This is a genomic window from Pelagicoccus mobilis, from assembly GCF_016595505.1.
Classification (GTDB): Bacteria; Verrucomicrobiota; Verrucomicrobiia; order Opitutales; family Opitutaceae; genus Pelagicoccus; species Pelagicoccus mobilis.
The window spans coordinates 1-57,671 of sequence record NZ_JAENIL010000044.1 but is presented as its reverse complement, the minus strand read 5'-3'; the positions used below and the strand labels follow the sequence as shown (position 1 = coordinate 57,671).

The 57,671-nt window shown below is 54.7% G+C and carries 47 protein-coding genes (1 of these 47 running past the window's edge); 15 read left to right on the top strand and 32 right to left on the bottom strand.

The annotated features are described in order from the left end of the window. The 3 genes in view from JIN87_RS20610 to JIN87_RS20600 are tightly spaced (at most 30 nt apart) and all read left to right on the top strand, a layout consistent with a single transcriptional unit that may run on beyond the window. On the top strand, positions 1–84 hold the final stretch of the coding sequence (locus JIN87_RS20610; RefSeq protein WP_200357511.1) for an efflux transporter outer membrane subunit. The gene continues 1,311 nt to the left of window position 1, outside the view; the window shows 84 of its 1,395 coding nt (coding positions 1,312–1,395); the start codon falls outside the window, past its left edge; the stop codon is at positions 82–84. Positions 85–114: 30 nt separating this feature from the next. Next, positions 115–474 carry a DUF3302 domain-containing protein gene (locus JIN87_RS20605; protein ID WP_200357510.1) on the top strand — a complete coding sequence of 120 codons (360 nt, stop codon included), beginning with the start codon at positions 115–117 and terminating at the stop codon, positions 472–474. Positions 475–477: 3 nt separating this feature from the next. After that, positions 478–1,431, top strand: a complete 954-nt coding sequence (locus tag JIN87_RS20600) for an HlyD family secretion protein (RefSeq protein ID WP_200357509.1) — start codon at positions 478–480, stop codon at positions 1,429–1,431. A gap of 106 nt (positions 1,432–1,537) precedes the next feature. Here the strand turns inward: JIN87_RS20600 and JIN87_RS20595 are convergent, their stop codons facing one another. Further along, positions 1,538–1,699 (bottom strand): hypothetical protein, encoded by a 162-nt coding sequence (locus tag JIN87_RS20595; protein ID WP_200357508.1) that lies wholly within the window; start codon positions 1,697–1,699, stop codon positions 1,538–1,540. A 445-nt stretch (positions 1,700–2,144) separates the two neighbouring features. Between JIN87_RS20595 and JIN87_RS20590 the strand changes: the two genes are divergently transcribed. Next, the gene (locus JIN87_RS20590; protein WP_200357507.1) at positions 2,145–5,447 is read left to right on the top strand and encodes a mechanosensitive ion channel domain-containing protein; all 3,303 of its coding nucleotides are present in this window, start codon (positions 2,145–2,147) and stop codon (positions 5,445–5,447) included. Between the two features lie 1,288 nt (positions 5,448–6,735). Here JIN87_RS20590 and JIN87_RS20585 read toward each other — a convergent pair. Both JIN87_RS20585 and JIN87_RS20580 read right to left on the bottom strand, forming a co-directional pair. Continuing rightward, the gene (locus JIN87_RS20585; RefSeq protein ID WP_200357506.1) at positions 6,736–7,869 is read right to left on the bottom strand and encodes a right-handed parallel beta-helix repeat-containing protein; all 1,134 of its coding nucleotides are present in this window, start codon (positions 7,867–7,869) and stop codon (positions 6,736–6,738) included. Between the two features lie 169 nt (positions 7,870–8,038). Then, a complete protein-coding gene (locus tag JIN87_RS20580; RefSeq protein ID WP_325176401.1) occupies positions 8,039–11,473 on the bottom strand; it encodes a pyruvate carboxylase in 3,435 nt (1,144 codons plus the stop codon). 412 nt (positions 11,474–11,885) lie between these two features. Here JIN87_RS20580 and JIN87_RS20575 point away from each other — a divergent pair, with 412 nt between their 5' ends. After that, on the top strand, positions 11,886–12,398 hold the full coding sequence (locus JIN87_RS20575; protein WP_200357505.1) for a hypothetical protein: 513 nt from the start codon (positions 11,886–11,888) through the stop codon (positions 12,396–12,398). A gap of 2 nt (positions 12,399–12,400) precedes the next feature. On the opposite strand, the gene JIN87_RS20570 is transcribed toward JIN87_RS20575, so the two are convergent. Continuing rightward, a complete protein-coding gene (locus JIN87_RS20570; protein ID WP_200357504.1) occupies positions 12,401–13,090 on the bottom strand; it encodes a nucleoside/nucleotide kinase family protein in 690 nt (229 codons plus the stop codon). 118 nt (positions 13,091–13,208) lie between these two features. Here JIN87_RS20570 and JIN87_RS20565 point away from each other — a divergent pair, with 118 nt between their 5' ends. Both JIN87_RS20565 and JIN87_RS20560 read left to right on the top strand, forming a co-directional pair. Beyond that, positions 13,209–14,186 (top strand): homocysteine S-methyltransferase family protein, encoded by a 978-nt coding sequence (locus JIN87_RS20565; RefSeq protein WP_200357503.1) that lies wholly within the window; start codon positions 13,209–13,211, stop codon positions 14,184–14,186. Between the two features lie 106 nt (positions 14,187–14,292). Next, the gene (locus JIN87_RS20560) at positions 14,293–14,562 is read left to right on the top strand and encodes a hypothetical protein (RefSeq protein ID WP_200357502.1); all 270 of its coding nucleotides are present in this window, start codon (positions 14,293–14,295) and stop codon (positions 14,560–14,562) included. Positions 14,563–14,571: 9 nt separating this feature from the next. Here JIN87_RS20560 and JIN87_RS20555 read toward each other — a convergent pair whose 3' ends face one another. The 14 genes from JIN87_RS20555 to prfA form a co-directional block, all read right to left on the bottom strand. Then, the gene (locus JIN87_RS20555) at positions 14,572–15,162 is read right to left on the bottom strand and encodes a rhomboid family intramembrane serine protease (protein WP_200357501.1); all 591 of its coding nucleotides are present in this window, start codon (positions 15,160–15,162) and stop codon (positions 14,572–14,574) included. Positions 15,163–15,278: 116 nt separating this feature from the next. Beyond that, positions 15,279–15,713, bottom strand: coding sequence for an RrF2 family transcriptional regulator (locus tag JIN87_RS20550; protein WP_234033530.1), 435 nt, complete (start codon positions 15,711–15,713; stop codon positions 15,279–15,281). An 862-nt stretch (positions 15,714–16,575) separates the two neighbouring features. Further along, positions 16,576–18,900 carry a heavy metal translocating P-type ATPase metal-binding domain-containing protein gene (locus JIN87_RS20545; RefSeq protein WP_200357499.1) on the bottom strand — a complete coding sequence of 775 codons (2,325 nt, stop codon included), beginning with the start codon at positions 18,898–18,900 and terminating at the stop codon, positions 16,576–16,578. A 38-nt stretch (positions 18,901–18,938) separates the two neighbouring features. Continuing rightward, positions 18,939–19,643: a sulfite exporter TauE/SafE family protein gene (locus JIN87_RS20540; protein ID WP_200357498.1), complete on the bottom strand. Its 705-nt coding sequence runs from the start codon at positions 19,641–19,643 to the stop codon at positions 18,939–18,941. Further along, entirely contained in the window at positions 19,640–19,798 is a 159-nt protein-coding gene (locus JIN87_RS20535) for a hypothetical protein (RefSeq protein ID WP_200357497.1), read from the bottom strand. The genes JIN87_RS20540 and JIN87_RS20535 overlap by 4 nt, the downstream gene beginning before the upstream one ends. 7 nt (positions 19,799–19,805) lie before the next feature. Next, positions 19,806–21,221 carry a cytochrome c oxidase accessory protein CcoG gene (ccoG, locus tag JIN87_RS20530; protein ID WP_200357496.1) on the bottom strand — a complete coding sequence of 472 codons (1,416 nt, stop codon included), beginning with the start codon at positions 21,219–21,221 and terminating at the stop codon, positions 19,806–19,808. A gap of 128 nt (positions 21,222–21,349) precedes the next feature. Then, positions 21,350–21,877 (bottom strand): cbb3-type cytochrome c oxidase N-terminal domain-containing protein, encoded by a 528-nt coding sequence (locus JIN87_RS20525; RefSeq protein ID WP_200357495.1) that lies wholly within the window; start codon positions 21,875–21,877, stop codon positions 21,350–21,352. A gap of 38 nt (positions 21,878–21,915) precedes the next feature. Then, positions 21,916–22,071: a hypothetical protein gene (locus tag JIN87_RS20520; RefSeq protein ID WP_200357494.1), complete on the bottom strand. Its 156-nt coding sequence runs from the start codon at positions 22,069–22,071 to the stop codon at positions 21,916–21,918. Positions 22,072–22,088: 17 nt separating this feature from the next. Continuing rightward, positions 22,089–24,389, bottom strand: coding sequence for a cytochrome-c oxidase, cbb3-type subunit I (ccoN, locus tag JIN87_RS20515; RefSeq protein WP_200357493.1), 2,301 nt, complete (start codon positions 24,387–24,389; stop codon positions 22,089–22,091). Between the two features lie 59 nt (positions 24,390–24,448). Then, positions 24,449–24,613 carry a hypothetical protein gene (locus JIN87_RS20510; RefSeq protein WP_200357492.1) on the bottom strand — a complete coding sequence of 55 codons (165 nt, stop codon included), beginning with the start codon at positions 24,611–24,613 and terminating at the stop codon, positions 24,449–24,451. 222 nt (positions 24,614–24,835) lie between these two features. Beyond that, positions 24,836–25,564: a hypothetical protein gene (locus tag JIN87_RS20505; RefSeq protein ID WP_200357491.1), complete on the bottom strand. Its 729-nt coding sequence runs from the start codon at positions 25,562–25,564 to the stop codon at positions 24,836–24,838. Between the two features lie 369 nt (positions 25,565–25,933). Further along, the gene (locus JIN87_RS28365) at positions 25,934–26,077 is read right to left on the bottom strand and encodes a hypothetical protein (RefSeq protein ID WP_234033526.1); all 144 of its coding nucleotides are present in this window, start codon (positions 26,075–26,077) and stop codon (positions 25,934–25,936) included. 13 nt (positions 26,078–26,090) lie between these two features. Beyond that, positions 26,091–26,951, bottom strand: a complete 861-nt coding sequence (gene prmC, locus JIN87_RS20500; RefSeq protein ID WP_200357490.1) for a peptide chain release factor N(5)-glutamine methyltransferase — start codon at positions 26,949–26,951, stop codon at positions 26,091–26,093. Between the two features lie 24 nt (positions 26,952–26,975). Beyond that, positions 26,976–28,070, bottom strand: coding sequence for a peptide chain release factor 1 (gene prfA / locus JIN87_RS20495; protein ID WP_200357489.1), 1,095 nt, complete (start codon positions 28,068–28,070; stop codon positions 26,976–26,978). A 154-nt stretch (positions 28,071–28,224) separates the two neighbouring features. Here prfA and JIN87_RS20490 point away from each other — a divergent pair, with 154 nt between their 5' ends. Continuing rightward, the gene (locus JIN87_RS20490; RefSeq protein ID WP_200357488.1) at positions 28,225–29,250 is read left to right on the top strand and encodes an HAD family hydrolase; all 1,026 of its coding nucleotides are present in this window, start codon (positions 28,225–28,227) and stop codon (positions 29,248–29,250) included. 30 nt (positions 29,251–29,280) lie between these two features. Here JIN87_RS20490 and JIN87_RS20485 read toward each other — a convergent pair whose 3' ends face one another. Then, entirely contained in the window at positions 29,281–29,841 is a 561-nt protein-coding gene (locus JIN87_RS20485) for a hypothetical protein (RefSeq protein ID WP_200357487.1), read from the bottom strand. 137 nt (positions 29,842–29,978) lie between these two features. Between JIN87_RS20485 and JIN87_RS20480 the strand changes: the two genes are divergently transcribed. Beyond that, positions 29,979–31,127, top strand: a complete 1,149-nt coding sequence (locus JIN87_RS20480; protein ID WP_200357486.1) for an isochorismatase family protein — start codon at positions 29,979–29,981, stop codon at positions 31,125–31,127. A 190-nt stretch (positions 31,128–31,317) separates the two neighbouring features. On the opposite strand, the gene tsaD is transcribed toward JIN87_RS20480, so the two are convergent. Further along, entirely contained in the window at positions 31,318–32,352 is a 1,035-nt protein-coding gene (gene tsaD / locus JIN87_RS20475; protein ID WP_200357485.1) for a tRNA (adenosine(37)-N6)-threonylcarbamoyltransferase complex transferase subunit TsaD, read from the bottom strand. Positions 32,353–32,445: 93 nt separating this feature from the next. Between tsaD and JIN87_RS20470 the strand changes: the two genes are divergently transcribed. Together JIN87_RS20470 and rpmB are read left to right on the top strand one after the other, a co-directional pair. Beyond that, positions 32,446–33,468 (top strand): SAM-dependent methyltransferase, encoded by a 1,023-nt coding sequence (locus JIN87_RS20470; protein WP_200357484.1) that lies wholly within the window; start codon positions 32,446–32,448, stop codon positions 33,466–33,468. 93 nt (positions 33,469–33,561) lie between these two features. Beyond that, a complete protein-coding gene (gene rpmB, locus JIN87_RS20465) occupies positions 33,562–33,792 on the top strand; it encodes a 50S ribosomal protein L28 (protein ID WP_200357483.1) in 231 nt (76 codons plus the stop codon). Between the two features lie 259 nt (positions 33,793–34,051). Here rpmB and JIN87_RS20460 read toward each other — a convergent pair whose 3' ends face one another. After that, entirely contained in the window at positions 34,052–34,771 is a 720-nt protein-coding gene (locus JIN87_RS20460) for a phosphoadenylyl-sulfate reductase (protein ID WP_200357482.1), read from the bottom strand. 296 nt (positions 34,772–35,067) lie between these two features. Here JIN87_RS20460 and JIN87_RS20455 point away from each other — a divergent pair, with 296 nt between their 5' ends. Next, entirely contained in the window at positions 35,068–36,255 is a 1,188-nt protein-coding gene (locus tag JIN87_RS20455) for a methyl-accepting chemotaxis protein (RefSeq protein WP_200357481.1), read from the top strand. Positions 36,256–36,322: 67 nt separating this feature from the next. Here JIN87_RS20455 and JIN87_RS20450 read toward each other — a convergent pair whose 3' ends face one another. Then, complete coding sequence (locus tag JIN87_RS20450; protein ID WP_200357480.1) at positions 36,323–37,615, bottom strand: ADP-ribosylglycohydrolase family protein; 1,293 nt, start codon at positions 37,613–37,615, stop codon at positions 36,323–36,325. Positions 37,616–37,899: 284 nt separating this feature from the next. Here JIN87_RS20450 and JIN87_RS20445 point away from each other — a divergent pair, with 284 nt between their 5' ends. Then, complete coding sequence (locus tag JIN87_RS20445; protein ID WP_200357479.1) at positions 37,900–38,868, top strand: D-2-hydroxyacid dehydrogenase; 969 nt, start codon at positions 37,900–37,902, stop codon at positions 38,866–38,868. Here JIN87_RS20445 and JIN87_RS20440 read toward each other — a convergent pair. Both JIN87_RS20440 and JIN87_RS20435 read right to left on the bottom strand, forming a co-directional pair. After that, positions 38,865–42,641: a hybrid sensor histidine kinase/response regulator gene (locus JIN87_RS20440; RefSeq protein ID WP_200357478.1), complete on the bottom strand. Its 3,777-nt coding sequence runs from the start codon at positions 42,639–42,641 to the stop codon at positions 38,865–38,867. The two genes, JIN87_RS20445 and JIN87_RS20440, sit on opposite strands and share 4 nt — an antisense overlap. 136 nt (positions 42,642–42,777) lie before the next feature. After that, the gene (locus JIN87_RS20435) at positions 42,778–44,694 is read right to left on the bottom strand and encodes a RecQ family ATP-dependent DNA helicase (protein ID WP_200357477.1); all 1,917 of its coding nucleotides are present in this window, start codon (positions 44,692–44,694) and stop codon (positions 42,778–42,780) included. A 108-nt stretch (positions 44,695–44,802) separates the two neighbouring features. Here JIN87_RS20435 and JIN87_RS20430 point away from each other — a divergent pair, with 108 nt between their 5' ends. Then, positions 44,803–45,852 (top strand): aldo/keto reductase, encoded by a 1,050-nt coding sequence (locus JIN87_RS20430; protein ID WP_200357476.1) that lies wholly within the window; start codon positions 44,803–44,805, stop codon positions 45,850–45,852. Here JIN87_RS20430 and JIN87_RS20425 read toward each other — a convergent pair. Beyond that, positions 45,846–46,850, bottom strand: coding sequence for a nucleoside hydrolase (locus tag JIN87_RS20425; RefSeq protein ID WP_200357475.1), 1,005 nt, complete (start codon positions 46,848–46,850; stop codon positions 45,846–45,848). The genes JIN87_RS20430 and JIN87_RS20425 overlap by 7 nt on opposite strands. A gap of 124 nt (positions 46,851–46,974) precedes the next feature. Between JIN87_RS20425 and JIN87_RS20420 the strand changes: the two genes are divergently transcribed. Then, positions 46,975–48,144: a hypothetical protein gene (locus tag JIN87_RS20420; RefSeq protein WP_200357474.1), complete on the top strand. Its 1,170-nt coding sequence runs from the start codon at positions 46,975–46,977 to the stop codon at positions 48,142–48,144. A gap of 63 nt (positions 48,145–48,207) precedes the next feature. Here JIN87_RS20420 and JIN87_RS20415 read toward each other — a convergent pair whose 3' ends face one another. From JIN87_RS20415 to ilvC, 7 genes are all read right to left on the bottom strand, one after another. After that, positions 48,208–49,782: a sulfatase family protein gene (locus tag JIN87_RS20415; protein ID WP_234033525.1), complete on the bottom strand. Its 1,575-nt coding sequence runs from the start codon at positions 49,780–49,782 to the stop codon at positions 48,208–48,210. A gap of 92 nt (positions 49,783–49,874) precedes the next feature. Beyond that, positions 49,875–50,864, bottom strand: coding sequence for an oxygen-dependent tRNA uridine(34) hydroxylase TrhO (gene trhO / locus JIN87_RS20410; RefSeq protein WP_200357473.1), 990 nt, complete (start codon positions 50,862–50,864; stop codon positions 49,875–49,877). 52 nt (positions 50,865–50,916) lie between these two features. After that, the gene (locus tag JIN87_RS20405; protein ID WP_200357472.1) at positions 50,917–51,771 is read right to left on the bottom strand and encodes a VOC family protein; all 855 of its coding nucleotides are present in this window, start codon (positions 51,769–51,771) and stop codon (positions 50,917–50,919) included. Positions 51,772–51,890: 119 nt separating this feature from the next. Beyond that, complete coding sequence (locus JIN87_RS20400; protein WP_200357471.1) at positions 51,891–52,331, bottom strand: cytochrome b562; 441 nt, start codon at positions 52,329–52,331, stop codon at positions 51,891–51,893. A gap of 140 nt (positions 52,332–52,471) precedes the next feature. Next, positions 52,472–53,434 carry a helix-turn-helix transcriptional regulator gene (locus tag JIN87_RS20395; RefSeq protein ID WP_200357470.1) on the bottom strand — a complete coding sequence of 321 codons (963 nt, stop codon included), beginning with the start codon at positions 53,432–53,434 and terminating at the stop codon, positions 52,472–52,474. Between the two features lie 66 nt (positions 53,435–53,500). Then, positions 53,501–55,870, bottom strand: coding sequence for a S8 family peptidase (locus JIN87_RS20390; RefSeq protein WP_200357469.1), 2,370 nt, complete (start codon positions 55,868–55,870; stop codon positions 53,501–53,503). A 228-nt stretch (positions 55,871–56,098) separates the two neighbouring features. Then, positions 56,099–57,583: a ketol-acid reductoisomerase gene (ilvC, locus tag JIN87_RS20385; RefSeq protein ID WP_200357468.1), complete on the bottom strand. Its 1,485-nt coding sequence runs from the start codon at positions 57,581–57,583 to the stop codon at positions 56,099–56,101. Positions 57,584–57,671 lie beyond the last annotated feature (88 nt).

Genomic DNA, 57,671 nt, shown 5'->3' with positions numbered 1-57,671 from the left:
GTAAGCTTACTACGCATCCGCGACAAACGTCTCCAGCAACGTATCGATCTGCACCTCGCGCTCGGAGGAAATTTCGAGGGTTAAACCGGTATCAATTAAAAACCTACAAAAGTCATGTTAAACATATTCGCGCTCATACTCGTCCTCTTCGTAGTCTTGTTCTTCTTCTACGCGATCATCGTGATCCACGACATCCCGTACGAAATGGCCAAGAAACGAAACCATCCGCACGCGGAAGCCATTCACTACGGAGGCTGGGTCAGCCTCTTCACGCTGCACGCCATCTGGCCCTTCCTCTGGATTTGGGCCACCCTCTACAACAAAGAAACAGGATGGGGTAGCAAAAAATCGAATACGAGCTCTTCACCGTCACCAAACCAAGAGCTGCTAGCGAAAATCGACGCCCTCGTGGAAAAGGTAGACCACCTCGAGAGCCAACTCGCCACCGTCAAAGAATCTAACAAGGAGAGCTAAGTCATGGATCTGTTACTATTACTACTTTACACCGCATTCTGCGTCACCTGCTTCAAGGTATTCAAAATTCCACTCAACAAGTGGACCGTGCCCACCGCCATTCTCGGCGGGGTAGCCTTCGTCGGCACCATCGTCTTCGTGATGAACTTCTCCCACCCCTACGGCAAATACGCCAAAGAGGTGTACGCCAGCGTTCCCATCGTACCCGCAGTCCGCGGTATCGTGACCGAAGTGCACGCCGAACCGAACCAGGAAGTAGAAAAAGGAGCCATCCTCTTCCAGATCGACCCGACGCCCTTCCAAGCGCAGGTAGACGAGCTGCACGCGAAACTCGAGTTCGCCAAAGTACGCGTCGAGCAATCCCGAGCGCTCGAGGAGATGGAAGCCGGCTCGCTCTACGAACTTCAAGCCTTCGAAGCCCAAGTAGCGGAACTCGAAGCGAAAGTTCGCGAAGCCCAGTTCAACCTCGACAGCACCACCGTGCGAGCGCCCAGCCGCGGCGTCGTCACCCAGATGGGCCTCCGTCCCGGAGTCCTGACCGCGAATCTGCCATTCCGTCCAGCCATGGTCTTCGTCCCAACCGAGAAGCGACAAATCATCGCCAGCTTCTGGCAAAACGCCCTCTCGAACCTCCACGAAGGCGACATCGCAGAAGTCGTTTTCGACGCCTTGCCCGGCCGAGTGTTCACAGGCGAGGTCAAGACCATCCTTCCCTACATAGCGGAAGCCGAGTATCAGTTCAGCGGCAGCCTGACCTCCTCCGACATGCTCAAGCACGCCGACCGTCCCATCGCCATCATCGAGCTCACAGACGATCTAGACCAGTACGAGCTTCCCATCGGGCTCCAAGGCAAAGTCGCGGTCATCCAGTCCCACGACCCGCTACACGTCGGCATGGTCCGCCGCGTCCTCCTGCGCATGGCAGGCTGGCTCAACTACGTGTATCCAGTAAAATAGATACAGGTAGCGGCCGTTGTCCCAACGGCCACCAAAACGATCTTCCACCCAAGCGCGTCTCGCCTCCGCAAGACGCGCTTTTTCACATCCCCCAAAAAAACAAATTTCACCATTCACCCACTCCCGAATCCCACAACCCACAATCCAGCACCCATAACCCAGAACCCAGAACCCAGAACCAGGCGACGAGCCCCCCAACATAAGACCAAAGTCCCATATTCAATCGAGCCTCCGCCTGATAAAGTACATCCAGTTTCAAGGTATTCATAGTAGTTTATTAGGGTAGTTAAACGGCGGTCTCAAAAAAGACCGCCGTTTGTATTTTCAGGTAGCGGCACTCGCTCGCCTCGCCGAAGCTTAACGCGAAGGCGGGTCCCCAACGGCCACAAACGCACCCCTTGTAGGGCCGCCGCTCGCCGGCGTGCCGCAGAGCCCACACACCCGGAATCCGAAACCCGGCCCCCAAACAACCACCAAGGGCACCGATGTTCACCGACAATACCTAAAAACCAGCCTGAACCCCACACACATCAGTGCAGATCGGTCCCATCAGTTATCTTCAAAAACACTGCAGGATCACTTCGCGACCTTCGTGCACTTCGTGGTTAAAAAAAAAACAGCCCCACCACCCATTCACCCTTCCCATCCCCTCTACCCCACATAAGCCCAAAGTCCCATAGCGCTAAGCAGCCAAATAGAGTATCCTTACCGCGATGCTACTATTCAGAGAGAGATCACTGCTCGCTGCGATCCTCTGGGCCCTCTTCGCCTGGGGAGCGCTAGCGCCAACCTACGGGCAAAACCTAGCCGAGCCCGCGAACGATCGCGCCCAGATAACGGTCACCGATCTCACCCAACTCCAAAACGCCATGGAGGCGGACCCAGGGCTGGATGAAATCACCAAGGAAACCCTACGCATTTCCTACCAGGAGGCTCGCTCCGCACTCGACGACGCCAGCGAACTCAGAGCCCAAACCGCTCGCCTCGGGCACATCATCGAAACCGGACGCGACGATACCGAGGAGCTAAAGCGTCAGCTCGAAAACTTGCCCGCAGTCTCCCCCGATACCGACGGAAGCGCCCTGAAAAGCATCGATGAGCTCCAGGCCGAACTCGAAAGCATCCGCCTCGGAATCAATTCCCAAGACAACAATCTGAGCGAAGTCAGCGCCGAACTCGAAGAGCTGAAGCGACAACCCATCTCCATCAGCTCGCGCCTCCCGAACGCGCGCGAAGAGCTAGCCGACATCCGCAAAGATCTCGAGACCAGCCGAAACGTAGAGCAAAATCAGAACAACCTCGCCAAGCTCACCCTCCTGCAAGCCCAAGAAAGCCGCCTGCTCGCCGAACTCGATCTCCTCTCCCAGCAGCAGCAAAGCCACGCCATACACGAGGACCTCGTGCGAGCCCGCCGCAACCTCATGCGCGGCTGGCTGGACAACGAGATCGCCAAATCAGAACAGCTCGCCGCCACCATCAACGAACGCCGCTCTCTCGAAGCCCAGCAGCTCACCTACGAAGCGCGACGCAACAACGAAGGCTTCAATACCGAAAACGAGGAAATCCTCGCCCTGCTCGAAGAAGTCAAATCGCTCGCCGCCGACCTCGAAGGCGTGGTCGAAGAGCTGCGAATCTTCTCCATCAACGAAAGCAAACTGCGCGAACGGATCGAACGACTCGATCGCGACTACGAATTTGTCCGGCAACAAATCGAGTTCGGAGGAAACACCACCCTCTCCCTACTCGACATCCAAAGCCGCCTGCCCACCCAATCCAGCCTCAACCGGGAATCCTCCTCGCTAACGAACCGGATTCTGGAAACACGTCTTGCCGCTCTGAATACAGAGTCGAAACTACAAGCCCACGACGAGTTCGCGGAGAGCTACGAATCGGTCATGAGCGCAAGCGTCGACCAAGCGCTCGACTCGCGTAAAGAGCTGCTCGAGCAGCTCGAAGAAAACTACCGCACCCTCACCCGCTCGCTCGGGACCTTAAGATTCGAAACACTCGAATACGCCAGCCGCACCAAAGAGGTGCGCCAGTTCATGTTCGAACAAACCTTCTGGATGAAGAGCTCCGCGCCCATAGGGGGCAAAACACTCTCCGAGCTTCCAAAATCCTTCAACTGGTTCTTTTCCGCGTCCCATATCGACGAACTTACCGGATCAATCACCAAAGCGCTCAAAGAAGAGACCCTCCTCTTCGGACTCTACCTTCTCTCACTTCTCATCCTCATCAGCCGCCGACGCCACTATGCAAAAGTCTTACTGGAAACGCGACAAAAGGTCAGACACATCTCCACCGACAACTACAAGCACACCCTGCGAGCTGTCTGGGTCTCCTTTCTCTTCGCCCTTCCCGCCCTCATCGCCACGCACTTTATCATCTGGGTCATTGGGCTAAACCCAGACGCCTCAAGCTGGCTTCAAGCTGTCGCACAAAGCCTAAAAGATCTCATCGGCATAATCTTCAGCCTCTCCTTCCTCATCGCTCTCTGCCATAAGGACGGCATCATAGTGGGGCACTTCAGGTGGCAAGAAAGCTTCACCTCCCAAATCACAAACATCAGCCTTCTTTCCGGACTGACCGTGCTTCCACTCGCCTTCATCGCCCTGGTCACACGCTACGCAGGGGAGAGCGAAGTCTTCGACAGCCTAGGCCGACTCAGCTTCATGGGGATGGAAATACTCGCCGCCCTCTTCACCTGGGTGCTGCTCAAGCCTTCCAACATCGTAACCGCAAAAGCGAAGCGCCCCACCAGTCCCCTACTCGAGGCCGCCCTTAAGACGCTCGTCACAGTTGCCATCTGTACCCACATCATCCTTACACTTTTCGCCTGCACCGGACGCCTCTCCACCGGTATCCATCTCGGACTCGAAATCATTGCCACATTCTTCGTAGTGGTAGGAAGCATACTCGTCTACTACCTGCTCCTCCGCTGGTTCCAAGTAAACGAACGCAAGATCGCCCTCAAAGAAGCCATCGAAAAAAGACGGGCCAAACTCGCCGACCAAGAAGAGGAAACCTCAAATCCCGACGAAATCCCGCTAAACATCGAAGAGCCCGAGGAAGCCGATCTCGATTCCATCAGCGAACAAACGCGCCACCTGCTCGGCACACTCTTTGTCCTCCTAACTGCCATCTCACTAGGCTATCTATGGGCCGAAACCGCCCCCGTCGTCGAAACGCTCGAAAAGATAAACATCACTTCCGGCCTCAGCTTGATGAAAATCTTTAACGCCGCGATCATAGGCGTTTTTGGATACATCGCCTTCCGCGACCTGCCAGCCCTTTTGGAACTGGGAATCCTCCGCTCCACCAAACTCGAATTCGGTACCCGCTCAGCCATCACCACGCTCTGCCAGTATTTTGTGATTGCCGGTACCCTTCTTGGAATATTCCACATCATCGAGATCGACTGGTCCCGCTTCGGTTGGATCGCCGCCGCGCTCAGTGTTGGCATCGGCTTCGGACTGCAAGAAATCGTAGCCAACTTCGTCTGCGGACTCATCCTCCTCTTCGAATTGCCCGTCAAGGTCGGCGACGTTGTAACCGTCGACGGTCAAACCGGAACCGTCGTCCGTATCCGCATGCGCGCTACAACCATCATCAACTGGGATCGCAAAGAACTCGTTGTTCCCAACAAAGCATTCATAACCGGCGCCCTCCTAAACTGGACGCTTACCAGCTCCTTGAACCGCCTCATCATCACCGTGGGAGTCGCCTACGGATCCGACACCGAAAAAGCGCGTCGCATCATGATCGAAGCAGCCAAAGAAAACCCAATCATTCTCGACGATCCCTCGCCATTCGCCACCTTCGAGGAATTCTCCGACAGCTGCCTCACTCTTCGTCTGAGAGTCTACCTGCCAAACATGGACAACCGACTCAGCGTCCTCAGCGACATGCATTCCGAGATCGATCGACGCTTCAAAGAAGAAGGCCTAGAAATCGCCTTCCCACAACGCGACCTCAACATCCGTTCCTGGCCCAGCCTCAAAGACTTCTCCCGCTAACAAAAAATTTCAGTTAGCCCCCATCGTCCCCGATGGTCACAAACGCACCCCCTGTAGGGCCGCCGCTCGCCGGCGAGCCGCAGAGCCCACCAGCCCCCCGAAACCCGAAACCTTGCACTCCCAACACAGATTCGAGAATCACCCACTGCAAGATCCCTCCGCGTTCTCCGTGCACTCCGTGGTCAAAAAGAACACAACCCATCATCTCGCCCCCTGCCACCCAACGTAAGCCCAAAGTCCTATATCCAAATTCCCCACCTCGTGATACAGTGTATCCAGATTCAAAAACACACAGACTCACAAAACTAATTTCCAAAACAAACAGTTTCTAGGTACATAGTTTAGAGTAACATCTCATAGGTAATCAAAACGGCGGTCTCACAAAGACCGCCGTTTGCATTTCAGGTAGCGACCATTGCTCGCCTCGCCGAAGCTTATCGCAAAGGCGGGTCCCCGATGGCCACATACGTCCTCCTGTAGGGCCGCCGCTCGCCGGCGTGCCGCAGAGCCCCAATCTCCACCCATCATCCACAACACCAGTATCCAACCACCGATTACACCGATACTCACCGATACCCACACACACACATCAGTGCAGATCGGCACCATCAGTGCCCCTCAAAAACACTACAGGATCACTTCGCGTCCTTCGTGCACTTCGTGGTTAAAAAAACAGAAATTAATAACACCACAAGCGCTTGACCAATCGTCCCTGAATACCATCGGTGCAAATCAGTGGCATCGGTGGTTCACCCCCCCAACAACGTATTCTCCCTCCAACTACACTCAAAAACAACCAATCTTCCCGTTCCCTCAAAAAAGGAAAAGGCGCAGGCCGATAACGACCCGCGCCCTCAAAGCAAAGAGATTCGTAAATTCTCTATTGGAATAAGCTAGCGATGATAATTCCCGCTACTGCAACCATCAGAGCCGCCCAAAGGACCAGCTCGTTTCGGTACCATTTTTCAACGATTCTTGCCATAGTATTGTGTTTGATAGGTACTCAGACATCCGTCCGAGTGCACAAACTATAGAACGAGATTTACAAAAAGTTCAAGCTCGCGTTACCCAACCGACACCACTCCGTAACCCGTCCGTCACCCTAACCTCTTGAAGAAGAACGAAAAAACGTATCCAAAACATCGATTCCAAATCACAACAAATCAGAGGTTTTCTACTGATTTTACACCCTTTCCAGTTAGAACCACACCTAGGCAGCTCTACGCTAGCTCGCTCCATAAGAGTGACTAGAGCCATTTTTTACAAAACATCAACTCAGTGTAAGACCTTATTTTACTAGCCTAAAACCACCACCTGCTTGCATTTCGAGCACTGGTTTCACGTAAGCGTTTTGAGCGATCACCGACTCTTGGTGGCCCCCATCGTCGCGCACGCCTTCCTTGCTGGAGCTGTGATACATCGCATTCGAGGAGATAACGCAGCCCTTGAGGTTTTTAGCGACGATTCCAAAATATGGATACGGCGTACCAAAGTCCCACTCCTTGCGATCGTACCACCCCCAAATCGTATTGCCAGTGATCGCCGTTCCGACACTGTCCTGAACAATAATCTGCACACTATCGTCCCCTTCACGATCCACGCCATTGCTACGCACCTTGCACCCCGTAATAGTATTCGACGTACAATTACGCAAAGCGATTCCAGGACCAAAGTTGTGATCGATGGAACACCCGGTTATCTGCATAGAGTTTGACCCCTTCAGCAAAATGCCACCTTCCCGGTTCCATTCAACTCGGTTCGCAGTCACCATGATAGACGCTGTACCGAAAAACTTGAGATCCTTGACCTCTTCCTCGCTCATCCCATCGGCAGGTTCGCCCCGGGCAAACAATCCTGCCCCCTTATTGGCCGTCAACTGGCAATCAATAATCCAGCCGTCATAACCGCCTGTCGCATCCACCCCATGCTCGCCGTTGAACATGATCAGACAGCGACGCACCGCGAACACCCACGAACGCTCAAAGCGAATGCCCGAACCGGAAAAGTGGTTGATACGACAATCCTCAATCACGTTGTGCTGCTCGCAATCGCTATGCCGCGCATAGAGTCCGTGCAAGCCAGTCCCTTGATTCCGACCATCGAGCGTCAGCCCAATCACCCGAATACCTCGCTCATTCCCAAGATCCAACAAGGCTCGTCCAGCTCCGGAAAGGGCAGCCAGCGTCGTGCGCCCCTCAAACTCAGGATCACGCCCATCCTTATTCTCGTAGGACCAACACGAATCGCCACGCAGCATGATGTGGCTCGGCACCTTGACCGGATGGATCATGTACTCACCTGGAGGGAAGTAGACCACGCCCACTCCTTCGCGAGCCGCCTTCATCGCTTCGATCAAAGCCGGCGTATCATCATGCCGACCATTCCCCTTCGCGCCAAAATCCTTAATGTTGAGATGATCCATACAGGATACAATCTCGCGACCGGCCCCGCTTGTCGAAGACGAAGCTCAAAAGAAAGATGGATATGCTTCCACATCCATCGACATTCTTAAACAGGTAGCGGCCGTCGTCCCCGACGGCCATTCTCAGAACAGGGCCACGAGTGCACGCGACGCAACCTGCCCCAGTCCGCTACCTCAACACCACCATCAATTCCTTAACATCCACGCTGTCACCAACGCCTACGGGGATCCGGTCAACCGTTCCGTCCGTCGGAGCATAGACCGTGGTCTGCATCTTCATCGCCTCGATGATCAATAGCTTATCACCTTTCTTCACCTTGGTCCCAACCGAAGTCGCGATACTGCAAACCATGCCCGGAATCGGAGCTCCGACCTGCATGTCGTTTCCAGCTTCCGCCAATTCTCTCGGCGTGGAATCGGCCTGGATCGACTGGTCGAGGATCGAAATGTCGCGAGCGCGCCCGTTGAGTTCGAAGGTGATGTGGCGGTAGCCATCCTCGTTCGGCTCGCCCACATTGATGAGCTTGATGTATAGAACCTTCCCCTTCTCGATCTGCACCGCGACTTCCTCGTTCGGCTTCAGCCCATAGAAGAATGCGGGTGTCGGCAAAACGGATACATCCCCATACTGAGCGTGGAACGACAGATACTGCTTGAAGACATCCGGGTACATCAAGTGGCGGAAGAGATCGTCCTCGGTCGCAAGACGTCCCAACATCTTGGAAAGCGACTTTCTCTGCTCGGAAAGATCAATCTTCTTCGCGTACGATCCCGGGCGACCACGCCGCGGCTTGACATCCCCCAGCACGATCTTCTGCAGCTTCTTCGGCCAACCGCCCTTAGGCTGCCCCAAGCCTCCCGATAGCATGTCCACGATCGACGCGGGGAAAGAAGAGCCCGGCTCCAGGTTGAAAATATCCGCCGGCTTGATACCACGCGTCACCAAGAAGATTGCGAGATCGCCAACACACTTGGAAGAAGGCGTCACCTTCACGATATCGCCGAGAAGCAAATTCACTTCCTCATAAGTTTTCACGACTTCCGGCCAATGACTACCCAGCCCAAGCGAAAAAGCCTGCTCACGTAAATTAGTGTACTGCCCCCCCGGCATCTCGTGCTCGTAAACCTCCGCCGATCCAAACTTCGGACCGGTATCAAACGGCTCGTAGAATTGGCGAATCGCTTCCCAATAAATGGAGAGCTCGTTCAAGGCCTTCAGGTCCAGCTTCGTATCACGTGGTGAGTCACGCAAAGCCGCCACAATCGAATTCAAATTGGCTTGCGAAGTCAGACCCGACATCGACGAAACAGCCAGATCAACCACATCCACTCCCGCTTCCGCCGCCTTGATGATCGACGCCGAGGCGATTCCAGAAGAATCGTGCGTGTGGAAGTGGATAGGGATCCCTATCTCCGCCTTGAGCGCCTTCACGAGCTTGGTCACCGCAAACGGCTTGCACAGTCCCGCCATGTCCTTGATCGCAAGAATATGGGCTCCCATCTTTTCGATTTCCTTGGCGAGATCAACGTAGTACTTCAGCGAATACTTGTCGCGTTTCGGATCATTGATGTCGCCCGTATAGCAAATCGTACCCTCGCAAAGTGCATGCGTTTTACGCACCGCCTCCATCGCCACCTTCAGGTTCGGAAGATAGTTCAACGAATCGAATACACGGAACAAGTCCATACCCGCTTCCGCCGCATGCTTAACGAATCCAGACACCACGTTGTCTGGGTAGTTCGAATACCCGACCGCATTCGCCCCGCGCAACAGCATCTGAAAGAGTACATTCGGCGTCTTCTCACGAAACGCTCTTAGCCGCTCGTACGGACACTCTTTCAAGAACCGCATCGAAGTATCGTAAGTCGCCCCGCCCCACATCTCTAGCGAGAACATGTTTGGCAGTCGCTGAGCCACCGCTTCCGCGCAGGTCAACATGTCGTAACTCCGCATACGGGCAGCGAACAAGGACTGGTGGGCATCACGAAACGTCGTATCCGTCACCAGAAGACGCTTCTGCTTTAGCATCCACTTGGAGAACGCATCCGCCCCGTCCTTCAACAAACGATCACGCGTCCCAGCAGGGACCTTGCCCCCTGGCTCGAACTCCGGAACCAACACCGGCAGCTGCATGCTCGGCACCGGACGCCCCTTCACTTGCTCGTTTCCATTTACGATCGTTTCCCCCAAATAGGATAGCAGCTTGTTGGCACGATCCCGCCTTGGCTTAAAAATGAAAAGCTCAGGAGAGGTGTCGATCATCGTCGTCGTCGCCTGCCCTGCCTGGAAAGCATCATGGTGAATGACGTTTTCGATAAACGGAATATTCGTCTTAACTCCGCGGATACGGAATTCCCGCAACGCGCGATCCATACGGTTGATCGCGCTCGAAAAGCTCGAACCAAAAGTGGTCACCTTCACGAGAAGCGAATCGAAATATGGAGTGATGACCGCTCCCGTATCGCCCATTGCTCCGTCCAGACGCACACCAAAGCCCGCAGCCGAACGATAATTTACGATGCGACCGTAGTCCGGCGTAAACCCGTTCGCCGGATCCTCAGTGGTAATACGGCTTTGAATGGCAAAGCCGTTACGCGGCACCTCGTCCTGAGCAGGGATGTGAATATCCTTCCCGTGCAGCGTTTTTCCCTGAGCCACCAAGATCTGCGAACGTACGATGTCGATATTAGTAATAAGCTCCGTAACAGTATGCTCCACCTGGATACGTGGGTTCATCTCGATAAAGAACCAATCGTCCGTATCGCAATCGTAGAGATACTCGACAGTGCCCGCGTTGTTGTAACCGATCTCCTTAGCCAAGCGGGCAGCCGATTCGCAAAGCTCCACCCGCATCTCTTCCTTTAGCCCGACAGAAGGAGCAATCTCTACAACCTTTTGGTGACGACGTTGCACCGAGCAATCCCGCTCATGCAGGTGCACGACATTTCCATGGCGATCGCCCAGTATCTGCACTTCGATATGTTTCGCCCGCTCGATATAACGCTCCAGGAAAACAGCGTTGTTGCCAAAAGCGATCTGAGCCTCGTTTTGCGCCTCCTCCAGAAGCGGCACCAAATTCTTCTCCTGCTTGACCACCCGCATCCCACGGCCGCCGCCGCCAAAGGCCGCCTTGATGATCAGCGGGAAGCCAATCTTCTTCGCCAACTTAACCGCTTGCTTCGGATCCGATATCGCGTCCTGCGTACCCGGCAACGTCGGCACCTTCGCTGCATCCGCCGCCTGGCGAGCCGCCACCTTGTCTCCCATCTTGTCGATCAGTTCCGCGTCGGGACCGATGAAGATGATCCCCGCATCGCGACAGGCCCGGGCAAAAGTCGGGTTTTCGGAAAGGAAACCGTAGCCCGGATGAATCGCATCTACGCCTGCGTCCTTGGCGACCGCAATGATCGATTCGATATCGAGGTAAGCCGCCACCGGACCTTTCCCCTTCCCCACTTGATAGGCCTCGTCCGCCTTAAAACGATGGACCCCAAATCGGTCCTCCTGGGAATAGATGGCGACGGTGCGAAGACCAAGTTCAGTTGCAGATCGAAAGATACGGACCGCAATCTCACTGCGGTTGGCGACGAGGATTTTTTTCACAATATATTTGTAGGGGGGTTGTAGCTCACAGGAATCCCATGGGGGCGCTAGGAAACCTATTCGGAAACCAGCAAAACTAATGACTGCTATTCCTCAACTTTTTAGTGCAAACAGTTTGATCTATTCATATCGAACCCAGATCTCCAATACACGCCGCTGAGCGAAGCATTACGTGTTGATCTCTCCAAGAGACTGTCCAATAAATTGCTTCCGAGTGTACGAAGTACAATTCGAGTTCCATATTTCGGCTTTCGATTTGAGGTATACCCGGAGGGTATATCGAAATGAGGAAATGAAATCTGGAGCCGAAAGGTGCGAGTACGCGAAGAAACGGGAGGTATTGGACAGTCTCATGAATATTCGATATCCCCAGAACATCCTCTTGTTTTAAGCCCTCAAAAAATCCCACCCTATGCCTCAACCGACCGCCGATGAACTCGAGCTCGCCGGAGCTCAAACAGCTATCAACAAATCCGCGTCCTGGTTCTATTGGATCGCCGCCCTTTCCGTCATCAACTCCCTCGTCATCGCCTTTGGCGGCGAGTTCAGTTTCGTCGTCGGTCTAGGCGTCACGCTCATCATCGACGGCTTCGCCTACGGCGCCGTAGCCGAAGGCGCCCCCGAGTTCGTGAGGTATATAGCCCTCGGCATGAGCCTTGCCATAGCCGGCGGATTCGCCCTCCTCGCCATCGCAGGTAGAAAGCGGATCCTCTCCCTCTATATCTTCGGCATGATTCTATATGCGATCGACGCCCTCATCTTTCTGGCGTTCCAAGATTGGGTCCCCGTGGGATTCCACATGTTCGCCCTCTTCGGCCTTTCAAGAGTGATTTCCGCCACCAAAGACTACCGCCGTATCGAAAACAAGATACTGAAGAGCGCAGAAGCTCCCGCCGAATCCGAAGAACCGAGTCCGGCTTTGTAGACTCAATCCCGGCCCGGCTGCACTATCGGGTGGTTACGCTGCAAGACCAACGGAGCTTCGAAATCACGGTTGTCGATCACCAGATGCGATTTGGCCTTTGGCTGATACAGCTCGAAATAGCGCCGCTGTCCTGGCAGGTAACGACCATGGTATTTGCGTTTCAACGTATCCAAACCGCCAAGACGATCGATATCCCGCGCCGCCGCGCGTTCGAGAATAGTCTCCTCGTCCACGTCCACGAAAATTCGGAAATCGAAAAAGTCGCCTAGCTGGTCGCAAAACAGCATCACCCCTTCAAAGATTAGAATCGAATCGGGCTGGGCCTGCTCAAACGCCGCCTCGGTCGCGCTGCTGCTCACGAAATCATAGAGCGACTCCTTGTACTCGCGATTCCCGGACGGCCCCAAAGGGCCGAGCACCTGCTCGATCACGGCCTCCTTGTTGAAGGAGTCTTCCAAATACCCTTGCACCGAATCCTCACCTTGGCGGTACCGCACCTCCGGCGGGTGATGAAAACCGTCGATCGAAGCCCGGATCACGTGCCTGCCAAGAGCTTCAAGCGGCTCCACGAGAGCGTCAGCGAATCGAGTCTTACCCGAAGCGCTCGCCCCATCGATTCCTACCCGGACCGGATGGGGCAGCTCCAACGAAGCGATCGCTTCCACAACTTCCTCAATCAGTTTCGCTCTCACAAGCGGCGGGTATGGAGACAACCGCCTTCCTGCGCAAGGCCTAGCAATTTGACAGTTTTCTCTTGGTGGATACTCTATTGGCTTCCAACAAGCCCTCCAACCCTCGACCACTGCGACCATGGAATCCACTCGCTCCGACCTCGCCTCTCAACTCCTAACCGACCGGCGATTCCTTACCTTCGCCGGCACCGAAACCTACCTGCTATTCCAACAAGGCTTCAACCTGCGCGACTTCTGCGCTTTCGAAGTCCTCGAGGACGAATCTGCCTGGAAGCAACTCGAGCAAGAGATGCTCATCCCCATCCTCGATGCCGCTGCCCAAGCCGGTCACGGCGTCCTCACAGATTCACTCTGTTGGCGAGCCGCGCCCGACTTCGTATCCAGCCTTGGATACTCTCCCGAGCACATTGCACATTTCAACAAACTGGGTAGCGAACGCATCAAGTCCACCATCGACACTTGGCGCGCAAGCTCCGGCAAAACGGAAGTGGACTGCCCCGTCATCCTCTCGACCGAAATCGGCCCCCGAGGCGATGGATATGCCGTTCCGGAAGCAGCCATTACAATCCAAGCGGCCCGCGACTACCATCGCACGCAGCTCAGCGCGATCGCCCAAAGCCACGCGCACCTCGCCGCCGCCCTTACCATGACCAACATCAACGAGTCCTGCGGCCTGGCAATCGCTGCAAAAGAACTCGACCTCCCCATCGTCATCTCCCCGACCATCGAGACCGACGGACGTCTGCCCGACGGAATCACCTTGAGCGACTTTATCCGAACCGTCGATGCGATCACCAAAGCCGCTCCCCTCTTCTACATGGTCAACTGCGCCCACCCGACTCACCTCGAGCCCGTCCTAGCAGAAGCGAAAGCAAACCAGGAGCCTTGGCTGGACCGGCTACGCGGCTTCCGCGCAAACGCATCCTGCAAAAGCCATGAAGAACTCGACAACGCCACCGAACTTGACCGAGGCGACCACCAGGATCTCGCCCAGCGCATGGCAGAGATGTCTAGCAACTACGGCATCAACGTCATTGGCGGCTGTTGCGGCACCGACGCCGAACACATTCGGTCCATGATCAAGTCGATAGGCTGACACCTTCTCCTCGTAATTGCAGCCCCACTACAAACGCTTTTTACGAGAGCAGTTGCAAATTGCCTCAACTTAGACCTTTCTAAGGTAGAACAACCCAGACTCGCCTATGCCTCTCGACCTTCCCCAGGAAGCCCTTGCCCAACTGATGGACGCCCTCGAAAAAGGACGTACCATCGACGCCATCAAACACTACCGCGCCGCGACCGGCCACGGACTCAAAGAGTCAAAAGAGGCGGTCGAGCAGCTTTACGCCGAATTGCACCAGCAGGACCCGGAGCGCTTCCCTGAACGCAAAAAGACCGCCGGCTGCTCCAGCTCCGCCGCCATCCTCGCCGTGCTCTTCTGCGTCGTATTCTACTTCGCAAACCAAGCTTAGATCCGCCCTTCAAGCGTAGCGTCGACGCCGCTTGGGCTTGTGGCGAACTGCCAGCACCACCCCTGCCAGGAAGCCAAACAGATGACCCTCCCACGACACCCGAGCATCCGTCGGCAGGATTCCCCAGATCATCCCGCCAAAAAGCAGCATCACCACAGTCGAGATGAGCACCGAACTGATGCGTCCATCGTAGATGCCCCGTGTCATGATGTAGCCGAAGTAGCCAAACACGAGCCCGCTCGCCCCCACATGCAGATACGGCCTCCCCATCAGCCAGACGCCCAATCCCGCATAAAGCGTGATCATAAAACTCAGAAGCAGAAACTCCGAACTGGAGCTTCGCAGCGAGATGATCGCCCCGAAAACGAGCAGAGTCAGCGTGTTGTTTCCCAAATGCGTGAGATCCGCGTGCAGAAACGGCCAGGCCAGAACCCCGCTTATATTGCCCCAATCCCGCGGCAAGATCCCATACTGCAATAGGTCCTTCGACAACAGGACGCCTGCCAGATAAGTCCCCCAAATAAGCAGCACCAGAAACAGCAAACCGCTGAGCTTCCGTCTATCCGGAACCAGACCTAATCTCCGAAACACTGAGGGCATCCTTTCATGGACCGCGGACACTAGGAGGAGCTCCACACGCGTCAACTAAACGAAAACACGCGATGCAAGTCGTCCGCCGACCTGATCGCGTGTCAGAAAAAACAATTGGCTTCGGCCTAGCTCGCCGCCGTGTCGCACCAGCCCTTCTCAGGCTTGATCGGATGCTTGGTAAACACCTCCAAGTTCGTTTCCTCCAGCCACTTCATCATCTCGTCCCGCTTGTCTTCGAGCTCGTAGTGGAAGGGGCAAGGATCTCCGTTGCCACACCAACCTGGACCGAACGGGCACATCAGCGCCTCCTCGACCTTCTCGAACAAACGCACGATCTCCAGCAAAGTGATATCGCTCGGAGGACGGGAAAGAAAGAAGCCGCCGCCCGGCCCCGGAGTGCCATTCACCAAACCGGCCGTAGACATCTGGGACATCAGCTTGCCCACCAAAGGGCGTGAGAGATTTCGTGCAGTCGCGATCGTCTGGGAGTTCGCCTTGAATCCCTCCTTGTCGTAATTCGCAGCCAGATAGCTCAGGCTGGCGATCGCGTAATTGGCCATTTTTCCGTAACCGAACATAAGTGATACTAATTGGGGGCCTTATGGATGCAGCAACGTCTTCAATAAAGACTTTTTCGTATTTTTATCCGAATTACCATAGATTTAAAGGTTTATCCGGTACCCTTATACAAAAAGACCTGCAGGCAATGACCGAGGCCTTACCTGCAGGCGCGATTGAACAACGCTTTTACACCAAGAAATTTTTCAGTTTTAGAATCGGGTTGTGGTTCTCTTCTCTTTTTAAATTCGATCCGCACTCTTGAATCTCTGTCAGCTAAGGAAGCCCCCATCAATAAGGGCTTCCCTGCTTGTGCCTAATCCAACTTGGCTCGTATATTGCCTGACAGAAATTCAACGGCTAGATCGCCTTGGTTTCGCCCGCTTCCGCTAGAAACTTCCCTCAACTTTGGAGTAACTCTGTGTGTGCCTTTTTTGCTCCGTTGAGCATGAGTTGTGTTGAGTTTAGTTGTCTAGCGGAGCGCTTGAAACTGGAGATAAACCTAGGTCAGAAATTCCAGTACGCAAGCTTATTTGATGATAAAATTGTATTTTTTTATCTTATTCTTCTTTAGTAAGGAGCGCAGCTTACGCAAAGCCCTGAAGCCCCGTAGATTAGGGCCTGCCTCTAAATGAGCTCAAAGCTAGCAGGAACCCATTTGGAGGGAGGCGATTGTATAAAGCGTTTGCGCAGTTTCATGTCGAACGTTCGACATGAAACTGCGCATGTGGAGGGTTGGGGCTTTTTTTCTGTTGAACAAGGCGGAAACGATTCGGCCCAAAACGAAGTTCGCGGCGTCCGCCAAAGCCTTGCGCTGCTTCGATTTAGGCTCGAACCAGCAAAGAGCTAGTTTAAAGACAGGCCCTAACGGCTCAAACGCTTCCCCAAGGCTCCCCAAACAATAGCGAGACTCACGATCGAACTAAGCGGCATCAGGATCGCCGCGATCAAAGGAGTCACCCATCCGACCAACGACAGGCCAATGGCGAAGAGGTTGTAGGCGACCGCGAAGGCCATCAGCCCTTGCACTGAGCGACGTCGCTGACGCCCCACCTTTAGCAGCGAGCGAATCCCCCCAATCCCATTGCCCAAATAGTGGAAGTCAGCCTTCTCCGCTACGATCCCCTGCTCGTTGGCCGGAGCTCCCGCGCACAAAGCCGTCTCGAAGGCGAGCGTATCGTTCGCCCCATCGCCCACCATCAAGGTATGCTCCGCGCTATGCGCTTCGATCCAGGCCGCCTTCTCCTCAGGCAACAGATTTCCAAACACGCTGTTCTCCGACAAACCAAGGGCAGCCCCAATCCGGCGAGCCTTCTCCATGCGGTCCCCACTCAAAATAGCGATCGCCAAGCCCCGCTTCGAAAGCTCATCCACTTCGCGACTCGAATCCGGCAGCGGCAGATCCTCAAATCGCAGATCCAAGAGCATTCGGCCGTTTCTGGAAAAGACAGTCCCCTCTCCGGATTCCGCCGCCCACGAGCCCTTGCCCAATCGCCAACGATCCGCGCCTGAAATCCATTCGACTCCAAAGCCGACCCTCTCCTCAAGCGTCCCGACGTCACCAACGCTCCTGAAAAGCCCTTTCGCCATCAAATGCTCGCGGATCGTATTGGACACCGGATGTCGAGTCTGGGAGCAAAGCCTGCTCAAGGCAGTCAGCGCCTCAGCCTCCAAACTCTCGATTCCCTCGGGATTCACCAAGGCCAGCGAGCTACGAGTCAAAGTACCCGTCTTGTCGAAGACGATCTGCCGAACCCGAGTCAGACGGTTCCACAACGTATGCGTCGTCACAAACACGCCCTGTTGCTTCAAGCGGGCTAAGGCGATTTCATCGCCAAACGGCCAAGCGATCCCAAGAGCGCAGGGGCAAGACACCACGAGCACCGAAATAAACACCTTCAGCCCCATCGCCAGATCGCCCCATGCCAGCCAGACGGAGCCTCCCGCCACAGCGATCGCGAAGGCGACCATCAGGTACCTAAAAATCCATTTCTGAGCCACCTGATCGCGCTCAATCGAACGCGTGCCTCGAGTGCTCAGTTTGTTGAGAAGCGAGTCACTCCACTCCTCGTCCGCTCTCAAGCGAACCGAGAACTGATTCTCCAACTCCGCCCCGGAAGGAGCCTCCCCCCCCTGCTCGACGATGCGTGACTCGGACTCGCCGCTGATCCAATCCATCCCCAGACTCGCCCGCTCGCTCAACAACGTCGAACGCACCGGAACGCGTTGCCCGGACGGCAGCCAATAGGTCTCCCCCAACTTGATCTGATCGGCCCTCGATTTAATCCGGTTCCCATTGCTGCTCTCGATCTCCACCTCAGGAGCATCGAGCTGTATATCCGCTAGCCGATTTCGGTTCCGCTCAATCGCCACCACCTGCAGCCAACGCCCCACCAACATCAAAAACACGAAGGTCGACACAAAGTCGAAATAGACGAGGTTCTCATCCCCCTTCCAGATACCATACCAACTCACCGCATACGCAAAAACGATCCCGATCGAAATCGGCAGGTCCAAATGGGCGATTCCCTGCACGGCCGCTTTCGCTGCCTTTCCGATGAAATAAGAGCCGCAAAACAACATGCTCAGCGTGGCGAAAATCGCCGAAAGCCAATTGAAGTGAGTCGCGATCAAAAAGTCAGACTCCATCCCCAGATACCCCGGAAGCGTGTACAACATCCCGTTGAGAGCGAACGCTCCGGCCAATCCGAGTTTCCAAACCACTTTGCGCGATTCCGATTCACCCGATTCCCGAGCCGGACAAACTCGATAGCCAAACTGCTTGATACGCCCCGCAAAAGCTCGCAAGTCGAACTCGCCCGACTTCCACTCGAGCTCGATCGTGCCGTACTGCACATTCACGCGACACGCGATCCCCCCTTTCGCCTCCGCAAACACACGGTCAATCAACCACACGCAGCCGACACAGGAGATTCCCTCCAGAGCCAGATCCAGTCTCGCAGTCGGCCCCTTCTCTTCCGCGACCTCGATCAACGACTCCAACCAAGGATAGTCAGTGTTCTCAAACACGCTCGACCCGACCGGTCGCGACACGTCCCCTCGCAAGTCATAAAAACGCTCCAGCGACTCGTCGTGGATAATTCGATACACGTACTCGCAACCCGAGCAGCAAAAATCTGCCTCCGCCTTCACCGGGCTAAAAGTCGTCCCGCAATGCTTGCAGGACACCTCGCCGCAAGGTTCTCCTCGCGCTGAAGTATCAGGCTCTACTCGCATATGCCATCACCCGAGATCACCGCCTCGGCATCCGTTCCCACAAACGCTCGCAAGCAGAGCAAGCCCACCGCCACGAGCGCTAGACCACGACGCAAGTACGCCAGCTTCGTAGCATCCATTCTCACCGACAGCCAGACCCAGCCGCTCTGCGCAAGCAACATAAGCGGAGCCGTCCCTGCCGCAAAACTCGCCATCACGATCATTCCTTGAACCGCAGAACCGCTCATCGTGGTGGCCCACAACATCAGATAAAGTGGACCACAAGGAATGAGCGGCGTCAGAGCTCCTAGAGCAAAACCACGCGTGTGCCCGGAAAGCCGATACGCCTTTTGCACCAATCCACGCCCCACTCCCGACTTGGCCTGCCATTTCGTGAAAAGCCCGTCCAAGTTAAAAGCAAGAGCGACAAAAAACGCCGCCATCGCCCACGGCGCGAATCGAGCAGGATTTTCGCCCACCCAGGAAACCAGCTGGCTCCCTAGAGCCCCCGCCAACGCCCCGAGCAAGGAGTAAGAAATCAATCGCCCCAGATGGTAGACGCCATGCGAAGGCAAGACGCTCGCCCCTTTCTTCTGACCAATCAAAGCGCAGCTCAAGGGGCCGCACATCCCTACACAGTGCAAACTCACCAATGCCCCGGCCCCAAAGGCGGCCACCGGACTTAGCAAAGCGTAGAGATTTCCGTCACCGATCATTTCGACTGTTCAAGCGGAACCGGCTCCGGAGCATTCTCCGAAGCGATTTTGATCAAGAAATACCAAGCCGATGCGAGCCCAACAAAAGTAAGCGTCACCCAAATGCCTAGCGTTCTCCAACCACCCTTTTTGCCTGTGTTCTTAGCGTCGTTCATTCTTGGCTTATTGTTTGTTCAACAAACGAGGGCTGGGTCCAATAAATTCTAACGGTCGCTCCATCAAAGCTTTCCCTTCCTCGTCGAGGACTTCCACAACCATCGAAAATCCCCCTGCGTAACTCTCCTTGCTAGCCAGCACCACAACCGGACGAACGAGATCCCCATTCCCTACAATCTCAAAGGCTTCATCTACACCCCGAACAGAAACGCCTTCCTGCTCGTAGTTCAGACGCAGGCTATAGGTCCCGCTCTCGTTGCTCGTATTTGTGACGCGAACCATAAACTGATTCCGCACAACCTCCTCGTCCACGTAATAAGACGATCCAGGAGCTCGCCATGCAGTGATCGTCGCATCCCCCAAACCTCGTAGTGAATAGAGCAATACGCTCGCTCCCACCAACAAGAGAACCGTGTAGAGGATCATGCGGGGGCGGATGTACTTCGTCTTGCGGCCTTCCAGACCTTCCATCGAGTCGTAGCGAATCAGCCCACGAGGCCGCTTCAGCTTATCCATCACCGAATCACACGCGTCGATACATGCCGCGCACCCGATACACTCGAGCTGCAGTCCTTGACGAATATCGATTCCAGTCGGGCAAACCTGCACACACTTGTTGCAGTCGATACAAGCCCCCGCGTTGGGATCCTTTGCCTTGCCGCGTGGTTCGCCCCGCTTCTCGTCATAACCGATCACCATCGAATGCTCATCAATCAAAGCCGACTGCAAGCGTCCATAAGGACAGATCACGATGCAAAGCTGCTCGCGGAACCAGGCAAAATTGAAGTACAGCACCCCAGCGTAAGCAAAAACGAATACAAAGACCTTCCAGTTTTCCGCAGGCGCGTCCTGCATCATGTCCCACAACCCTGGGATCGATACAAAGTAGGCCATGAACATGTGAGCGAGGGCTAAGGAAAGCCCCATGAAAACCGCGTGCTTCAAACCGCGTTTCCAAATGCGCTCAAAGCCCCAACCGGAGTTGTCGAGCTTGCGACGCTTAACCGCATCACCCTCGATCCATCGCTCCACGCGACGGTAAACATGCTCGAGAAACACCGTCTGCGGACAAGCCCAGCCGCACCAGATACGGCCGAGCAAAGCCGTCACGTAAAAGAGCCCAAACCCTAGTCCCGTGATCAAGAAAAACGCCAGCCACAGATCCTGCGAAGCAAAGGTCATCCCCACGAAGTGGAACCGCATCGCTTCAGTATCGAGAAACACCGCCGGGTAGCCGCCGACCTCGATCCACGGCAAAGCCGCGTACACCACGATTAGCAGATAGGCGCTAAGCTGTCGCCAAAGCGTAAACTTACCCTTCACATCAGCCGGGTGGATGATGTTGCGCGAGCCGTCGTCATTCACGGCGGTCAGCGAGTCGCGATTCGGTTGGTGGTTCTTGAGATTGCTTGAAGTGCTCATTGGATTCGAGGGGCCGGTCACCCCATTCTAAAACAAAAAACGGACCAGACGAAGGTCTTTCCCTCAGTCACTAGATTCTCTAGCGGGAGGGAACGAACCTCATCTGATCCGCAGATTAAGTATTCGAATTACTTAACTTGCTTAGAAACGAGGAACGCGACGACCTGGTTCACCTTCTGGTCTCCCAGAACCGGTCCCCAAGGCGGCATACCCGCTGCGGCCACGCCTTCTTCTACGATCTTCTTCATGGCCAACGGCTCGGAGCCATGCTTCCACTCAGCATCGTTGAGCGGCAGCCCGATTCCGCCTTCCAAGTTCTGGCCATGACAAGACGCGCAAGTCTGCTTGTAAACCGTCTCACCGGCAGAGACGATGCCTGCATCCTTCGCCATCACGGCGAAAGTATCGTTATCGAGCACGCCAGCCTCGGCCTTAGCCTTGGCGACGGCTTCATCAACTTGAGCCAGAGCCGCTTCGAGCTCTTGCTCCTGAGTCATTCCGATATCCGCCTTCTGGTAGTACACCCAATAGGCGACTGCGAAAACGATCGTTGCGTAGAGAGTGAAGAGCCACCAGTTCGGTAAACTCTTATCGTACTCTTGGATACCATCGAAGGTATGAGCGCGGATTTTCTCTTCTGTAGGTTGCTTACTCATTTCTGAAATGTGTTCGTAGGTTATTTTCCAATACAGCCTTAGTCATCGAGCGGCATACGGCTCGCCTTGTTGCGCTCGCCCTTGCCCATCTTCAACGCCTTCCAGACGATCACGCCGAAGGCTAGAAAGAAGAGCACGAAGCCGATTTGAGGGAAGAGCGTGTGCCACTCAGTGTATTCAACTCTTTGAAACATAGTCTTGGTCCTCCGAGTTACTTGCTTGCAACCTCCTCCACAACAGCATCGGACTTGCCGAGCTGCTGGAGATAAGCGATGAGCGCCACGATCTGCGCGTCCTGATCCACTTCCTTGCCACGTGCCTCCAAGTTCTCCTTGATGGCGCGAGCTTGGGCCTTGGCTGCAGAATCGATCTCGGCAGGCGACCAGTCTGGCCAAGGCACGCCGAGCATCTTCTGTGCGTTGATCTTCGAAGGAAGCGATCCGTAGTCGGTCATCTTCTCAAAGAGCCAAGGGTAATTCGGCATATTCGAACCTGGCGATGTGAGGCGCGGATCGAGCATGTGGTCGTAGTGCCAGTCGTCGTTGTACTTGCCACCGAGACGAGCGAGGTCAGGTCCGGTACGACGAGATCCCCACTGGTATGGGTGATCGTAGATGGACTCGCCGAGACGGCTGTATTCACCGTAACGCTTCACTTCCGCCACGAACGGGCGAACCATCTGGGAGTGACAGTTGTAACAGCCTTCCGTGATGTAGATATCGCGTCCAGCAAGCTCCAGCGGAGTGTAAACCTGCTGGATCTTGTCCTCAGCCACGCTCGCCTTGTCGATATTCACAAGCGGTACGATTTGAACAACGCCACCGACCGCTGCGGAGAGCAGTACAAGAACCGTAAACGGCATGGAGTTTTCGATGAGCTTGTCATACCAAGCCGCGAAGCTGTCGCCGCTTCGCGCAAAATGAACGATACAGCTCATAACCACTACGATAGTGAGTCCCATGCCGATCAGCTCGACGAAGCCTTCGCCAAAGAGCCAAACACAGGAGAAAACGATGAGGCCTGCAGAGTAGAGGAACGCGGGGTGAACGATCGCGCCAATGAGGCCCAATTTCTTGCCCTCCTCCTCAGTATCAGCCACCTCGCAGACACCGTTCACTGCCTTGCCAGACTTAACCGTCATCCAAATGTTCGCCGCCATAAGGATGAAACCAGCGAGGTAGAGCGCGCCGCCAACCACACGAGTCAGCATTAGCGGACGGATGGATTGCAGCGTTTCCAAGAAGTTTGGATACGCGAGGATACCTTGCTCATCCGCATTGTTGAGCATGAGACCTTGCGTGATGCCCGATACCCACATCGATGCGACGTAGAGCAGGATGCCCACGAGGCCGAGCCAGAAGTGCATGTTGGCCCAGGAGACCGAGTAGAGCTTTGTATTATAAAGACGCGGAGCGAGGAAGTAGAACAAGCCCGCTGCCATGAAACCGTTCCAACCGAGCGTACCTGCGTGAACGTGCCCGATAATCCAGTCGGTGTAGTGAGCGAGAGCGTTCACCGAGCGGATAGAAAGAAGCGGTCCCTCAAAAGTAGCCATGCCATAGAAGGTAACACCCGCCGCGAAGAACTTAAGAACCGGATCCGTACGGAGCTTATCCCAAGCGCCACGGAGCGTAAGCAGACCATTCAGCATACCACCCCAAGAAGGAGCCCACAGCATCAAGCTGAAGATCATGCCGAGCTGCTGCAGCCAGCCTGGAAGCGCCGTGTAGAGCAAGTGGTGAGGCCCCGCCCAGATGTAGATAAATACCAGCGACCAGAAGTGCACCACCGAGAGACGGTAGGAATAAACCGGTCGGTCCGCCGCCTTCGGCATGTAGTAGTACATGATACCGAGGATCGGCGTGGTAAGGAAGAACGCCACCGCGTTGTGACCGTACCACCATTGCACAAGCGCGTCCTGCACACCTCCAAAAATCGGATACGAGTGAAGCAGACTGGTCGGGATCGAAAGGTGATTTACGATGTAGAGCATCGCCACCGTCACGATCGTCGCGATGTAGAACCAGATAGCCACGTAGAGCGACTTCTCGTTTCGCTTCGCCAGCGTGAGGAAGAAGTTGATCGCGAAAACGACCCAGATGAGAGCGACGGCGATATTGATCGGCCAAATCAGCTCCGCGTACTCCTTACCACGAGTGTAACCAAGTGGAAGGGTCAACGCCGCAGAAACGATGATCAGCTGCCAGCCCCAGAAGTGGATCTTCGAAAGCAGGTCCGATCCGGTGCGGGCCTTCACCAAACGTTGCGTCGAATGATAGACCCCAGCGAACATCATGTTGCCCACAAAGGCGAAGATGACCGCATTGGTATGCAGCGGACGCAAACGTCCGAAGGTCAGCCACGACGTATCAAAATTCAGGAAGTGGAAGTTTAGCTGTGCGGCGACGATGACGCCCACGAGCATGCCGACGATGCCCCAAAAAATGGAGGCCATCATGAACATGCGCACAGTCTGGTCGTCGTACTCGATTACTAGTTTCTGATCGGACATAAGGTCAGTATTGTTTGAGGAGGTGTTCGCTGGTTGTGGGAAACTCGTTCGCCTCGGGCTTAGTCTCTTTCGCGATGGGCAACCGTCCGCTCCTCTTCGAGAGGCATCAGACTGTCACGTTCAGGGCTGCTCCACGTCGACGTCTTCCGCGTAAAAGCGAAAAACGTGAGCGCGAGTCCCACGAGTATCAGTCCGATAAAAACGGTTAGGAAAATGACGTTCATCCTAGGCTAGTAGCGTTGCTAATTAGAGCATTTAGAATAATTGCTATTAAATACCTTTATTTCTTTTATTACTATCGAACTTCGCAAATCAAGCTTTAAGACGGAAAGTTCCAAATATGAGGAATCTCGATCAACGAAGCTAATCGATGAATCGACACCGCACTAATTCGCAACCGGTTCAGCCATAAAGATAGCTAACGACCGGTCCGCGTCACCATCCCCCTATTCGTGGAGCGACAAGCAAAGCAGATGGCCGCTATCGCCCATGCTCTGCAAAAGGCAGTCGACCACCCCCGTCTCCTCGAAAAACGAAAAGACCACGCTCTCCTTACGATAAAGAGGATCCCGAGCCTTGGTCTGACGCTTGAGAACCCCCTGGAGGTAGTCCCACCGATCGTAGGGAAAATATCCCTCGATTCGTTCGCTCCCCTCGAAATGCTTCTCGCAAAACTTGGCGGCGGTCCCCGAAGCAGATTCGATCCTGCCCTCTGAATTCAGAAAGAATGACACGACCTCGCGCTGCCCCCGGTTCGACATAAGCTCGACAACCCGATTTCGTACCGAACGGCAATGCACCCCCTTCGCGCACGACAATATCGCCCGATAATCAGCCTTAGGCCTCCAATCCCCGGAAGCAGTCGACTGCGCCTCGCTCGCAACAAGATGCACCACCACCGCGATCCTCCGCCCCACCGACATCGCGAGCAACACGGAATCGTTCGAAAACTCAGTGATCTCGATCGCCTCCAGGTCGTCCACGCTCTCCGAGCTCATGTAGTCCGCCTGCAAGCCGATCACCGCTCCCTCGATCCCGTAGGATTCGATTAGAAAATTCTTCAGCTCCGCCCAATCATTAAAGTTCTTACAATTATAGCGACACTCCAAGCGCGAGGGACATTCACCCAGCGCCTCGGAGCTAATCGAATACTTCGATTCCAACGATTCGGACATAGAGAGCGTAACAAGAGTTTTAGAGGCGGATGATCCCCCTCTTCGGATTCAGCCCAACGGCATGGCACATTCCGTAAATATGTCGAGAACCTTATCCCTACCTACTTACGTAAATCCACCTTACACAATTAACGGCAAAGTGCGAGCCAGGGCCTGTCTTTAAATGAACTCAAAGCTAGCAGGAACCCATTTTTTTGGGGGCGATTGTAGAGAGCGTTTGCGCAGTTTCGTGTCGAACGTTCGACATGAAACTGCGCGCATTGAGGGCTGGGGCTTTTTTCTGTCCCATTTGGCTACCGAGGAGCGCAGCGACGACAGCGAGGCGAACAACAACGTAGTTCCTCGAAAAATTGGCCCTGTCGCGACTCGTCACGGCGTATCGAAAGGAAGGCGGAAACGATTCGGCCCAAAACGAAGTTCGCGGGATCCGCCAAAGCCATCCGACACTCTTGTCGCAAGGCTTTGGCTGCCTTGCGGTGGTTCGATCTGGGCTCGAACCAGCAAAGAGCTCACTTAAAGACAGGTCCTAACGGATCGCTTTTACAAAACGCGGCCTACCGCTCCAATCGTCAGTCCCGATCACGTCATGGTACCCGATCCGCGCCCCAAAGCTCTCAAGCGACTCGCGATGGGCTATCCCCGTCTCCAGCCAAAGAACACCCCCCTCTTTCAGCCGGGCAAAAGCTCCTTCCATGATGGTTTCCAGATCAGCCAATCCATCCCGGTCGGCACGCAATGCGGAAAGCGGCTCGAAATCCCTAACCTCTGGCTCCGCCGTTCCCATCTCCTCATCCGTCAAATACGGCGGATTCGAAACGATCATATCAAAGTCTCCCGGCTCCTCCAGATCCGTAAACCAGTCCGACAAAACGAACGTCACACGATTCTGCAGCCCGCACCCGATCGCGTTCTCTTGCGCCAGCTCCAAAGCCTCCTTGCTCGCGTCCAACGCGAACACTTCCGCTCGCGGCAGGGCAAAGGCCAACGCCAGAGCGATCGCACCCGTCCCAGTACCCAAATCTAGGATACGATAGGCACCATCGTTTTCACCCAGCGAGTCAATCGCGAGCTCCACCAGCTGCTCCGTCTCCGGGCGCGGGATCAAAGCCCTAGCATCCACCTTCAGCTCGAGCTCATGAAAGGGAGCCGTGCCCAAAATGTACTGCAACGGCTCTCGCTTCGCCCGGCGGGCCACCTTGCTTCGCATATCCGTCAGCTCGTTTTCGTTCAACGGCCGATCGAACTGCATGTACAGCTTCATCCGGTCGATCCCCAAAGACGAAGCGATCAACCACTCAGCATTCAAGCGCGGGCTCTCAACTCCCTTCCCCTCCAGGAAAACGGAACTACGTTGAACAACGTCCAACACTGTCAGCATCTCAGCCATTCGAGGAAACGCGTATCCAAAGAATCAAGACTGAGGGCCAGTCATCAGAGCCTCAATCTTAAGACGCTGATCTTCCGCCTGCAAGGCAGCCAACACCTCGTCGAGCTCGCCATCCATCACCTGCGTCAAACTATGGATCGTCATCCCGATACGGTGGTCCGTCAGTCGACTCTGCGGGAAATTGTAAGTGCGGATACGCTCGCTTCGATCCCCCGTACCGACTTGCTGCTTACGGTTCTCCGCATACTTGGCACGCTCTTCCTCCTGCTTCACCTGCAAGATACGAGAGTAGAGAACCTTCATCGCCTTAGCCCGATTCTTAATCTGAGAACGCTCGTCCGCACAGTAAACCGTGATACCCGTAGGCTTGTGCACGATGTTGATCGCGGAGTCAGTCGTATTAACGTGCTGCCCGCCCGCTCCGCTTGCGCGAGTCGCGGTGATTTCTAAATCCTGCGGGTTGATCTGCACGTCCACCTCTTCCGCTTCCGGCAAAACCGCAACCGTGACCGTCGACGTGTGGATACGCCCCTGCGATTCCGTCTCCGGAACACGCTGCACACGGTGCACACCGCTCTCGAGCTTCAGCTTCTTGTAAACCTCTTCCCCGCTGATCGAAAAAATGACTTCCTTGAAACCGTCGATACCACTTTCACTCGCGCTCATTTGCTCGACACGCCACCCCTGACGCTCCGCCAAACGCGAATACATGCGGTACAGATCCGCCGCGAACAACGACGCCTCGTCACCGCCAGCCCCAGCGCGGATTTCCAAAATAGTGTTTCGCGAATCCGTCTCCTCCGGCGGGATCATCGCGGTCAAAATCTTCTCCTCAAGCGACTCGATCTGCTCCTCCAGATCCGGAATCTCCATCTCCGCCAACTCCTTCAGCTCCTCGTCCCCATCCGGGTCCGCCATCATCTCCTTGTTTTCAGCCAGCTGCTCCTTCGCCTTGTCCAAGGCCTCGTAATCCACCAGCAGTTGGCGCAGCTTCATCTGCTCGCGGGAAATCGCAGCCGAACGACGGGCGTCGCTGTAAAAGTCAGGCGCGTTCATCATCTCGTCGATCTCTTCGACGCGGGCCTTGAACGGAGAAATATCTGGGAGCTTGATAGCCATAATTGCAAGAGTTCCGCCCCTTGGCAGGCAGAGCATTGAAAAAGACGCAAATCCGTTACCAAAAGCAAGCCACATAGCAAGCGCCACATTTGCAGATTGCCTCACCACCCCCACCCTACAGCCTAATTGCCCAACACCTAAATCCCTCGATTCCGTGTCCCAAACCTATCTCACCCAAAACAAAGTCGCCATCATCTGGGACTTCGACAAGACCCTCATCCCCGGCTACATGCAGCAGCCGATCTTCGAGACATTCGAGATCGACGAGCCCACCTTCTGGAACGAGGTCAACACCATGGCAGAACGCTACAAAGAGCGCGGCTACACCGTTTCCGGCGAAAGCGTCTACCTCAACCACATCCTCACCTACGCCAAAGCCGGCAAGATGCCCGGCCTCAACAACAAGATGCTCCGCGAACTGGGCAAGCAGATCGAATTCTACGACGGCCTGCCCCACTTCTTCGAAGAGCTCCGCGAGGTCGTCAAATCCAAGCCCGAATACGTCCGGCACGACATCCAACTCGAGCACTACATCGTTTCCACTGGGCTCGCCGAGATGGTCCGCGGCACAGCCATCGCCCCCCACGTCGAAGGCATCTGGGGCTCCGAATTCATCGAAAACCCGCTCCTCCCCGGCTACCTCGACCAGGACGACTTCGAGATCGAGACCGACGACATCATCTCGCAGATCGGCACCATGATCGACAACACCACCAAGACACGCGCACTCTTCGAGATAAACAAAGGCTCCAACAAAAACGACGCCATCGACGTAAACGCCAAGCTCCCAGCCGAGGACCGCCGCATCCCCTTCCAAAACATGATCTACATCGCCGACGGCCCCAGCGATGTCCCTTCCTTCTCCGTCATGCGAAAGTTCGGAGGCAAAGCCTTCGCCGTCTACAAGCCGGGCAACGACAAGGAGTTCGAACAAAACGATCTCCTCCTCCAGACCGAACGCATCCACGCCTACGGTCCGGCCCGCTACTCGACCGAGTCCTCCACCGCCATGTGGCTCCGCATGCACGTGCACAAAATCTGCCAACGCATCGTGGCCGACCGCGAAGCCTACCTCGCCAAAAAAGTCGCCCGACCACCCCGCCACATCGACGACAAAGAGCCACCCGCCCCCGAAGCAGAACCGAGTCTCGAACAGGAGACGCTCGAATTCGAATCCTAGAGTACGGCCACGCGAGCCTAAGCCGCTCGCCTACTCGGCCTTTTCCTCAGAAGACTCCGCTCCGGCGGACTCCTCTTCGCCTTCCGGCTGATCACCGCCATCGACCAGGAACGACAACACCTCCTGGTTTTCTAAAAAGTACTTCGGGTCCAATTCCACAGCCGGCACCAGAAACTCGCGCTTGCTCGGACGATGCACGTAGCGCGTGTACTTCCGCGTACGCCCCTTCACGCGAAGCACTCTACGACGCTCCAGCATCAAACCGAGGAAATGCTTCAGCTCCGAATTCTCCTCAGTCAAGGAGCCCTCCTCCTCTCCTTCGAACAGATTGATGAACAGATTGTCCGCGGTCAGCTTAAGCGCCTCCGCCTCCTCCTTGCCATCACTCGGCTTTGGCTTGAAGCGCTGCGTCCAACGACAAAGCACCCGGCCTGGCATCTCCACCGCGTTGGCCTCCTTGATCAGCACATCCACCCGCTCCAGCTCGCCTTCCTCCGTCTTCACGAGAGCGCAAGCGACCGCGTCATCCTTCTCGAAGTCCTCTCCAGTCAGGTACGATTTACGAGCGATTGGGGTGATATGCCATTCCATAAACCTCCACTATTTGCGGCCACGCCCAACTGGCTAGAAAATTTTCGGTCTTCGGATTGATTCCGGGCAAAGATTACTCTTTAACATGCGGCTTCTTACGGGGCGCAACCGCTCCGCAACTCAAATTTGATCCAGGCATGCAACTAAACCGCAAGGTTCGCCCCGAAATCCTCGACTCCGTCGCCCTCCTCGTCGTCGACGCTCAAGACAGCTTCATCGACACGCTCCACAACAAGGACGAATTCCTGAGACGAGCCGCCTTCGCCATCGAAGCCGCGCGCTGCCTCAAGCTCCACACCATCTTTACAGAGCAAGCTCCCGACAAGCTAGGCCGCACCAATAGCGAACTCTTCAAGCTCGCTCGCAATCCTCGCGTATTCGCCAAGCAGACATTCTCCGCCCTCGGCTCGCCAGGCATGGAGCGTTTCCTACGCGAAAAGGAGATCTACAACCTGCTCATTGTCGGACTCGAAGTCCCCATCTGCGTCTACCAGACCGGACTCCAAGCCACCGACGAGGATATCGACGTCACTTTCCTCAGCGACTGCCTCGGCTCTCGCCGAGCCCAAGACGAAGCCCCAGTCCTGAACGCGCTCACCAACATGGGCTGCTCAGTCCTGCCTTCGGAAACCGTCTTCTACTCGCTCCTCTCCGACACGCAGAACCCCTACTTCCGCGCCTTCACGAAAATCGTGAAAGCCTTTTCCGAAGAAGAGTTCTCTCTCGAAACCTACCTTGAGAATCGTCCGGAAGAAGTGAACGAGACACCGGAACGTCCTCAAAAACAACGCAAGGACCGCCCCAAGCGAGAGCGTGAAGATTCCGAATCCTCGAAAAGCGACGATCGCAACGAAGAACGCGCTTCCGATTCATCCGAAGATGGATCCGACGAACAACGCCGGGGACGTCGACGCGGACGCCGCCGCGGCAGAAATCGCGGACGTGATCGCCAAGAGCAGAACCGAGAATCTGACAACAATGAGCAGCCTTCCGACTCTCCACCCAAGCCTGAAGAAAAACAGGAACCCAAACCAGCCGCTCAACCGAAACCGGAAAAGCAGGCCGAGCTGAAACTCGATTCTGAACCAAAGGCAAAATCCGAGTCCGCTCCAAAACCAGAAAAAAGCGAATCGTCGGAAGAGCCTAAGAAACCAGCGAAAAAGGCTGCCAAGAAAGCAGCCAAAAAAGCGGCAAAGAAAGCCGCGAAAAAGGCCGCCAAAAAAACAGCGAAGAAAGCTGCCAAAAAGGCCGCCAAGAAAGTCGCCAAAAAGGAAGAGGCAGAATAGGCCCCTCCTTACAACCAATCACAAGAAGGACGTCCGTTCAGCGGCCGTCCTCTTTTTTTGACGATAACAAGCACTAGCTACTAAAGGTAGCGTCCGTTGCTCGCCTCGCCGAAACTTAACGCGAAGGCGGGTCCCCAACGGACACAAAACTGCTACTACAGATTTTAGTGACGATTTCTTAGGACCGTCTCTAAGCCAATCGATCAAGCGGCAAGGCAGGAACAATATCGAGCAACCCCGCCTCGCGTCCTTGCCCTTCGAATACATGGCTAAAGGCAATCATCCCCGCATTGTCTCCCGTATGGCAACGCTTAGCCATTAGGCTCTTCACCCGACGCTTCTTCCCCAACGCCTCAAAGCGAGACCTCAAGACACCGTTATTCGAGACACCTCCAGACAAACCGATGCTCTTATAGCCACCCGCCTTCAACGCTCGCTCCGTTTTCCGTATCAAAGCGTCCACTACAGCTTCTTGGTAAGAAGCGCAAAGATTAGTCAAGTCCGCCTCCGCAGCTTCCACTCCCATTTTCTCGACTTGATAACGCAAGCTAGTCTTCAAACCTGAGAAACTAAAATCGAGATGCGGCTTGTCCACTAGAGCACGCGGAAAGCGATACGCTTTCACGTCTCCTCCAACCGCCAGCTTCTCTAGCTTTGGACCACCCGGATAACCGAGAGCCAAAAGCTTCGCACCTTTATCCAAAGCCTCACCTGCCGCATCGTCGATCGTCTGCCCTAAGATAGAAAGCGTCCGGTCCTCGTCGATTCGAGCCAAAATCGTATTTCCACCCGAAACGATCAAAGACAAATGAGGCAAATACGCCTCAGCTATTCGCGTATCAAAATCTTCAGGACAGTCCTCGTAAACCGATACAAACGGCGAGTGCGCGTGAGCTCGCAGATGATTCACCCCATAGACCGGCACCTTCCAAGCTAAGGACAGCGCATTAGCCACCGCCAAGCCCATCGCCAAACATGCCGCCAAGCCCGGCCCAGTAGTGACCGCAATTTCAGAGATTCCCTCCAGGCCGTGTTCATGACGAGCCGTTTCTAGAAGCGGGGCAAAATTATTCAAATGTTCACGGCTCGCCAAATCCGGAACCACTCCCCCGTATTCAGCATGCAAGGACACCTGGCTGCTAATCCATTCCCCACGGATTCCCACACCGCGCTCAAAAAGAGCGAGGGCCGACTCGTCACAGGAACTTTCGATCGCTAACAGCATAAATTCAAACAGCACTGCTTTAGCCCTCTCCGCGGCGCCCGCAATCAAATTGCGTGACTTCAAGACGATCGCATGTCTTCTTGCTGCCTCAAAATGAAGACCGAGCTCCCAGATCCATCACCCGAAATTCTCGCCGCCCTCGCCGAGAAAGCCGATCAAGACGGGTACATCGAACTGCCAGACTTCATCGAGACTGCCCTCTACCACCCCACCCACGGTTACTACAGGCAGGACAAGCAACGCGTCGGCAAAAACGCGAAATCCGACTTCTACACCTCGATTAGCCTGAAGGAAGCCTTCGCCGAGATCGTAGTCGAAGCCGCAAGCGCTCTCCTAAAGGAAACTGGCCTCTCTCCTGCCGAAACCGATTGGGTCGAGCTCGGCGCCGAGCCAGGCGGCACTCTCTTCCAAGAATCCGATTCCCCCTTCCGCTCCATCCAAACCGTCGGAATCGCTGACGCGTTGAAAATTCCCCCCAAAGCCGTCGTCTTCTCAAACGAGCTCTTCGACGCCCAGACGTTCCGCCAAATCCGCTTCAACGGAAACGAGTGGGTCGAATACGGCGTCACCCTCGAAGACGACCAGCTACACTGGACCCCACGCAGCGCACTCAGCTCGGCAGCCAGCCAATACCTCCCCCAGCTTCCCACCGACTTGCCAAACGGCTACACCATCGACCTGCCCACTGGTTCCTCCAAAATCGCTGCTACTATATTAGAAGCAAGCTGGCAGGGCGTCTTCATCGCCTTCGACTACGGCAAGACCTGGCACAACATTATCCATGACACCCCGCAGGGCTCCGCCCGAGCGTACTACCAGCACCAGCAAATCCCCGACATCCTCCCCGCTCCGGGCCAAATCGACATCACCCACCACATCTGCTGGGACCATCTCGAAGCCGAGCTGGAGAAAAACGCCTTCCAAAAGATCTCCCTGCAAAGCCAGGAATCCTTCATCGTCCACCGCGCTCCCCAATTCCTGCAGAAAGCCTTCGACCCAACGCTTCCTGCCCTCGCTCCTATCCGACAGAAGCTCAAAGAGTTGATGCATCCGGCCTTGATGGGCCAAAAATTCCAAGCCCTCTCCGCCATCCGCAGTGAAATCCCCAGAACCTAGTACCCGAAACCCGATACCAAAAAAATCACCATTTGGTTCTTGCCAAGGTCCCCCTCGAACCATTTCTTCCCCGTTTCTCAACCAATTTCTGACATGGCAAGAATCTGCGCAATTACAGGCAAACGCCCAACTACAGGCTCAATCATCCACCGCAAGGGACAGTCCAAGAAGAGCGGCGGCATCGGTACACACGTAACCAAGACTACCAAGCGTAAGTTCCGTCCAAACGTGCAACGCGTTAAGGTTCGCCTCCCATCAGGTCAGGTCAAGCGCATGTGGGTCAGCGTAAAGGCTATCAAGGCCGGCCTCGTTGAAAAGGCGTAAGCCCCTTACACAAAACAATTTCCAAGCCGCTCATCCCCCCAGGAGAGCGGCTTTTTCGTGCCTAGATCTAGCATTATTCGCCTATCCAACCGCATTCCTCAAGGCACATCCTCTGTGCGTGCTTGTCACGCGATTGTCCGCGTCCCACCACTCAACACAGACTCCACAAGAAAAGCCGGACCTGACCGGTCCGGCTCTTCCTAACTGAGACTTTGGTGTAAAAGTCGTTTGCGGGAGAACTCTCTCCCACAGAAATATTTTAGATCTGGAAATCCGCCTGCCCAGAGAGCTCGTGCAAGCCGCACTCGCGCTTGAGTCCGCCAAAACGAGTCTGCTCTTCAGTCATTCCGGGCATCAACTTCGAGGTGCTGTGCCAATCGCCCAGCGAAACATAGCCTTCATCCCAAAGCGGATGATACGGCAAGTCGTTGGCTGTCAGGTACTGGTGCATTTTTCGGTTATCCCAATCAAGAATCGGATAGACCTTTGTCATCTGATTCTGCACCTGCACCACCGGGCGTTCGCTGCGGCTCGAGCCTTGACTGCGGCGCAAGCCGGCCAGCCAAGCCTTCGCCCCTAGATCACGCACCGCGCGATCCATCGGCTCTACCTTGTTGATCAAAGCGTAACGCTTATGCCCCTCTTCGCCATTCTCCCACATCTTGCCATAGAGAGCTTCCTGCTCCGCGGCCGACATCTTTGGGAGAAACTTCTTCAAATTTAGATTGAGACGCTCGCTCAGCTCGTGGGCAAACTTGTAGGTCTCAGGAAACAGATAGCCCGTATCGATGAAAACCACGGGGATGTCCGGCAAAACCGAGGTCACCAAGTGCAACATCACCGCCGAATGCGTACCAAAGCTGGTCGTCATGATCAGCTCGCTGCCAAAGGTTTCCACCGCCCAGCGGACGCGCTCCTCCGCTGAAGCCTGCTCCAGGTCGATGTCATTCTGTTCCATTGTCTCAATTGCGGCGCTCATGATCTTATCTTTAGTAAATTGGTTATTTTATAAATGTTTCGACAGATCAAGCACGTTTTCGCGATTCAGCCGACTGCGCTCCGCAGCTCTTAAACAGTACCGGTCTCGAGGTCCACACTTGTTATCCGGGCGACGGAGAGAAAATCCCCCCAGGTAGATCCCTCAGCAATTTTGCCCAATTGAGCGCTTTCCGCATCAAGTCATAGCGGGTGCAGCCGATAGACCACGCAGCCTTGAAGACCACACAGGGCCTTGATCCCCAATCCCATAAACCTCCAGAGGACCGTTATACTCCCATGCTCAAGAAACTCTCCCTCCAGGCTCGGTTATTTACCCTAGTCGGCAGCCTCACCACCCTCTTCCTCATCCTCGGTATCGTCGGAATTATCGGAGCCAACAACGCTAGCTCCGCAGCAGAAGAACTGGCAGCCCTCGCCAAGGAAAATCCCTCTGTCGCTGAAAAGATCGACTCCCTCGAATCAAGCGCCAGCGGCACCTATAGGGCGACAATCGGCATTCTGGCAACCGGCTTCATCGCAGCAGGCCTGTTCTCCCTCCTGCTGAACTCCTCCATCACCAAGCCGCTCAACGAAGTCGAAACCACCCTGCTCGCCATGTCCGAACAAACCGGCGGCGCAGCGGCACAGGTATCTTCCTCCAGCCAAGGCCTCGCCGACGGCTCCAGCCGACAAGCCGCCTCCATCCAGCAAACCTCCGCCGCCCTTTCAGAACTTTCGAACACCACCTCCCGCAACGCGGACAACGCTCTCAAAGCCCGCAACATGGCAAACGAAACACGTTCGGCCGCGGAGCACGGATCACAAAGCATGGCCGAAATGTTCGAAGCCATGAACGCGATCAAGGCCTCCAGCGACAACATCGCCAACATCATCAAGGCCATCGACGAAATCGCGTTCCAAACCAACATCCTCGCCCTCAACGCCGCGGTCGAAGCCGCACGAGCGGGTGAAGCCGGCGCCGGATTCGCCGTGGTCGCCGACGAAGTTCGCAATCTCGCCCAACGATGCGCCTCTGCCGCCAAGGACACCGCCACTCAAATCGAAGACTCCATTCAGCGTTCGGAGCGCGGCGTAGAAATTTCCAACCGCGTCGGCGAAAGCTTCGAGAACATTCTCGGCAAAGCCCGCAACGTGAACGAACTGGTCGAAGAAATCTCCAACGCCAGCCAAGAGCAGACCAACAGCATTTCCCAAATCAATAGCGCCGTTTCGGAACTCGATCGCGACATCCAGGCAAACTCAGCCACCGCCGAGGAAACAGCCAGCACCTCCGAAGAGCTCTCCTCTCAAGCCGAAATGCTTCAGCAAACGGTTCTCGATCTTCAGAAAATTCTTAGCGGCTCAGAAGGAACCGCCCAACTCGCCACTTCTTTCACTCCCAAAGCAACAGGAACCCAAAACAGCGACTGGGATAGCTTCGACCTCGCCGACAACCGCGTAAAAGAGGACGCCCTCTTCAATTAGTTTCCCCTAAGAAACCGTTTAGATGATTTATGCGGCCGGGCTCATAAGAGCTCGGCCGTTTCGCGTATCAAGGAAGCTCGATCCGCCACACATCGCCATCTGGATCAACGTCTCCGCCCATCATCGTCTCAACCACTCGATCGACAATCTCGACCCCTCGCTGCGCCATCAACGGAAAGCGATCCTCCCCTTCCAAATCTGGCGTACGATCAGGAAAACCACGACGCGTCCGGTGGATCCAGTATGTATCCGAAAAGTCACTAACCCCAAACGCTTCCGCTACTCCATCTTCGCCCAGCATAAAACCGATCAAACCAGCCCAAGTCGCCGTCGGATTATCAGAATCCCAACCTGCTAAGCTCCCGATTTGAATCGTCCGCTTCAAGTCGCCCTCCCCATAGAACAGGCTCACCAAGCTCGCCCCGAAGTTGATCCCAGCATCAAAAGGACGACGATACTCGTATCCATCTTTTCCATTCAACTGATACGCTTCATAAAGCGCGTCTCGGGTCGCCTCCCAATCATCGCTCTTGGGACTCTCATCATACCGCCCCTTCACAAACTCGTACATTCCCCGCACAAAGGAACCTTCCGGCAGGCGCTCCTTCGCTTGCTCCGCCATCCACAGAATCCTCTGCGTCATATCTCCTCTTGATTCAGAGACCGCAGCCAAGGAGTGCATCACCACATAAAACTCAGACGCCCACTTAGCGTTGTCGCGAGCCGTGGTAAGAATCGGAAGCTTCGCCATCTTCAACGCGACATCCGGACGCCCCGGAGCAAACAGGCCAAAGATCTCCGTCGTCAGCTGAGCATCGATCATTTCGTAGTCCGGATTATTTTCCGCCAAACTAGTATCCGGTGGAAGGATACCTTTTCGCATCAACTCGTAAGCATTCTCGTTCGAAACCCAAAGATAGTTTTCACCCTCTTTTCCGAAGTTGTCCGACCAGATATGCTTTAACCATCCATCCCGAATCTGCTCCCCTGTCAAAACGCACGAATCGCTTTCCGTCAGCAAATGCTGATACAAATACTCAATATCGGTGTCATCATCAGCCCCCCAGACTTCACCCTCCCGAACGAAGAAGTAATCGATAGTAGGAGAAGGCCCCATGTTTCCCCACATGTTCGGCTGATCCGCCTGTCCCCACATCTCATCCGTGTAAAACGGAACCTCCACTCTATCCATCTCCGTCGTCAGTCCTGTCCAGTTCGCAATACACTGAGCCAACCAGAACCCATGCAACCCGTCGGCATATTCAGAACGAGACAGCTCGATGGGCTCGCTTTTCACAGTCACAGGCGCCGCAAGCAATGCTCCGAAAACCGCGGCTAAAGTAAACGATGGGGCTTTCATAAGAGGCAATTTCGCGCAACTTCATGACATTTTCCAGTCACTCCTCACTCTCACGTAACAGTCCAGTTCCCAAGCCCTTGGCCCCCTTCCTCCCATCAAACCAATGGAAGTGCCAGCAACGACCCCAGCCATTCAAACAATGGGATTGCCTCGTACATTCACCCAGCCATTTAAAGAAGCACACTTCCTAAAGCCAGCCACGTTCACTGTGGCTTCTCCTTCAGCGAGCTCAACTGTTTCCCCTTTTATAACCCATCATTCCTACTTCCGACTTTCTTTCTCCCATGTCTCTTAAAATCTACGTCGACTTCGCCCTCACCCCAGAATTGCTCGAACGCCTCAAGGCAGGCACTCAAGGCCACGAGCTCATTCTACCTAAAAAGCCCGCCTCTGTTCTTTCTCTCGGCGAAATCGAACCTAGCTTCTACGAAGCAGACATCGCCTTCGGTCAACCAATCACCGAAGCGATCGAGAAGGCAGAATCCTTAAAGTGGATACAAGTGAGCTCCTCCGGAGTCACCCGCTACGACACACCAGAGTTTCGGAGCTTCGCCTCCTCCAAAGGCATCAAGCTCTCCAATAGCGCCAGCGTTTTCAACGACGCCTGCGCAGACCACACGCTCTCCTTCATGCTCGCCCAGTCCCGCAAGCTTCCCCAAGGCCTAGCCAGCACCACCGCTAACGGCACCGACGAGTGGAACCAGCTAAGATCCGGTAGCGTATCACTCCGTGGCCAATCCGCGATCATCCTCGGATACGGAGCCATTGGCAAACGACTTGCGGAACTCCTAGCCCCCTTCGAGATGAAGCTTAGCGCCTACCGCCGCACCCCGCGCGGCGACGAGGGCATGCCTGTCATCGACGCCGAAAGCCTTCCCGCCGCCCTCGCGGAAACCGATCACATCATCAACATCCTTCCCGACAGCCAGGCCACCCAGCAATTCTTCGACGCCACTCGCTTTGCCCAATGCAAGCCGGGCTCAGTCTTCTACAACATCGGCCGCGGCACCACAGTCGACCAGTCCGCCTTGGCCCAAGCCCTAAGCGATGGCCCTATCCGCGAAGCATGGCTCGACGTAACCGACCCTGAACCGCTTCCCGCAGACCACCAGCTCCGGCAGCTTCCAAACTGCTTCATAACTCCTCATACCGCAGGCGGTCACGCCAACGAAGCCGAGTCCTGCATCGACCACTTCTTGCGCAACCTCCAGCTCTTCACCGACGGTAAAGAACCAAACGACCGAGTGATCTAAGAATCACTTCGCAAAAAGGTTTCGACCAACCACCGCAGTTTCTCCAACTCGATAGGCTTCGGCAAATAGCCGTCGAAACCGGCGGCATGTATACGAGATTCATCGCTCTTGGTCGCGAACGCCGTTTGGGCAACGACCTTTAAATGAGGCAGTCGCTCCCGAATCCACTCCAGCACCGAGTAGCCATCCAGGCCAGGCATCCGGATATCTAGAAGCACCAGGTCAAACGCGTCGTCGTTCTTCAAAATCTCTACCGCACGGATGCCGTCACTCGCCCAAACCACCTCACAAGCGAATCCCTGCAAAGCCATTTCCAAGTACTTGTAATTCGCGTCTTCATCCTCAACCACCAACACCCTCGCAGGTTCAAACGCATCAGCCCCTCCTCTTTTGCTCGATTGAGGAATCGCGACTCCCTCCCCGGTGAGAGCGACCCCTTCGCCACACGGAAGCGTCAAAGTGAAAATAGATCCGTTACCGTATTCAGAAACAACCGACAACCTTCCCTCCATCAACTCCGCGAGGGACTTAGAGATAGCCAGGCCCAATCCCAAACCACGTCGTGCCGCGATGTCGTCCTCATCCAATTTCACGAACTGCTCGAATACCGTGTCCAGTTCATCCTCACGAATCCCGTGACCAGAGTCCGAAACGCTCAGAAAGAACTCATTTCCCTTTAGGCCAACCAGCAAGCGAGCTCCTCCTTTCTCCGTAAACTTCAAAGCATTGCTCAACAAGTTCTCCAGAATCTGCTCCAAGCGCTCTCCGTCATAGTCAAATGACAACTCAAAATCCTCCAAGGTGTTATCGACCACCAAGGACAGTCCCTTTTCGTCATATAATTCCCGATACTTCGCAAATAGCTTATCGAGAAGCGGGTTGAGCTCGAAACGCCGAGAGAAGAGCTCCATCTCCCCCGCCGCCAGCAAAGAGTAATCCAAGATCCCCTCGATCAGCTTTAGCAACGACTGAGAATTCTCTTCGATGATTTGAATAAACTCCTGCCGCGATTCCGTATCCAGAGAGTCATCATCCAAGAACGAAGCAAGACCCGTGATTGCGTTAAGCGGCGTTCTCACCTCATGAGATAGATTCGCCAAAAACTGGGACTTCAAACGATTCGCGCTCTCCGCCTCATCCTTAGCATGCACCAGCTCTTTCGTCCGATCGCTGATCATATCTTCCAGGTGATTCTTATGAAGCATCAACTGGCTTTGCTGGGCCTCCAACTCCGACTTCTGAGCCTCTAGCTCCTCCTTCTGGTTCTCTAGCAAACCAGTCTTCTCCGCCAACCGGCCCTTCTGCTCATTAATCACCTTCGTGCGTGTCTCCACCGCTTGTTCCAAACGAGCATTCTCACGCTTCAATCGCCGTTCCCGAAAAACGATGAAGAGATAAGTGAACCATATGAGAAAAATCAGACTACCTGCGTAAAACCATGGCCTCAACCAAAACGGGGGCGTAATAACGATTCGAATACTAGCGCCCTCCTCATTCCACAAGCCATCGTTGTTCGACGCCTTCACCCGAAACACATACTCCCCCGGGTCCACATTCGTGTAGTTCGCCCACCTCAAATCCGCGTCACCGTAAGTCCACCCCACGTCGAAACCCTCTAGCGTATAGGCAAACGCATTGTTCCCCGCATAGGTCATATTGACGGCTGAAAACTCGAACTTCAGGAAATTCTGCCGCCAATCGAGAATCAGCTCATCCAACGAGCTCGGGTGCGACTCAATCAGCGAGTCGTCCTCGCCAAACACCAAATCCTCACCAAAAAGCTGGATTCGATCTATGGATACATGCGGCAAATAGGAGTTTTCCTGAATTTCGATAGGCAGCAAAGAACTCACCCCCTTCGTGCCTCCAAAATACAGTCGCCCATCTCGCGTCCGGCACGACGAATTAGTGAAGTACAAATTCCCCTGCAACCCCTCGTTCGCGTCATAGCGGACCATCCGTTCAGATGACACTTCGTAGTGGAAAAGCCCATCGTTCGTCCCCATCCACAAATCGCCGTTTCGGTCTGTCTCCAACGAACGGATAAACAAGCTAGACAAGCCCTCCTCATGGCCGATCCGACGAAGCTCTTCGCCCGCCCGATCTAAAACGACCACCCCGCGCTCTACCGTTCCCACATAGTAGACCGCCTTGATTTCATCCCAAACCACCACAGTGGGCGTATCCATCCGGATGAACTCTTCCAGCGACTGGCTCTCTTCCTCGAAGCGGTAGAGAGCCCTCTCTGTCGTAATTATGATATCGCCATTCGTCTGCTCTTTGACGATCGGCGAATACGACACGATCCCCTCTCGCAAGGCCTCATCAAACTCCTTCAGCAAAACGCCTTTGTCATCGTACAAAAAGACTCCGCCTTTCGCGGCAGCGACCCACAAGCGATCCTTCTGATCCACCTCGATATCCCAAACTGAAATCCGGTCCAGCGCCGCTAGGTTCTCCGAAACCTGCTCGTCCACACGAAAATGCCCGTCCTCCTCGACCAGGGCATCAACGCCCCCATTCCACGTCCCGACCCAAATGCGACCATCGCTCCCCTGATCAATCTGCCGAATCAAGTTCGAGCCCAGCAACGCTCCAGGCTCGGCAAGCGTCGGGAGCCAAGTCATCCGCTCGCTCTCCGGATCCAGCCATCCCAAGCCACCTCCACCCGTTCCTATCCACACTCGCGAGTCAGCATCTTCGAATACACCGCCAACCACCGAAGCACGCAACGTGAAGGCATTGTCTCCGCCTCCGCTACGGATCGTAGAGAAACGTTCCATCTTCGGATTGTAGTAGTCTACCCCTGTCCGAGAAGCACCGATCCAAATGATCCCCTCCTTATCCTGGTGAAAAGAGATCAATCCGTCCGAACTCAAACCATAGCCAGTCCCATCCTGCACTCGCTGGTACGTGAACTGCCCGCTCGCCTTATCAAAGAAGTTGAGCCCGCCTTGATCCACAGCGATCAGCAAACGCCCCTCCGGGTATTCAAGCACATCAGACACGTTCGAGCCACTCGTCCCCGCCCCACTCGAATCCATTCCGTAGCGCTCCACCTCCAGGCTCTCTGGAAGAAACTCAAACAATCCATCATCCCTCGCCGCCAACCAAAGTCGCCCCGACAAATCACGGTAGAACTTCTTGGTCGAGCCATTGGCCCCCGGCAAAAGCTCATGCGGCTGCGCAGCCAGCGTCTCGCCATCAAGCTCCCAAATAACGACTCCCGAGCCAGCGATCCAGAGGCGCCCTCGCAAATCCTCCACCATACTCGTGAAGCCGCTTTCTTCCCGTCCCTCGAAATTGAGCCTGCGGCTTTCAAAACGATCCGACGCTTCGTCATACCACGCGACACTATCCGGCGACAATGCCCACAGCCGCCCCGTCCCATCTTCGTAAACATCCACCACCGACGGGCTCTCCCCAACCGTGTAGCGAACGAAACGATCCATTCGGCGATCGAAACGAGACAATCCATCGCGCGTCGCCACCCAAAGCCGATTTCGTGAGTCCTCGAACACCCGCGTAACAAAATCACTACTCAATGAGGTCTCGTCACCTTCCTCATGAATATAGCGCACAATCTCCGTGCCATCGTAACGCATCAAGCCCAAGCCAAGATTGCCTATCCACAGGTACCCCAAGTGATCCCGCCACAGGCTTCTCACCGCGCTCATCTCCTGCTCACTCTCCAGATGGTGAACCTTCAGCGGCTGAGCCGACACGTGAACCGCCAACACAAAGGCAAGACTCACGAGGGAAAGAAGTTTCATCACAGAATGATAAACGGGTGATAACATAAAACCTGTAGCACTCTGTTCGCTATCTACCGAGATACAAGTCTCTGGGAGTTAAAAAGCCAATACAAGCTCGACTCGCACTCGCCCAACAGCCCCAGCCACCACAAATTCACTCCGTATCCGCCAACGAGTTCAACACCGCCTCGAACGGGGTCTTTTCGAGCCTGCCAAAGAACTCGCTTCGATTCGCCCGGGAGCGGCTAGTCTTCGGCGAAGCAATACCGCACAAGAAACGAGCTCCCTCGCGTGCCGTACTAACACCGCCCGGCTTCGAGGCTTCGAATCGCTCGACAACAACACGCTCCTCATCGCTTAAACAAGCAGCAGCTCGCCCAACAGGAACGACTGTCTCGGTCTCGCAATAGCCACAGTGCCCGCAATCCTCGCTCAGCTCTTCCCCAAAGTACGATAGCAAGAAACGCGTCTTGCATCCTTCGACATTCAGCAACTCAACCACGTTTCGCGTTCGCTCGAGATTACCGGCCTCGTTACGCTCGACCTTCTCCACGAGATTCCGAACGACCTCGATTTCAGGCTGCCGATCAAGCATGCGCATCCCTTGCCTCAAACCGGTTACCCCGACCTCCAACATCCCCTTTTCCTCGAGATGATTGAAGGCCTTCACGATCCTGTTTCGATCTGCTCCTAATGCTTTCGCGGCCGTATCCAGATTCAAGTAGCTCCACGTCTTCTTTTCATTCGCTTGAGCAAGCAGTCTTTTCAAAAACTCACCGGGTTCTCCCTTGAAAGCAGCAAGCACTTCCGACTTCGGCTCCAGATACTTAAACTTGTACTCGCTATAAAACGGAGCAGTGAACTCGATCACCCCCTCCAGTTCCAGATAAGTCAGCAAAGTGCTCAAAACCAAAGGCCGTATGTCAGTGAGCTGAGACAATTGGTAGAGCGAGATGTCGAACTCATCTTCTTGCTCCAACATGAACGATGCGAAAACACGAATCGACTCCTCCGTTGGCGTGTCCCCGAAGATAAAATTCTCGAGCACCACCAAGTCTTCTCCGGAACCGAGAACCTCGCAATGCGACGGCTTCCCATCCCGCCCCGCTCGTCCAATCTCCTGCGAATAGTTCTCCAAGGTTTTGGGAAGGTTGAAATGAAAAACCCGGCGTATATCCGATTTATCAATACCCATCCCAAAAGCGATCGTCGCCACCACGATCCCTTCAGTCGAAGCCATGAACCAATCCTGGATTTCGGCTCGTTGCTCGCTCTTCATCCCCGCGTGGTAAGCTCTCGCCGAAAATCCGTCCGCAACAAGCTGAGCCGCCACTTCTTCAGCCGTCTTCTGCAAAGTCACGTAAACAACCGTCGGCCCCACAGGAATCGCGTTGAGGCGATCCTGCAACGCTCCCATTCGTTCCGCTTCCGGCGTAGGAGAAAATTCCAGGTGAAGATTGGGGCGATGAAAACCAGTGTTCACGTAAGCTTCGCGCTGAATCTCAAACTCACGCACGATATCCTCCACCACACTTGGCGTTGCCGTCGCCGTAAGCGCCAACACTCGCTCGACCTTCAGAGCTCTGGCAGCGATGGCGAGCTTTAGGTATTCCGGACGAAAGTTGTGCCCCCACTCTGAAATACAGTGGGCCTCGTCGATCACCATCAGCGAAATGACATGCCCCTCGATCGCTGCGAAAAATCGCTCGTTAGAAATCCGCTCCGGAGCCACATACAAAAGCTTCAGGCTTCCAGCCCTCACATCGCTGTAAACCTGACGCGCCTCCGCCGCTGAAAGCGTCGAATCGAGACGCGCCACCTTCACGCCTTTTCCCAACAGAAAATCCACCTGGTCCTTCATCAGGGCGATCAACGGGGAAATCACGATCGTCAGCCCATCGAGCATCAAAGCTGGCAACTGATAGCACAGGCTCTTTCCACTCCCCGTCGGAAACACAGCCAACGCCGAATTCCCGGCTAAGACTTGCTTGATAATCCGCTCCTGCCCCGGACGGAAGGAATCGAAGCCAAACACAGCCTCCAACGTTTCCTGGTAGTTTGATCCTGACACAACTCCAAACTACCTCCTCCCCATCTAAGCTAGCAAGCTTCCGATGTATCTGCTCTCCAAAGATCCACACCTTGGATACAACAAGCTAAACGGTTCAGCCTCCACCGCATGTCCTCGCCCCTCTTCATCACCCATTCTCCGTACATGCCCCAAGAAAATCCGCTCAATCGTAGACAGTTTCTCAAAACATCAACCGCTCTCACAGCTGGCCTGATCGGCTCACAGCTTCCACTCAAAGCCGAAACCTCAGACGTTCTCGGCTACGTCCTCCCACGTCGCCGCCTCGGCAAAACCGGACTGGACGTCACTCTATTCTGTATTGGCGGAGCCCATATCGGCAGTCGCAGCGAAGAGTCAGCCCAAGCCCGAATCGAAGCAGCTATCGAAGGCGGATGCCGCTTCTTCGAAAGCGCCCAAGGCTACCAGAAAGGCCGCAGCGAAGAACGATTCGGCAAATACCTCACCCCCAAGTACCGAGAGCACATCACGCTGATGACCAAAACCACCAGCACCGATGGAGCGACCACACGCCGCCATCTGGACGAGTCACTCAAGCGCCTAAAAACCGACTACCTCGACATCTACCTGATGCGTTGGATCAAAAGCAAAGAGGACGCGGAAAACCGGATCAACAACGGCGTCTACGACGCTCTGCTCGAAGCCAAAGCCGCCGGAAAAATCAAGCACATCGGATTCAGCGGCCACACCACTCCTGAAGCTAATATTCACCTGATCGAAAGGGGCCTCCCTGAAATGGAAGTTGTCCTCATGCCAGTCAACGCCGTCGACCTAGCCTACCACAGCTTCATCACCCACGCCCTTCCCCAAGCCATCGAAAAAAACCTCGGAGTCATCGCCATGAAGACCATGGCCGGCGGCAGCTTCTTCGGAGGCGAAGCCCCCTGGGGCCCCATCAAAGGGCAATACCGAGAGCCGATCATACCCCAGAAAATCTCCGTCCGCGAAGCCCATCACTACGTCTACTCCTTGCCCGTCGCCTCGCTCACCAGCGGAACCGACACCGTGGAGCACGTACGAGAAAACGTCAGAAACGCACGCAGCTACGCCCAACTCTCCGAAAGAGAACGCCAGACAATTCACAAACGCGTAGCGGACTACGCAGCCACTGGCTCTCTCGAGCACTACAAACACTATTGAAGCAGCAAGGTTCGCAAAGAGCGCAGCAACTCCTCAAAAACCGCATCCGGATCGAGGATACGTTTCGCCACCCAGTGAGCGCCCGAGTCCACCTCTTCGAACCGTGACTCGCCAATAGCTCTACCAACCGTCCCTACACTCACCGTACCTCGAATCCCTTCGTAGAGCTCCGGCCTCACCATGGACACCGTCGTGTTCACATCGTGCATGACAGAGTTTAGAGCAAACTTCGCTTGATCAATCGCTTCCGGAGCTCGAAGCAAACCGATCAACTGAATCGCCTTCTCCCTCACGCCACACAGTCTTTCCAAGATCTTTGCTTCTCTCGCTGGGGTAAACATCAGCTGATGGGTGCAGTCCATTGGAAACAATACAACAGGTATCCCTGAATCCAATACAGTCGCAGCATCCTCCGCCGCCTGCTGAAAGTTAAACTCGGCCCACTCCGTGATATTCCCTCGCCGTAGGATGGATTCCTGACTCGTCCTCTCCAGATCATCATTAACCCGGTATCCATCTAGCGGACGAACACAGCCACCCATAATGCGAATCTCCTTCAACCTTTTCATGACTTCAGGAGCTCGCCGAATCGCCTGAGCAACGTTCGTCTGGGGGCCCGTAGCAATCAGGCAAACCGAACCGGCTGCCTCTCGCTCAATCGCCTCAATCAAAAAGTCCACTGCGTCCCTAGAATCCACCGACGCTTCAGAAAGTGGCAGCACCACCTCACCAAGCCCAGTCCGGCCATGCGCGTCATCTCCCTCAGGCGGTGCCTCGCAGCCACTCGGAGCAGCAGCGCCTCGGAAGCGAGCTACTCGATCGTCTACTCCCAGAAACTTCAGGATAGCCCCCGCATTCTCCAGATTCTGCTCAAGAGACGCATTCCCGAACACAACCGTAGCTCCAAGAATCTCGTATTCACTCGGCCGCGACAAAAGCACGCTCGCCAACTGCAAAACGTCCCCTCCCCAGTCACTGTCGATGATCACCCTTTCCATCCCCACCTTCCTTGCCCGTCCCCTTCTTCAAAGCAAGCACCATCCGAACTCTCCCCAAGCAATCCTCGTCTGGAAAAATTAGTCTTCCGATTCTGACCAATACTCGCAACCTAGCCGCAACCGTATGAGAAAAAAATTAGTTGGGATAGCCATGGGACTAGCGGGGATAGTCAGTGTACTATTGCTTTGGTCGACCACTGATGACGAGCAACTTAATTTCCCGCTAGAATACGAAGCAAAGTACCCGCCACCCCAAGATGCTAAAGAAAGTCAAAAGCTCCTTAAAGAGCTATCAAACATAGAGTTCATTCTTCCCCCAGACCCGATTCAATCGAGCGCTTTCTTCAGAGATTTCCTCGAAGAAGAAACCAAAGGTTCAGGAATCTATCGCCTAAAAGAGGGAGTTACCGTTCACGACATCATTGCAGAAAGTCGCGAGCATTCTACGGATCCCGATCACACTTTGGGATTCAGCCAATCCTACTATGAAAAGCTCACAAGCGAGAAAAAGTCCGAGTATGTTCTCACACACAGAGCTGAAGTAGAAGCCAGATGGAGTTCCCAACCAGAACTCGACGAACTACTCAAAGAGCTAGATAACTTCGAACTGATCGGGGGTAATTCCGAGTATTCGCTAGACACATCAACCGTGTTTACTGGATACACTCGGACGATTGCAAAAGAGCTCTCTAAACGAGCCTACTTGCTATTAGTTCAAGGGCACCCCGACCAAGCACTTCTGGAGCTTCATCGTATGATGTCCATCGCCAACAAAACACTCCCTGATTCCCGCACCTTGATAGAGTGCCTAACGGTTGTGGCTGTTACAGCGATTTGCCTAGAACCAGCAAACTACATCGTAGACAATTACGATATATCCAAACGCTTAATACAGCCAACAACCGCAAACATACATCCGACTCTATACCCTATAGAGATTCTCGAACGAAATTTCGACCAAGAGATTGTCTACCTCTACGAAGGATTCCTACTACAAGCAGATCTTCACAACAGTCTGTACCCACTTTTCCTTCCCAAAGCGTCAGCGAACCTCGTTTACGACTATTGGCAAGATGTCCTCCAAGCACTAAGAGATGGGCGGATAGAACACCTTACAACACTTGAACAAAACTTCACGCAAAGCATCGGCCGCTTCCGCATAAGAAATCCAATGGGCCACACTCTAGCTGCATCAATGGCCCCCTCGATCGCCCAGTTCTACGAGATCTATGAAAAAAGCGATTTAGCTCGCCGGGACTACATCCGGAAGCTCGAAGCAGTCTTGCAAAAATAGCGACACAGTCGGAATCAGCACGATCCAACCGACCCCTTAAATCCGCGCTTTCTAAACAAGAAGCTACAGATTGTACGGGGCAGTCCTCACGCCGGAGTTTCGAATATTGATATATTCCTTCAGCATCGCATCGACTCGCCCCTTGTATTCAGGATTCCGTACAAGATCCTTTTTTGAGTCTTCATACGGGTTGTCTCTCAAATTAAACAAGTTCTGCGGCTTGAAGAAACTCAGCTTCGGATCGCTTTTGATGATCAGCTTCCAATCACCCTTACGAAATATCAGCTCGTTTCTCGACCCGGCCTGCATCACTAGAAAGTCCCGCTGCTCAAATCCGTCCTCCCCCAAGAGAAGAGGAAGCAGGTTATTCGAGTCTCTCGCCTGATCTTCAGGGACATGCGTGCCCACAAGCGAAGCGAAGGTAGCCAGCATGTCTTGGTTGACTGCCAACTCATCGGTCAATCCCGGTTTTATCTGATCCGGCCAAACCGCGAAAAACGGCACTCGATGCCCGCCCTCGAGAGCGAGATTCTTTGATCCCGCCCAAAGACCGCTCGAGTCGTGGCCCGCCTTCTCCGTATCCGCATCGACCACCAAACCTCCATTGTCCGAGGTGAAGACGATCAACGTATCTTCATAAACACCTTTAACCTTCAAAGCCTCCACGATCCGTTTCACCTGGAGATCCAGCTCAACCACCATATCGAGGTGCAACGACGGCGTTGCTCCTCTAATCTTCTGGCCGTCAAACGCAGCCGGCGGCACATGCGGGATGTGCACCATCGGAGAGCAGTAGTAGAGAAAGAACGGCTCCTCTTCAGACTGGCGTTCAATAAAGTCCACAGCCTTGCTGGAGATCAGGTCTCCAATCTTTCGAGTGTCCCAGGCGCTATCCCCCATTCCCGGTCCCTTGTCCGAAACATCCTTCGGATTGATCGCGTTCTCTTCCCACAAGTACACAAGCTCGGAGTCTTCAGAAAGCGGATACCATTTCTCGTTTTCATAGGCGATGTAGATTGGGCCTTGGATGCCGCAAGGGAGGGTAAAGTCATAATCAAACCCGCAGTCTTTCGGCCCGTTCGCCACATACTTGGACGCATCGACCGTCGTATCCGGATCCCGCCGATCGTCACCGCGAAAGAGCTTACCCGTCTTCTTGTCCAAGAAGTCGCCTCCCAGATGCCATTTGCCAATGAAGCCCGTACGATACCCGGCATCCTTCACCACAGAACCAAGCGTCGCCTCTCCTTTCACAAACGCAGACTCGCGAAAAGTTCCCCAAACACCCCACGGGGCGTAAGATCGATAGTTGTTGTTCCCGCTCATCACGCAATAGCGAGTCGGCGAACACAAAGCCGTCGCCGAATGCCCATCGGTAAACCAAAGCCCCTCTCGAGCCAAAGCATCCAAGGTCGGCGTTTCAAAAACCGGCTCCTTGCCCGTCTCCTTCCGGACATAGTGACTCAAGTCCCCAAGCCCCAAATCGTCCGCCATGATCAAAACGATGTTCGGGCGACTCTTCGCCTGCAGGGCCAAACAACCGTAAAGGGACAGGAAAAATACAAAAAACGTCTTCAGCATCTCGCCCGTCATCCTAGCCCATCCGAGCTCCAGGTCTACCGAAAGGACCGGGAACATTTTAGCCAAAGATGGACAATAGCGTCCCCCAATGGCATCGCACGAGGCTTTGGGCTCAATCGCAGCGGCGATCAGGCAAAAACGACGGAGGCTCAGTCTTCTCGTTTCCTGTTCCGGTCCGCTCGTTCCTTGAGCTTCATCTCGCGCCATTCCTCGCGTTCGAGCTGGGTCGCGCCGATGTGCTTGCGGCCGAGAGCCTTGCTGATCTCGACCTGACGCTGGCGCTCTGCCGCCCGCACGCGCTGCTCTTCCGTCAACGTATCGTAACAATGGGGACAGCTCGTCCCCTCAACAAACTTATCGGACTTCAAGTCTTCTTCCGTCAACGCATGGCGGCAAGCCCGGCACATCTCGTAGTCCCCCTTCTTCAGGGAGTGGTCGACCGCCACGCGATTATCGAAAACAAAGCAGTCCCCCTCCCACATGCTGTCCTCGGGATCCACCTTTTCGAGGTAGTTGAGAATGCCTCCATCCAAGTGATAGACCTTGTCGAAACCTTCCTTCAACAAGTAGGAAGTCGACTTCTCGCAACGAATCCCGCCCGTGCAGAACATGGCGATCTTCTTGTCCTTCTTGTCCGCCAACTCCTTTTCGACATAGGCAGGAAACTCACGGAAAGTCTTCGTGTTCGGATCAAGCGCCCCTTTGAAGGTACCGATCTCGTACTCGTAATCGTTGCGCGTGTCGACCACCACGACATCAGGATCCGAGATGAGCTCGTTCCAATCCTCCGGGGCGACGTACTCGCCCACCTGGTCATTCGGATTCACCTCCGGCATGCCAAGCCGTACGATCTCCTTCTTAAGCCGCACCTTCATGCGGTAGAAGGGACACTCGTCCGTCCACGACCGCTTCACCACGAGCTCCCCTATCGCCGGGTCACTCTGCAAGTACTCGAGCACAGCCTCCACACCCGCTTCGGGTCCCGCCATGGTGGAATTGATCCCCTCGTGGGCCAAAAGGATGGTCCCCTTGACTCCATTCGCCTCGCAGAGCTCGAGCAAAGGCTGCTTGCGGGCTTCGAAATCCGGCAGGTCTACGAATTTGTAGTAGGCGACGACCAGTGACTTTTCCGTACTCATGAGGGCGAGATACCTCCGAGCACGAAAAAGTCGAGAAATCAGTCCGATTAGCTCAGCTAACAAGCACCGGCTCGCCGGTCACAACGTACTGCTTGAGCGACTCGTCCATCTTGCCCGTCAACTTGCTGAGATAGATCAAAACCCCATTGGGGTCAGCCAATACACAAGTTCGCTCCCCCCAAGGCTGATCCGTCGGCTCCTCGCGAAAAACAACTCCCTCCGACCGCAAGCGCTCAAACTCCGCATCCACGTCCTCCACATAGAGCGTGATCCACAGGCCCTTGCCTTGGGTGCCGTTCTCCAACTCCGATTGCCCCGCTTCGCTCGTCGAAGCCATCAAGCCAATCTGCGCCCCATCCGTCTCGCGAACCAGATGCGCGTAACACGGGGCATCAAAGACCGCCTTGAAGCCCAGTTTCTCCACATAGAAATCTCGAGAAACCGCTAAACTCTCAGTCACCAAACCAAGACAAAACGAGCTCGCCCCAGGTAGCCCAGTGCTAATCTCCCCACCTCCAAAACGCTCCAGCAAGCTCTCCACCTCGTTCACCAGCTTTCTATAGTGCATTTCAAACAGAGCCTCAGTCATACCGGGACGCTGCGACATGAACATCGTGAAGGAAGCCACCGTCTGCCCGTTATCCGCCTTGTACACGCGAATCGGAAAGCTCTCCATCACCTCCGCCGTCGGCCCTGCCAGCATCTCGATGCAACCGCTCGAACGATCCGCATCGATCGCAAACGCCAATTCGCCTTGGCCCGTCTCGACCACCCACCCTTGCGACTCTTTTCGAACCGCCTTGCTAAAGGATGTCGCCCACAACGGCAGGGTCTCAGGGTTGGCCAGGAAACTAAACACCTCATCGAAGGAGGCGGAAACAGTGATAGTAACAGTGCGATTCTTCATACGCACCCACTCTAGCCCCTCGAACTGACAACCCTATGTCAGCAGGATTCCCTTTTCGTAAAAAAGCCTCAACGCGCAAGGCATCGAGGCTTTCGGAAAATCGCAAAGCGAGCGAGGAATCAGTCCTCGTCTTCGGGCTTGTACTTCTGGTGCCCCTTCTTGCGGGCGTCGTTGAGCTTGCTCACGAGCTCGGTCGCCTTTTCGGCATCGCCAGCCTCAAACGCAGCTTGCAGCTCCTTGAGCATCTTAACCGTGTAGCGCATACCCTTCTGGTAGCCTTCCATGAACTTCTTCTTGGCTTCCGCACCCTCTTGCTCCGCCAACAGAATCGGCTCCATCTCGATAGACTTCTCCGCGTGCACGATCATGGTCTCAACCTTCTTGGCCGCGTCAGCGAATTTCGCAGGATCTCGAAGCGCACGACGCACATGACGCCAGCTCTTGTTCATGGCATCCATTTCCTCCTCTAGCGGAGTGTGATCGTCCTCGTCTGCTTGAACGACGAAAGGAGCGGCAAAAACGAAAGCGATAGCAAAAAAGATAGAAGTGTATTTTTTCATATTCAGAACTCGGATACTATTTGAGCCCATAAGGGGACTAGACTGTCGCCAACATTTTCTGCAGAAAGCAGGCCAACGATCAAGATTAACTAGGGGCTCCCCCCTCCGACAGAGCTCAACTGAAAAGGTTCAGCTGGATTTCAGACGCTCCCGCCCCCCGCATGGTGCATCGCAAGCCGCCTTGCCTCCTCTACCAAGAGGTCCCTCATTGTCTGCGGCTCGATCACACGAGCCTTTTCCCGAAATGAGAGCAACCAGCCGGTCATCCAATCGTAATCGCCAGTCGAGAGCGTGAGAATCGCCCCTCCTGCGAGCTCCTCTTCAGCAACCAACCCCAAAGACCATTCACGCTTCGCTCGACAGAGAGCATAGGAGTCGAAAAAGACCTTCACCTCAAGAGAGACCTCTTCCGTCCGCTGCGACTTCAGGTACTGCTGCAAGTCAAAGCCGCTTGGACGCCTCACCTCCACATCCAGAAAATCCAACTTTTGAATACGATCTAAACGAAAATCCCGATAATCCTGCCGCAAACGGCACCACGCGATCACATGCCAGTAATCCAGGTAGTGGATCAAGCCCAACGGCTCCACCTCTCTCGTAGTCACCTCGCCTCGCCCTCCCGTCTTGTACGTTATCCGAAGCGCTCTCTGCTCCGCCAGGCACTTCTGCAGGTCGACGAGACTCGCAATCTTGCCCTCCGGTTTATCCGCGTAGCTGTCCCAGCCAAAAACCACCGACTCCTCCACCCGCTCGAGCCGAGCTCGCTGCCGCTCCGGCAAAGCGGCTTTGACCTTCAATAAAGCAGACTGAATCGAAGCGTCTAAAGAGGGATCACTCGTCCTGCTCAAAGACATAGCCGCCATCCCTAATGCCGCCGCCTCGTCTTCGGAAAACATGATCGGCGGCAGAAGGTAGCCCTTCATCAACGAGTAGCCCACCCCGGCCTCCGCGATCACTGGAATGCCAATCTCGCTCAAGGCCGCCACATCACGATAAACGGTCCGCAAGCTGATCTCGAAGTGCTCCGCAATATCCTCCGCCCGCGTCACCCGCCGGCTTTGCAAGAGCAACATCGTCCCCATCAACCTATCGATCCGATTCATCGCCAAACAGGGAAGCGCGTATTGCCCCAGCTAGCAAAGACTGAAATTCAGTAGATGTTGAAGACCTCAAAAGGCGTTAGAGACCTCCCCTTCACTCAAGATCATCCTGGCGAGATTAACCCGAACCGGATTCCGGGTCGACCTGATCTTAAGTACGCAATCCTCAGAGCCCCTCGTACTTACATCCACTCGTTTCTGGACCTGAAGAAGACTCATCCCGCTCCAATAGTAGACCGGTGGAAAACGTCTCGCTTCAATCGTTTCCATCACTCCTCCACCTACCCAAAGCTCTGCAGACACAGCCCCACCACCATAGGAAACGGCCGCAAGATTCAAATCAACCAACCAATCCCCTCGCTCAGGGATCGAGACCGCGCAGACCTTTTCGGAAATGCCCGGACGAACGAACGAGCACAGTCGATTCGCAACCACCGGAACAAACGCCGCCTTGCGCAGGCAGCTGCGAAACGAATTAATTTCAATATCCTCAATCGAGCTGAGCACCACTTTCACGAAGGCGGTCTGCTCAGTAGTCTCTATTTCAATACAATCTCGAAAGGCGACTTTCCCCGCCAACTCACCCAAACCAACAATCTCTTTCGAAATCCCCCTCTCTCCTGCCGATACCAGCAGACTGATCTCGCCATCGTTCTCAACGCACGCATCGGCCTCGATCTCAAAGAGCCATCTTCCAGGTTCCGGCGAAACATGAAACAGGTACGCGATGTTTTGCCAAACGCCATCGTAGTATGGAACCCAATACCACGGCTGCGTATTCCAATACGTGTACGAGACACACTCACGCGGGAAGTCAGGCGTTTCAATACGAACGCTCTCAGATCCAACCGCAGCTAGATCGATCCGAGCCAAATCAACGCAATTCGCCCCTCCAAAACTCCGAGCATCGATAGAGCAAATGGCCCCCTCCTCCACATAAAGCTGAACACGTTTGCTTCCTTGCATGAGACGAGGCCCCCAACCATAGCGGCGAGGAACAATCGGTACGCCAAAGACAGTCCCGATCCGCCGTTCACCTACCTTGAACTCTGCTTGACCATTTCCTCCTGTTCCCGGCGCCGAAACAAAAGAGTATCCAATTTTCCACTCTCCTGAATACGGAATCGTCACCTCAACCACGGGCTCGAACGATGAAGAGCTGAAATACTCTTTCTCGCTACAAGCAGAAATGCAACGTTTGCGAAGCAGCTTCCCCAGGTTCAATACTCCATTTGACCGAGACCACCCCTTGAGCGACGACACAGGTCGCGTCGCCCCTATGACAGCCTCAACAACCTCACGGACGGAACCTCCCTCCTCTAGCAAATCAGCATACGCAAGGGCAATCGCTCCCGATACAAACGGAGCAGCCATCGACGTACCACTACAATACCTATAGCCTGCCCCCGGCACCAACGAAAGCACATGCCTACCCGGAGCAAACAGATCCACACTACGGCTTCCATAGTTCGAAAAGCGAGCCACCCGATCACTGGAATCGGAAGCCCCTACAGCGAGAATATTCTCATTTAGGAAAGATGCCGGGTATTTCGGCACCGCATCAATACTACGGTAATCGTTGCCTGCCGATACAACAACCACCACTCCTTGTGACTCCGCAAAGTCAATGATCTGCTTCAACGAAGCATCATACCATCCGCCCCCTAGGCTCACGTTAATCACGAGAGCTCCCATTTCCACGGCATAAGCAATCCCCTCGACCAAGGCGTCGAAATAGATAGCCCCTCGGCTATTCATTACCTTCACCCCCATGATATCCGCTCTCCATGAAACACCGGATATGCCTACCCCATTATTCCCAACCGCTCCTATAATTCCGGATACATGAGTGCCATGACCATACGTATCCATAATATCACCATCATCATCTCCAAAATCATAACCGTGGACATCGTCAACAAAACCGTTCCCATCGTCGTCGATTCCATTCCCCGCTATTTCACCAGGGTTTGTCCACAAATTCGCCGCAAGGTCCGGATGCCGATAATCAATTCCTGTATCAACAACAGCAACAATCACCTCCCTCGAATCCGTTTCGAACTTCCAACCTTCGGGAGCGTCAATCGCTTCCAAGCCCCACTCGAACTTGTATTGAGGATCATCCGGCACCACCGAAAGCTCAATCCTGTGGTTCTGAGTGACCGATTCAACTAGCCGATGCTCTCTCAACGTATCGATCAATTGGCTACGCTCCACTTCATTGAGTCCACCACATTCAATTCTCCGATAACCAAAAACGTTTAGACTCTCGCTTCCGCTTTCAGTCTGAAAAACATCAAAACGAGACTCAACCAGATCTCTGATTCTCTCCCCCTCCTCAGAGTCCGCAGAAACTCCAGACTCATATTTCACAAGGATGAGATTCGGGTCGATCCCACGCCCCCAGTTTTCGACGATGTCGATCAGCTCCACAGCCATGGGTGGAACTTTCCCGCAACAAACAGTACAGCTGAACAACAGCACGAGGTAAGCAGCACAACGATTCATGACCAACGCCTTCCCATCTTAGAATCGTAAGAACTGCCCTGTTCACAGTCCTCAACCTCTAAAACGTCATCTCAGGGCCAAAGCCGCCACGTCCTCAAAAAAAAACGCCCCGCTCTTTCGAACGGGGCGTACCAAAATAATTGCTACAGCGATTAATGCTTAGCCGCCAACGGCGATCTTCTTCATCGCGCCCATGTGGCCGCGGAGAACTTCACCGATCTGCTCAACGCCGTGGCTGCGGATCGTTGCGTTCGCCGCAACGAGCTCTTGGTTGTCAACCGCTGTGCAGCTGCTGTCGAGGCCCTTGCCGATCACGTCGGTGCCGACGCCCTTCATGAAGTCGCCGAGGAGAGGTACCGCTACGTTGGAGAACAAGTAGCAACCGTACTCAGCCGTATCGGAGATAACCTTGTTCATTTCGTAAAGCTTCTTACGGCCGATTGTGTTGGCGATAAGCGGAGCTTCGTGGAGTGACTCGTAGTAAGCAGACTCAGCCTTGATACCAGCGTTTGTCATCGCTTCGTACGCGAGCTCAACACCGGCACGAACGAATGCGACCATGAGGATACCCTTGTCGAAGTACTCTTGCTCAGAGATTTCAACATCGCCGGCTGTGGACTTTTCGAAAGCAGTTTCATTGGTCGCTTCGCGCCAGCCGAGGAGGTCCTTGTCGTCGTTGTCCCAGTCAGCCATCATACCGCTAGAAAACGCGCCGGACATGATGTCTTCCTGGTGCTTGTCGAAGAGATCACGCATGATGTCCTTGAGCTGCTCGGAGAGCTCGAAAGCCTTGAGCTTCGCTGGGTTGCTGAGGCGATCCATCATGTTGGTGATGCCGCCGTGCTTGAGCGCTTCGCAAATAGTGTCGAACGAGTGCTGAACGAACTTGGATGCCCATCCTGCGTCGATGCCTTCCTCGATCATCTTGTCGTAAGCGAGGAGAGAACCAGCCTGGAGAAGACCACAGAGAATAGTCTGCTCACCCATGAGGTCGGACTTAACTTCAGCGATGAAGCTAGACTCGAGACAGCCGGCACGGTCGCCGCCAGTTGCGCAAGCATATGCCTTAGCAATGTCCCAGCCCTTGCCTTCTGGATCGTTCTCGGTGTGAACCGCGATGAGAGTCGGAACACCGAAACCACGCTTGTACTCTTCGCGCACCTCAGTACCTGGGCTCTTTGGAGCAACCATGATAACAGTGAGGTCCTTGCGGATTTCCATGCCCTCTTCAACGATGTTGAAGCCGTGGGAGTAAGCGAGAGTCGCGCCTTCCTTCATGAGCGGCTGAACCGCTGCCACTACCGCGCTGTGCTGCTTGTCAGGAGTGAGGTTGAGCACGAGATCCGCAGTTGGGAGAAGCTCTTCGTAGGTACCTACGTTGAAACCGTTCTCAGTCGCGTTCTTCCAAGACTGACGCTTTTCTTCGATCGCAGCCGCACGGAGAGTGTAGCTCACGTCGAGGCCAGAGTCGCGCATGTTAAGACCTTGATTGAGCCCCTGAGCACCACAGCCCACGATGACCACTTTCTTGCCCTTGAGTGCTTCGACTCCGTTAAACTCGGAGGAATTCATGAAACGGCAACGGCCGAGCTGCTCGAGCTTTTGGGCCAAAGTCAGTGTGTTGAAGTAGTTTTTTCTGCTCATGGTGAAAGAGGTCTAAAATTGAGAAAGCGAGCACTATGCGGTCCTCTCCCCTCGGGTAAAGCGCTTTTTCGCCCCGAAAGATCCCCCC

Coding starts and splice junctions, on each gene's coding strand:
- tsaD (WP_200357485.1), bottom strand. CDS start 32,352: ATGCTGTTAGCGATCGAAAGTTCCTGTGACGAGTCGGCCCTCGCTCTT.
- JIN87_RS20450 (WP_200357480.1), bottom strand. CDS start 37,615: ATGAAAGCCCCATCGTTTACTTTAGCCGCGGTTTTCGGAGCATTGCTT.
- ccoN (WP_200357493.1), bottom strand. CDS start 24,389: ATGTCCGATCAGAAACTAGTAATCGAGTACGACGACCAGACTGTGCGC.
- JIN87_RS20560 (WP_200357502.1), top strand. CDS start 14,293: ATGCCTCTCGACCTTCCCCAGGAAGCCCTTGCCCAACTGATGGACGCC.
- JIN87_RS20505 (WP_200357491.1), bottom strand. CDS start 25,564: ATGTCCGAATCGTTGGAATCGAAGTATTCGATTAGCTCCGAGGCGCTG.
- JIN87_RS20390 (WP_200357469.1), bottom strand. CDS start 55,870: ATGGCTGTGGAGCTGATCGACATCGTCGAAAACTGGGGGCGTGGGATC.
- JIN87_RS20395 (WP_200357470.1), bottom strand. CDS start 53,434: ATGAATCGGATCGATAGGTTGATGGGGACGATGTTGCTCTTGCAAAGC.
- JIN87_RS20445 (WP_200357479.1), top strand. CDS start 37,900: ATGTCTCTTAAAATCTACGTCGACTTCGCCCTCACCCCAGAATTGCTC.
- JIN87_RS20550 (WP_234033530.1), bottom strand. CDS start 15,713: ATGGCCAATTACGCGATCGCCAGCCTGAGCTATCTGGCTGCGAATTAC.
- JIN87_RS20425 (WP_200357475.1), bottom strand. CDS start 46,850: ATGGAAAGGGTGATCATCGACAGTGACTGGGGAGGGGACGTTTTGCAG.
- JIN87_RS20460 (WP_200357482.1), bottom strand. CDS start 34,771: ATGAGCGCCGCAATTGAGACAATGGAACAGAATGACATCGACCTGGAG.
- JIN87_RS20540 (WP_200357498.1), bottom strand. CDS start 19,643: ATGATCGGTGACGGAAATCTCTACGCTTTGCTAAGTCCGGTGGCCGCC.
- ccoG (WP_200357496.1), bottom strand. CDS start 21,221: ATGAGCACTTCAAGCAATCTCAAGAACCACCAACCGAATCGCGACTCG.
- JIN87_RS20595 (WP_200357508.1), bottom strand. CDS start 1,699: ATGAATACCTTGAAACTGGATGTACTTTATCAGGCGGAGGCTCGATTG.
- JIN87_RS20405 (WP_200357472.1), bottom strand. CDS start 51,771: ATGAAGAATCGCACTGTTACTATCACTGTTTCCGCCTCCTTCGATGAG.
- JIN87_RS20430 (WP_200357476.1), top strand. CDS start 44,803: ATGTCCTCGCCCCTCTTCATCACCCATTCTCCGTACATGCCCCAAGAA.
- JIN87_RS20440 (WP_200357478.1), bottom strand. CDS start 42,641: ATGAAACTTCTTTCCCTCGTGAGTCTTGCCTTTGTGTTGGCGGTTCAC.
- JIN87_RS20575 (WP_200357505.1), top strand. CDS start 11,886: ATGCCTCAACCGACCGCCGATGAACTCGAGCTCGCCGGAGCTCAAACA.
- JIN87_RS20520 (WP_200357494.1), bottom strand. CDS start 22,071: ATGTTTCAAAGAGTTGAATACACTGAGTGGCACACGCTCTTCCCTCAA.
- JIN87_RS20565 (WP_200357503.1), top strand. CDS start 13,209: ATGGAATCCACTCGCTCCGACCTCGCCTCTCAACTCCTAACCGACCGG.
- rpmB (WP_200357483.1), top strand. CDS start 33,562: ATGGCAAGAATCTGCGCAATTACAGGCAAACGCCCAACTACAGGCTCA.
- trhO (WP_200357473.1), bottom strand. CDS start 50,864: ATGAGTACGGAAAAGTCACTGGTCGTCGCCTACTACAAATTCGTAGAC.
- JIN87_RS20600 (WP_200357509.1), top strand. CDS start 478: ATGGATCTGTTACTATTACTACTTTACACCGCATTCTGCGTCACCTGC.
- JIN87_RS20605 (WP_200357510.1), top strand. CDS start 115: ATGTTAAACATATTCGCGCTCATACTCGTCCTCTTCGTAGTCTTGTTC.
- JIN87_RS20455 (WP_200357481.1), top strand. CDS start 35,068: ATGCTCAAGAAACTCTCCCTCCAGGCTCGGTTATTTACCCTAGTCGGC.
- JIN87_RS20470 (WP_200357484.1), top strand. CDS start 32,446: ATGAAGACCGAGCTCCCAGATCCATCACCCGAAATTCTCGCCGCCCTC.
- prmC (WP_200357490.1), bottom strand. CDS start 26,951: ATGGCTGAGATGCTGACAGTGTTGGACGTTGTTCAACGTAGTTCCGTT.
- JIN87_RS20400 (WP_200357471.1), bottom strand. CDS start 52,331: ATGAAAAAATACACTTCTATCTTTTTTGCTATCGCTTTCGTTTTTGCC.
- JIN87_RS20420 (WP_200357474.1), top strand. CDS start 46,975: ATGAGAAAAAAATTAGTTGGGATAGCCATGGGACTAGCGGGGATAGTC.
- JIN87_RS20415 (WP_234033525.1), bottom strand. CDS start 49,782: ATGTTCCCGGTCCTTTCGGTAGACCTGGAGCTCGGATGGGCTAGGATG.
- ilvC (WP_200357468.1), bottom strand. CDS start 57,583: ATGAGCAGAAAAAACTACTTCAACACACTGACTTTGGCCCAAAAGCTC.
- JIN87_RS20535 (WP_200357497.1), bottom strand. CDS start 19,798: ATGAACGACGCTAAGAACACAGGCAAAAAGGGTGGTTGGAGAACGCTA.
- prfA (WP_200357489.1), bottom strand. CDS start 28,070: ATGGCTATCAAGCTCCCAGATATTTCTCCGTTCAAGGCCCGCGTCGAA.
- JIN87_RS20555 (WP_200357501.1), bottom strand. CDS start 15,162: ATGCCCTCAGTGTTTCGGAGATTAGGTCTGGTTCCGGATAGACGGAAG.
- JIN87_RS20590 (WP_200357507.1), top strand. CDS start 2,145: ATGCTACTATTCAGAGAGAGATCACTGCTCGCTGCGATCCTCTGGGCC.
- JIN87_RS20510 (WP_200357492.1), bottom strand. CDS start 24,613: ATGAACGTCATTTTCCTAACCGTTTTTATCGGACTGATACTCGTGGGA.
- JIN87_RS20480 (WP_200357486.1), top strand. CDS start 29,979: ATGCAACTAAACCGCAAGGTTCGCCCCGAAATCCTCGACTCCGTCGCC.
- JIN87_RS20525 (WP_200357495.1), bottom strand. CDS start 21,877: ATGAGTAAGCAACCTACAGAAGAGAAAATCCGCGCTCATACCTTCGAT.
- JIN87_RS20585 (WP_200357506.1), bottom strand. CDS start 7,869: ATGGATCATCTCAACATTAAGGATTTTGGCGCGAAGGGGAATGGTCGG.
- JIN87_RS20485 (WP_200357487.1), bottom strand. CDS start 29,841: ATGGAATGGCATATCACCCCAATCGCTCGTAAATCGTACCTGACTGGA.